Consider the following 57,217-nt stretch of genomic DNA (forward strand, 5'->3'; position numbering starts at 1 on the left):
TGTTTTATATTAGTAATATACGGCGTAAACGATAGGCATTAAAAAAGGCTCGTCTTGAGCCTTTTTCTTGGTAGTTTATGCCAATAAAAATAAAGTATTTCTGCTTTGCTCAAAGTAAATTCAGGATATTGCATATATATAAAATACGGCATTCTTGTTGGATAATATTTTCTAAAATACCCCCCAGTGACACTACAGAACCTACAAAACTGATAAAAAGATTGTTTCGTAGGTTTTGTAGTGTGATTTTTGGCACGTTTGAAAAAATAAATACTGGTTTCTGATGATGGATTAGCATGATTTACAAAACTAAAAATGAGGTTTCGTAGGTTTTGTAGTGTAGGTTTTAGGTGTTTTCAAAAATTCTAGGATTAATCCAATAGCGCTTTGATGGTCTGCCACCTTTAACAGTCGGCTCTATCTCCTCTAGCGTTAGCCAATTACTATCTACCAAAATATCCAAAGCATCACTAACCGCATCGGCATTTGTTAGACTTTTCCAGTTCTTTTGTTGTACCTGTCTTGGGGTAAAACCCTTAACACGCCAATCGTCATCTTTGAGATTTTTTAGCTTCTGACACAATGTGCCTGCTTTCATGGTTGTGCTCTGGAGAACAAGACCGTAAATGCGCCTAGCGTGAGTTTCGAGATAGTTACACCACTCGATAGCCATCTCAGCACAGCGCTTACTTACATCACCAACATGCCCCATCTGTACGCCATCAATAAGATGGAATATCAAAGCCAGTGCTGGCATTAATTTTCCGTATTTATCTAAGTGTTGGATGATGATTGGATGTTCCTCACTTGCTATAACTTCACTGTGTAGATGGGTAGTCCATGCAATGAATAGTTCCTGAGCATCCTCACTGAATCTGAAATATGGTCGGGGGTTATATTCATCCGCAGGTTTGGCACCAATCTGCACAATTGCGTTAGTAGTGAGATTGTCTAACGATTGGAATAGCTCAAAGACCGCTTTACGTGCGTCTTTGTTGGGGGTTTCGTCACGGTATGCCCAATTATTTGTGTCAGGATAAACGAGTAGCTGGAAGCGCTGTAACAAGCCATCATTGCCCATTCCTTTAATGCTTGGCTCAAGGTAGGCCACTAGCTTGTCAGGCTGGATTCCACCCAAGACCGATAAACAATGATTCTCAATAAATCCGTTTCCTCTCATAATTCTGTCAAACTCATACGGCTTATTTCCATTCCACCCTTCAAGATAAAATGCTCGGCCTGAATCACTATCATTTTTATCTAGTGAGGATAAAAGCCCGACCAATTCATCACGGCACACAAGAATGCCGTTCGGGTTAAGTTTTTCAAGTTCCGCCAACGCTTCGGGGCTAGCGTCATTAGTCTTGTAGCGCTTTAAAATTGGCTCGCCTGTGGCTTCGTCTTGCAGCTCTCTTAGTTCACTGGCGATCTGATTTTGTTTTTCTTTATCTGCCTTTTTGCCAGCATCTTTTAACTTATCCTTCAAGGCTTTTATGCTGGATTCCTTCACTAATGATGATATTTCATATTCTTTCAGCGCTTCGTCATAATCCTTTCTTGCATTTACAACAAGCCTGTCTAGCGCATACGTGCCAGCATTAAAAGCAGGAGATTTTTTGCTAGATGGTGGCGCAATAATACCGCCCCACAAGTTTGGAATTACTGTCCAATCATCGAACTGCTTTGGCTTAATCCCAACTCGCGCGCCCACCACAGAGCACAATGCAACTAGTGTGCATACTGCTACAAAATCAGGCGGCATATTGTCGGCTCGGTTCGCTTCGTCTCTGACGTATTCGTCCAAGTCATAAGGAAGCATTTCTTTCGTGAGCGGTGCCACAGGAGAGAGTTCTGCCTTAATTTCTTTCGGCTCTTTCCATTTACCCCACTGGCTAGGGTCTTGTAGTTGCTTGGCTGGTTCATTTTTTGGATGTTGCTCAAGAGAATCAAATTCAATTGATTCTATGATTTGCTGCTTTTTTTCAGATAAGAATGCCTTGATAGAATTTGGACTTAATTTTTTAAAATCCTGATCCGTATGGATAAATAAATCAGTATTATTTCTAGGAGGTTTTTTTCCTATTAACATTCTAAATATTGTTTCAGGCATACCATTGTTTATAATCTGATACGCTGCATCAATATCCTCATGAAATACAATGGCCTCTCCAGCCTTCGCAAGTTTTACAAATAAATTTATATCGTCAGTACCCAATACATAAGACATATATTTTTTATTTGTATTGCTTGCAAACACTCCAGCTTTACCAATCCAAAAAGATACTTTCTGAGAATCAATTTCTTTGTGTGGTATCTGATTTGTATCGTATTTTTTTGCAATGCCTCTGATTGCGTAGCCTACAATTTCATCCAATTGCTGAGGATTCACATAAGGGAGTGCTATGCATCCTTCACAGTTATATTGTGGTAATTCATAACAAATAAAGCTCTCAGGCTTTACTTTAAAGCTCTGTTCATCAATACAGCCTTTTATAAAATCTTCAAGCGAATGATATTCGGTTTTAAAGCCTGACACTGGATCGGTACTTACTGCCAAAACGATTGCAGTTTTATCACAAGGGAGTTTTGCATTCATGCTATACCCCCTACATTTATCACAGAATTTTCTAAATGGTTTTGAGCGGTTTTATTTGAGATGGATTTAGGCATGATTAATGCGCTCCTATGTTTTTAATAGAAGCCTTGCCAGTCACGACCAAGTGAGGGTGGCAAAGCTGAAAAGGGTTGGTCGACAGGCAACATAGGGAACCTGCACACCCGAAGGTGTCCCTCTCCAGCTCCGCCATAACATGCGAGCGCATAGAGATATTACGCACAAAAAAAGCCCTTTCGGACTGTGCGCCTATGTTACTTTTATAGCCGACCAAAGCTAGTTCACCATGAGGGTGAACGGTATTAGAATAAACAGAACTGCTGTACGTTGCAATAAAAATGCAAAATACAATAAAGCATATGCCTATAAATACACCCTTGAGCAAGTCCAAAAATATACTTTTCATCATGCTACCACCTACTTGATAAGTTGATAACGTGCATGTCTGCCAATGCCCGACTTATTGCGCTCACGAAGGGTCACAATGTCATAGCCAGCTTTGCGTAAACGCAGAATGATATCGCTTAAACGAAAGCATCCGTATCTCTCTAATGCTTCGATTGGTGTAATGGTTTTGAATTGTTTCAAATGGTCTAAAACTTGCTCTAATTGGGTATTAGTAGTCATGCTCAAACCTCCAATACTGCGAGGCTTTGCTTTTTATTGTTATGCCACTCTATAAGCTCAGCATAGTCAAAATATACTGGACTTTGTTTAGTATCCCCCTCTTTTATCGGTCTTGGGAAAGAAGCATCATTACGCACAATATGACGTAATGATTCACGGCTTATATCTAGTAGCTCACAAACTGTTTTGAATTTAATGCGGATAGGTGAAGTAGTCATAAAAAAGCCATACATGAAATAATATGGCTAAGTATCAATTTTATTCTAATTAGTTTGTGCAAGCCTGCTAGCAAAGATACCGATCAGCTAGCAAAGTGACCTTTTTACTAGCAGAAAGGTCATTTAAGCGCTTAGTAATTTCTTCAACCAACTTTTTAGTATCTAAATCAATATCAGTTTTAGGATTTTTTAAGTAAAACTCTTTAATAAAATACTTTGCACATACACTTTTAAATCTCCACTTTTTACCAGTTCGTGGATCTCCTTCTTGAAAAAGAAGAAAAATTTCCTCAAAGATTGGATCCATTTTTGTATTGTAATTACTAGCTTTTGCCTTACCTCCAGTAGATGCCATTTTTTTAATCTGGTTCTTGGCTTTTGTTTCAGAAATATCGCTTATGGCAAGACCAATCAAAAAATTGGCTGTTGTTATAACTTTAATTATTTGTTTAAAGTTTTCGTATTGTTCAGCCTCCCTCCAAGTTCTTGATTCTCTATCTACAGCAATTTCACTAAGAACGAATTCAATAGATGTAATTCCTACAGCTAAAGTGGTAGCTTGATCCCAGGTAAAAACTATTTTTGATACTTTATTGAACTCCTTAAATGCTCCCTGGGCATCTTGATGTGCTGCATTTATTACCTGTTTAACCTCATTATCATAATCATCATCGGTAACCACACACTCGGCTAACCCATACCCACCGATCCAACAAAAATATCGTAATAATTCGACTTCTTTTAGTCCTGTTAGAGCGACTAAATATGAAAGTTTCAATCTACTATCATCTATTAATTCCTTACAAATTTTCACATAAGGATTACTTTTATCTATAACAAGTTCGATTGATTTAAAGTCTGTATATTTACTCATTTTGCCTCCCACGGCGCACCCAAAAAAAATAGCTAAGCCAATCGAATTGGGTATCCGACTTTCGGGAGCAAACCTAGACTTAGCAAACTGAATATAAACGATATAAAACTATATTTTTGTATCTATTGGCATTACTGCGAAAAGTCTTGTCACTTAGCCAATTTTGCATATTTAAAATTGATTACATCATTGCTTAAAAGCTGCTGAGTGAAGTCATAAGGACTTATAAAGCTGTGCTGATTTGCCTCTAAGTAATCACTCCACCAATTCAGCATAGCTTTCCGTTCTTCTAAGTATTCGGCTTGATGCGTATAAGCTAAACGTACTTGGTCACGTTCTTGATGGCTCATTTGCTTCTCTACTGCTTCTGTTTGGAATAGTGTGCTTTGTACCAAGGCAGAACAAGCCATCCCCCTAAAACCATGCCCGCATATCTCGTTATCCGTGTCATAACCTAAACGGCGCAAAGTATTATTGATTGTTGTTTCACTGATAAAGCCTTGAGGGTCGCCATTCTTAGGAAAGACATTTTTAGTCATATGACTGTAGATATGAATCTCATTAAGAATTGAAACGACTTGAGGCGATAAAGGTATCAGGTGTTCAGTTTTCATTTTTGCACCACGATTAGAAAACTTCTGCCCTTCTATTAATTCCCGCTCTGGTGGTATCGTCCATATCCCCTTTTTAAGGTCGAACTCAGTCCAGCGAGCAAAACGCACCTCACTGGAACGTGCAAAAGTATGTAATGTAAACGCCGTACATAATCGTGTTAATGGATAGCCAGTATCATTACTTAATCTTTGCAGTAGCTCAGGCAGTCGTTCAAGTGGCAACTGCGGGTAGTGCTTCGCCTTGTTGGTCTTAACAAATACGTCCTTTAAAAAATAGGATGGGTTTTCTTCTAATAAACCTCTTGAGATTGCATAAGCAAAAATGGCGCTAAATCTCTGCCTTGTTTTCTTGAGTACCTCTGTAAATCCTTTTTCCTCAATTGACCGCAAAACCATAACTAAATCTTTTGGCTTCACTTCATCAATAGAATTGTTCCCGATCAAGGGGAATACATAGTCCTCTAAGTTTCTTAATGCTTTGTTTGCGGTATCGGGTATCCATCTGCCTGTATTACTATATTCCTTATGCCAGTCGCGGGCTATCGCTTCAAAACTAAATGAATTGTCCTTTTTATATTTTTGGATTTCTTCATATTCGATGGGATCTGTACCTTGTGCCAGTAGTTTTTCATATTTACGGCGTTTATCCCTTGCTGACTTTAGGCTTAATGCGGGGAAATTACCCAAAGTCATCAATCCATCTTTGCCATTTGCTTTTTTATATTTATATCGCCATACCTTAGTGCCACTTTTTCGTACAAACAGAATTAAGCCCTGTCCATCGTATAAAGAATAATCTTTATCTTGTGGCTTGGCGCTTGTGCATTTGGAATCTGAGAGCGGTGTGATGTGCTTAGCCATAGTCGGAATAAGGATATAAAAGTCAATAGAATCGAATATATCCTCATATATATCCTTATAACTTGCAACTATATCCTTATTTATTTTGTTATGTTCTGCTATGTTTTTATATAAACCCTTGTATTTAAAGGGTTAAGAGCCATGTTCTTGTATGCTCTGCTATTGATTTGGTGCGCTCAGCGGGACTCGAACCCACGCCACAGGCTTCGGAGACCTGTACTCTATCCAGTTGAGCTATGAGCGCATCTTTTTTGGATCGCGCACATCATAACAAAAAAAAGCATAAGGTAAAGCAACTATCTCTAACTTCATCATTTTTATGCTTAAGCTTTATACAATGTTCCAAAACAGCAACACAGAATTATATGTGAATCACTTGGCTTATTTTGCGAGATCACTCACAATATCTCAACTTTTCACCATTTGAGATATTCATGACTGATGCACTGATCTTAAGGGATTTGTCAAAGACCTATCACAATGGCTTTCAGGCATTGAAAGGAATTAACTTAAATGTACCAGAAGGTGAATTTTATGCGCTACTGGGTCCTAACGGCGCAGGAAAATCTACCACCATCGGTATTATCAGTTCATTAACAAAAAAAACATCCGGTACAGTCGAAATTTTTGGTCATAATCTGGATACCCACCCCTCTCAGGCCAAACAGTGTCTAGGTGTGGTGCCTCAGGAATTCAACTTTGCCCAGTTTGAAAAAACCTTCGATATTTTGGTGACTCAGGCAGGCTATTACGGCATTCCTAAAAAAATTGCACAGGAACGGGCGGAGCTTTATCTGACCAAACTGGGTTTATGGGAAAAGCGTTCCACTCAGGCCCGCATGTTATCCGGCGGGATGAAACGTCGCCTGATGATTGCGCGCGCCATGATGCACGAACCGAAACTGCTAATTCTGGATGAACCGACGGCTGGTGTTGATATCGAGCTGCGTCGTTCGATGTGGGAATTTTTAAACGAGATGAATGAAAAAGGCACCTCTATCATTCTGACCACGCATTATCTAGAAGAAGCGGAAATGCTGTGTCGCCGCATTGCGATTATCGATCGCGGTGTGATTAAAGAAGACACCACCATGAAAAGCTTCCTAAGTCAGCTCAATGAAGAATCGTTTATTTTTGATCTGGCCGAACCGATTGAACCTTTGCATCTGGATATCATCGGCGTGCGATTTAACCTGATCGATCCGATGACCTTAGAAATTACCATGGACAAGGCACATACCATGAATGATCTGTTCCAGTTACTGGAATCACAGAATATTCAGGTACGCAGTATGCGCAATAAATCCAATCGTCTGGAAGAACTTTTTGTGAAAATGGTCGAGAAAAATCTGGATGGAGCTGCGCAATGAACATTAATCAACTCAGCGTAGCTTTATATACCATTATCTATAAAGAAGTCCGTCGCTTTATGCGCATCTGGCCACAGACCCTGTTGCCACCTGCAATTACCATGAGCCTGTACTTTGTGATTTTTGGTAATCTGGTCGGCTCACGCATTGGAGAAATGGGCGGCTATAGTTATATGGAGTTCATTGTGCCCGGTCTGATTATGATGGCCGTGATCACCAACAGCTATGCCAACGTCTCGTCTAGCTTCTTCAGCTCAAAATTCCAGAAAAGTATTGAAGAACTGATCATGAGTCCGGTACCGATGCATGCCATTTTATGGGGTCATGTATTGGGCGGTGTGATTCGTGGGATACTGGTTGCGATCATTGTCAGTGCAGTGAGCTTATTTTTTGCCGATTTATACATCACCAACTGGTTTGTGACTATATATACAGTCTTGATTACTTCCCTGCTGTTTTCCTTGGGTGGTTTTATCAATGCCGTCTATGCCAAATCTTTCGATGATATCTCGATTATCCCGACTTTTGTGTTAACGCCACTGACCTATTTGGGTGGTGTATTTTATGCTATTTCGAGCTTAAGCCCATTCTGGCAAAATTTATCTTTAATTAATCCTGTCGTGTATATGGTGAATGCTTTCCGCTATGGCATTTTAGGGCATAGCGATGTCAATGTCGCCATTTCACTGACAGTAATTACCTTATGTTGTGCCGTGCTGTATGCAGTGGCCTATCATTTACTCTCCCGTGGTTCAGGAATGCGTGAATAATGAGTGTAGAACAATCTCTCCTTGGTAAAGACACCAATTACCCGACAGAATATCAGCCTGATGTTCTGTTTCCGATTTCGCGCGCGCCTGCCCGTGAACAATACGCACATGTCGAAGCGATTCAGCAAGGTGCAGACTGGTGGCATGTATTTGAAATTTCCTGGTTAAATTCAACCGGTGTGCCGCAAGTGGCTATTGGCCGCATTAGCTTGCCAGCGTCTTCGCCGAATCTGATTGAATCCAAATCCTTAAAACTGTATTTCAATAGCCTGAATTTTGCCAAGTTTGAATCTCAAGATGCCTTTATCACGACGGTCGAAAAAGATTTATCTGCTGCGGCTGAAGCTGAAGTTAAACTGCAATTGTTTCAGGTCGATGAATTAGAGATCAGCAAGCCGGAAGGCATCTGCATTGACGAGCTGACACCTGAGCGCCTAGAAAATCATCCAGATGCCAGTTTATTGGCTTTGGATTCGGATGATGCAGCAGAAGGTGAAATCCAGCTGTATTCACATTTACTCAGAAGTAACTGCCCAGTCACTGGCCAGCCGGACTGGGGAACAGTTTTTATACGTTATCAAGGTAAAAAACCTTGTTATAAGAGTATTTTAGCTTATATTATTTCCTACCGTCAGCATAATGGGTTCCACGAACAATGTGTGGAGCAGATGTTTGCCGATATCTGGCAGCAACTGAAACCGGAAAAGCTGATGGTCTACGCAACCTATACACGCCGTGGTGGATTGGATATCAACCCTTGCCGTGTATCGGATTTAACATGGATGCCTCGCCCTATTCGTTTAGCGCGACAATAAAAAACATTGAGGTTGAACAATGCCATTTTTTGGGTTTATTCCTTCTGCAGAGCTTTTAAATACAATTCAGACTGCACAAAAAAACAAAAATTCAAGTGAGCCGCTTTACCCATTGCGTGATAAAACCGCATTAATGATTAATGATGAAATTATTGATGCGATTCTTACCGAGCTGGTGCGTCGCTTTCCTGCCAGCGATAAACGTGATACTGCGGAAAAACTGGCTGGCTATATCAAGTCGACTGTTGCGGTTTTACTGAAGCAGCTATTGAGTAAAGCGCCGAACGATGTGGTCAGAGAGTCAATTGCATTCTCTGAGCGCAGTCTGTTTAAAGATCCTGAAGGACATTTACGCATTGGTGAATCACTGGATGCCAGTCTGGTGACGAATTTAAAACATCATTACGCAGAACTTAAAGCCGGTCAGACTATTGATAAACAAGCGTTCAGCAACCTGTACAAGCAATTTGGTGAAGCGACAGTACGACATTTTATGGTCGACTTTAATAAAACCCTGGATCTTGGCATGATCAAACGCAAGGCAGCAGATATTGGCGCATCTGCAGTGATCAAGGCCATCAATATGGCAGCAGATAAAATCATTCTGAATTTGAATAAAGATGAGCTGCGCGCCATGGCCGAATATCACGACACTTTGTTCTATACAGAATAGTTCAAGATTTTCTACAAATCTTGAGGAATTAGCCTGACTTCGGTCAGGCTTTTTTATGATCAGTGAAATAGCTTGTTACAGATAAGCGACTCTATAAGACAAACTGCCGTAAAAATAGCCAATCCATCGCTATTTTTGTATAAGCGGCTAGGTCTCTTATTCATCCGAATGTTATCTTTAATCTGGCACTTTAAGCCTCACGATTGAAAAAATTTTATCAATCTTTTTCATGGCATGATTCAAATGACATCGCCAGCAACTCATCAAAAAAACTGGAAATCGTAGCAAGATGTTGAAATCGGATTTTTATAAAAAGTTTAAGCAGCTTTCAATCGCACTTACCGCATTTGGTCTCAGCAGTTTGAGTCTGGCCAACGATTTCCAATATCACCCTTCTTATGCCGCTTTTAAGCAGAATGCCATGCAGAGCTATGGGCTAAGTGCCCAGCAAGTAGATTCTGCCATGAGTGGGACGCGTAACCTGCCCAATATCATCAATATCATGAATCGCCCAGGTGAAAGTAAGCCTTGGTATTCGTATAAGACTAACTTCTTAGCTGAATCTACCATTCAGCGCGGCGTACGTTTTAAACAGCAATATGCAGAAACGCTTAACCGTGCTGAACAGCAGTTTGGTGTACCACAGGCGATCATTCTGGGCATTTTAGGTGTAGAAACCGGTTTTGGTAGCAACAAGGGCTCTTTTGTCACTCGTGATGCCCTAGCAACCTTAGGGTTTGGCTATGAACGTCGTGCCCAGTATTTTCAGGATGAACTGGCTGCTTTAATTGCCTGGTCGTATAGAGATGGGGTTGCCACCTCTTCTGTGGTGGGTTCGTATGCCGGCGCTGTTGGCTATCCGCAGTTTATGCCGAGCAACATTCCAAAATTCGGCGTGGACTACGATGGCAATGGTCATATTGACCTGCGTAACTCAGCGGTAGATGCGATTGGTTCGATTGCCAACTATCTGGCACAGCATGGCTGGCAGCGTAATCAGCCCATTGCCTTTCCGGCACGTTATACCGGTTCAAATCCAGATACCGTGATTGCCAAGGATCTGACTCAACCTACCCCCTATGGTGTGTTAAAAACGCAAGGCATCAGCCCAATGAATCCAATCGTAAAAATTGACGATCTGGATCTGGTTAATGTAATTCAATTACAAGAAAATTATGGCTCGATTTACTACATCACTTATCCAAATTTTCAAGTGATTACCACCTATAATCGCAGCCGTATGTATGCCACTGCTTTGTGGTTATTAGGTACCGAAATTACCAGCCGTTAACACTAAAAATTAATACAAATTATGAAAGTCAACATTTTTATGGATTAATTTGTGCGTATTTTAAGCAATTTTAATATTACGTTACAATATTGATTATTTTTTGATCAATAATTGTTTATTTTGCGTTCTTTTTTTAACTATTTTAATTAAACACTAGACAGGGTATTGCCGACATGAATATTATCCATTTCGTTAAATGTAGTTGCATAAGTTAAATATCAGGCATGTTTACATGGTTTTTCAGCCATTTATGAACAACCAATAGATATGCTGTTAGGAGTTGATTCGATGCATTCTTCAATTTTGAAGTCTTTTATGGCCATTGCCACGATCGTCACGCTGACGCAATCGCAGGCAGATATGGTTCCGTCATCTTCATTCACCAATGAAAATGATAATTCGCGTCTTGCAACGCGAGTACTCAATAAAGAAGCTCAAAGCTTCAATTCAAATTTCACAAATTTGAACAGCCTTTCAATCACTGAGCGTTCTGGCGATAAAGTTCGCCGTGAAACCATTGCAGCGAAAATTGAACTTCCTGCAGAAGAGCCTTCAGTGATTGAAAAACTGAATACAGTGGCTTCTAATACTGTACGTAAATTCAGTCAGACAGGTACAGCGTCTTGGTATGGTCGTCAATTCCACGGCCGTAAAACCGCAAGCGGTGAAACCTTTGACATGAACGCAATGACAGCTGCTCATCGTAGCCTGCCATTGAACTGCTATATTCGCGTAACCAACCGTAATAATGGCAAGAGCGTCGTGGTTAAAGTAAATGACCGCGGTCCTTTCCATGGTAACCGTGTTGTTGATTTATCTTACGGTGCTGCGAAACAGTTGGGTATTACCAGTGCAGGTACTGCAAAAGTCAGTATTGAACGTGTCGCTGGTCCAAATTCTTAAGATTTGACCTGCAACACATTTAACAAAAGCCACAGCAATGTGGCTTTTTTATTGTGCTCATTTTCTAGAAGAATATAAACGCTCCTGCTCAGCCCTATCTTAAAGTTCTTTCAAGAAAATTTTGGTAGGCTCATCCTGCCTGATAAAATTCGCTCGCTTGCATGATTAACTTTTGACCATATCCGGATTCTGCTTTATATTTCCAGATAAGCAAAAACATGTTCATGGAATGGAGCGAAGAATGAAAACAATATCTGAATGGTTTGATGAATATAGCGACAGCCATCAAAATAAAACCAACAAGCTGATTCACTGGGTTTGCGTACCGACCATCTATTTTTCGATTATTGGCATTCTGGCGCATTTCAGCGCTTTGCTGACTACCCTGCTACTGGTTTTGGCTTTTATCTTCTATGCACGCCTAGATCTTGTTTTGGCAGTAGCGATGGCTACGTTGACTTTGGTCATGGCCTGGCTCATCTGGATTCTGCCAGTCGGTACCGGTTTCTTTATTGCCCTGTTTGCCTTGGCCTGGATTGGCCAATTTTATGGGCACAAAGTGGAAGGTAAAAAGCCTTCATTCTTCAAAGACCTCCAATTCCTCCTCATTGGCCCAATTTGGTGCATGGATGCCTATTTAGGTAAAATCCTACCGAACTGGAAATCACGCCATAACAGCGCAATTATGAGCATTTAAACGCTATATTCGATTTATCCAATCAGAAGAACCTTATTGATAGGTTCTTCCTTGATGTTTTAACCAGCCAGCGACATGTTTTCGTGCAGGGTCATGATGCGTCCAGTGAATCACCCCACCGTTGTCACTGTATTCATATTCTCCATAAAACTCGACCTGATCCTGTTTTTGAATATTCTGAATACGCGGTGCCAGATCGATATTATGTGCAACCAGTATAGTTTGGCCATTTGGTAACTCGAGGATAAACTTTTGATGACGCGATCCTTCATGATCATCTGGTAAAACAGCAACCACCTGCCCGCTTGAACGAACCTGTACATCACTCTGGCGATGTTGAAACGCCCGTGCAATTCGATCCAGATCATCAGTCTTTTGAGACGGTACTAAGTTAGGCTCTGAATCAAGCGTTTCAATTGTAGTATCAGATGCGGATGGAATAAGTGGTTGGGATTGTTGTAGATCCAGGCCCAGATAAGCAGCAATCAACAGTGCAATGACTGCACCGATGCTCAGATTGGTTTTATTTGGCATTTTTATAACTTTTTTATTAAATGATGAATACATGATCTGAGCTCTATCACCAAACCCAAATCCTATTCTTGAATTGCTGATGAAGAATAAATCAACATAAAAAAGCCCCATCAATCAGATAGGGCTTTTTCTAATTCCCAAGGAATTATTTTGCAGCAGCTTGAGCAGCAGCAACTTCTTCAGCGAAGCTCATTTCTGCTTTTTTCTCAATGCCTTCACCAACTTCGAAACGAACGAAGTTTGCAACTGTAGTACCAGTTGCTTTAAGAACGTCTGCAACTTTCTTGTCGTTGTCGATTACGTACATTTGACGCTCAAGCACAACTTCATTCAAGTATTTCTCAACAGAACCTACAACCATCTTCTCAACGATATTTGCTGGCTTGCCAGATTCAAGTGCTTTCGCTTCAGCAATTTCTTTCTCTTTCGCGATAAGCTCAGCAGAAACGCCTTCAGCATTTACAGCAACTGGGTTGAACGCAGCAACGTGCATTGCCAAGCCTTTACCTGTAGCTTCATCACCCGTGTAAGAAACAACAACACCGATTTTAAGACCGTGTTTGTAAACTGCAAGGTTTTCGCCTTCAACAATTTTCGCACGACGTACTTGGATGTTTTCACCGATCTTTTGAACAAGAGCGATACGCGCTTCTTCAACAGTTGCACCATCTTCTAGTTTCAATTCAGCGATTTGAGCAGGATCAGTTACGTTTGCAGCAAGTGCAGCAGCAGCAACTTTCGCAGAGAAACCAGCAAAGTTTTCGTCTTTTGCAACGAAGTCAGTTTGACAGTTAACTTCTAGAAGAAGTGCTTTGTTGCCGTCTTGAGCAATTGTGATTGCGCCGTCAGCAGCAATGTTACCTGCTTTTTTAGCAGCTTTAGCTTGACCAGATTTACGTAGGTTGTCGATCGCTAGTTCAACGTCGCCGCCCGCTTCTGTCAAAGCTTTTTTACATTCCATCATTGCAAGACCAGTACGATCGCGCAATTCTTTAACCATGCTTGCTGTAACTGCAGTCATGTTTATCTCCTAAATTCGGTAGAAAATGAATTCTTTTTAGAACAGAAACGGCCCAGAGGAGTTCTCATGGGCCGCCTGCATACATAACGCTTACTTTGCCACCATCACATGTCGCAAAAATGACAAGCTAGCGTCAAACGCATTAAGCCTCAGAAGCTGGAGCTTCTTCTGCTTTAGCTTGTGCATTTGCTTGTGATTGAGCATATTCTTTACCAGCAAGAATCGCATCAGCCATAGCAGAAGCATAAAGTGTTACTGCACGGATCGCATCATCGTTACCCGGGATAACGTAGTCTACGTTGTCTGGGTTAGAGTTTGTATCAACGATACCGATTACAGGAATACCAAGGTTCTTCGCTTCTTTGATTGCAATCGCTTCGTGATCAACGTCGATTACGAATAATGCGTCAGGTAAACCACCCATGTTTTTAACGCCGCCTAAGCCACGCTCAAGTTTTTCCATCTCACGAGTACGCTCTAGAGCTTCACGTTTAGTCAGCTTAGCGAAAGTACCGTCTTGAGATTGAGTTTGAAGGTCTTTTAAACGGTTGATAGATTGGCGAAGTGTTTTCCAGTTCGTCAACATACCACCTAACCAGCGGTGATCTACATATGGTTGACCAGCGCGTTGAGCTTGTTCACGGATGATCGCAGAAGCTGCACGTTTAGTACCAACGAACAAAACTTTGTTCTTTTTGCTAGCCAAGTTGTTAGCAAAGTTCAAAGCATCATTTAACGCAGGAACAGTGTGCTCAAGGTTGATGATGTGAATTTTGTTACGCGCACCAAAGATGTAATCACGCATCTTTGGATTCCAGAAACGAGTTTGGTGACCAAAGTGCGCGCCAGCTTGAAGAAGGTCGCGCATGCTTACGTTGTAATCTGCCATTTTCTTTACCTTAAAGTTTGGGTTAGGCCTCCATATACCCGCATTCTCCACCCTAAAGGGCACCCAGAGTAATGTGTCGATATATGTGCGGATTTTTTTGCCTCATCGCACAAAGCCCGTGAAATTTATTCACGAAAAAGCATTTGATAAAATGGGCGGCTATTTATACCATAGTCACACACAAATTTCCAAAAGTTTTTAGAGATCATGAACAACACTTATCAAGCTCCACGTCGACTCATCAAAACCCCTGACGAAATTGAAAAAATGCGTGTGGCAGGGCGACTGGCGGCAGAAGTTTTGGATATGATCAAACCGCATATTGTTCCAGGTGTCACCACTCTGGAACTTGATACGATTTGTCATGACTATATTGTCAATCAACAACAGGCAATTCCTGCATGCTTAGGCTATGGCGCTGCACCGGGTCGACCTGCCTTCCAACATACTATTTGTACTTCTGTAAACCATGTGGTGTGTCACGGCATTCCATCAGACAGTAAAAAATTGAAAAAAGGCGACATCCTGAACATTGATGTGACCGTGATTAAAGATGGCTACCATGGTGACACCAACATGATGTATATCGTGGGTGGTGAAACTTCAATTCTTGCCAACCGTCTATGTAAGGTAGCGCAAGAAGCCATGTACCGGGGTATTGAAACTGTAAAACCGGGTTCAACTATTGGCGATATTGGTCATGCCATTCAGCAGTATGTTGAATCTGAGCGTTTTGGCGTGGTACGTGAATATTGTGGTCACGGTATTGGTACGACTTTCCATGACGAACCGCAAGTGCTGCATTATGGTCAACCAGATACTGGCATGGTGCTTGAAGAAGGCATGACCTTTACCATTGAGCCAATGGTCAATGGCGGCGACTGGAAAACCAAATTACTCGGTGATAAATGGACAGTGGTCACCAAAGATCACTCATTGTCGGCACAATATGAACATACAATTCTGGTGACTAAAACCGGCGCGGAAATTTTAACAGCACGCCCGGACGAAGATTTGTCACGCTTTAGTGCGTAACCACAACATCAACAACACAAAATGGTCACTTTAAAGTGGCCATTTTTATTTTATATTTCATGCATCAATATGCATGACCGAGATGTAACAAGTCTCTCCTCGCCTGCTCCCAGCGCATCGAAATTCAAGATAAAGTTCGGTCAATACACCATTTTTTCCTTAAAGTTTTCCAAATTCTTTTGCCCTATCTGCACCATTTTAGGCTAAGATAATGTGCTTTTTATTTTTTAATCCCTATAAGAAGGAATACTGCCGTGGACGTACGTCTCTCTGATCGTGTGAATGCCATCAAACCGTCCCCTACGCTTGCTGTGACCAACAAAGCTGCTGAATTAAAAGCTGCAGGTCACAACGTGATTGGTTTGGGCGCAGGTGAACCAGATTTTGATACCCCTCAACACATCAAAGATGCAGCAATTGCAGCGATTAACAACGGTTTCACCAAATACACCGCTGTTGACGGTACGCCAGGTCTTAAAAAAGCCATTATTGCTAAATTCAAACGCGACAATAACCTAGACTATGCAGCAAACCAGATTCTGGTTTCTTGTGGTGGTAAGCAATCATTCTTTAACTTGGCACTTGCTTTGTTAAACAAAGGTGATGAAGTGATTATTCCTGCACCTTTCTGGGTAAGCTACCCGGACATGGTGATCATCGCTGAAGGCGTACCAGTTATTGTGAAATGTGGTGAAGAACAACGTTTCAAAATCACCCCTGAACAATTAGAAGCTGCAATCACGGACAAAACACGTCTAGTGGTATTGAACAGCCCATCTAACCCTACAGGTATGATCTACACTAAAGCTGAGCTTGAAGCGCTGGCTGGCGTACTTCGTAAATACCCAGAAGTATTTATCGCATCTGACGACATGTATGAACCAATCCGTTGGGATGACGAGTTCTACAACATCGCAACTGTTGCTCCAGACCTTTATGACCGCACGATTGTGTTAAACGGTGTGTCTAAAGCTTATGCAATGACTGGCTGGCGTATCGGCTACGCAGCGGGCCCTGCTAAACTGATTGGTGCAATGAAAAAGATCCAGTCTCAATCAACTTCTAACCCAACTTCTATTTCGCAAGTTGCTGCTGAAGCTGCATTGAATGGTCCTCAAGACGTTCTTGAACCAATGATTGAAGCATTCAAACGTCGTCATGACCTAGTTGTGAAAGGCTTGAATGATATTCACGGTATTTCTTGCTTGCCTGCTGATGGCGCATTCTATGCATATGCCAACATCAAACCGTTGATTCGTGCCAAAGGTCTTAAATCTTGCACAGAATTCTCTGCATGGTTACTGGAAGAGACTGGCGTTGCAGTGGTTCCTGGCGATGCATTCGGTCTTGGCGGTTTTATGCGTATCTCTTACGCTACTGCTGACGAAGTACTGGTAGATGCCCTTGCTCGTATCAAGAAAGCTGCTGATTCTATCGAAGGCGTTGATGCTGCGATTGCTTCAATCGAAGCTGAAAAAGCTGCAAAATAATCTAGCTTCCTAGATAAAAAAACCCGCGAATTTCGCGGGTTTTTTTATGTTCTTCAACATGTATTAAACAGTGAGTCGTATTCGCTTATAGCTCAAGTATTTAATGAGCAAACAAACAAAACATAGACTTGCTGCAATCGTGTACGCAATACTCAACATCCACCAAAAACCATGAATCCCCAATGCATTGCTTTGCCAATTGAACAGTGTCATTGGATGATACGTCACATACCAACCACCACCTAAGCCCACGACCAGCACGGTACTGATAAAAATAAACATCGGTCTGACAATTTCTCGCCAGCAACGTAGCATTGCCAAACTAATCACCAGTAGCGCATCAAAGATATGCATCCAACACATTAACAGGATCAATGCCAAGGCTAATGCAATCACCTGCGCATCATTGCTAAATAACCCCACAATCCAACTATCTAAGCCCCAAATAGTCAACACGACAACGATAGCTATTAGCATCACAGCCATCAGTGCCCGCTTACTGAGTTGCCATGCAGCATCAATCTGCTCCGCACCAATTTGAGTCGACACCAAAATACCGAAGGCGGATGCCATCGACATCGGCAACATAAACATCAGGCCCAATAAACCAAGCATCACCTGATGTGCATTCACTACAATGTCACCCAAAGGCAAGATCAGCAAAGCAATCGCGCTGATGGCAAATACATCCACAAAAGTCACCACCGCATTGGGCAATCCAATTTTTAAAATTTTCAACAAAGTCTGCCAGTGAAAGAAAACACCAGACCACTGGATCTTTAACTTCTGCTCAAGGAAGAAAAAATAGTAAACAAACAACAGTACCCACTGCACAATTAAATGTGCCATGAATGCACCTTCAACCCCATAGCTTGTAACATAACCCTCAATGCCATAAATCAAGACATAAGCCAAAGCCACTTTGAGCAGTAAATAGATCATATTGGCGTAAAACACACGCTTAGCCTGCCCACAGGCTTGGGTGAAAATATATAAAATACGCAACAATAAATGCGCTGGAATCGTCCAAGCCAACAGCCACAGACATGGCACAATCAATGCCTGTAAGGCCGCATCTGCCTTTAAAAAATAAAGTAAAGGAGTCGCATGATTAAACAAGTACATCGCAACAGCAGAAATCACCAGTACAATCAAAATACTTTGCTTCACGATACGTTGTATATCCGCATAATCCTGACGTCCATTGGCTTCTGCCAGCTCTTGCATCATGCCCTGTAACACCCCAATACCCGTCACAAAGCACAAAGAATAAACAGACAAACAGACTGCCAATGCAGCCACATGCTGAGGTGAAAAATGTGATAGAAAAATCACGTCGAACAAACTACTGAGCATAATAATGGCATTACTGAGAAAAATAGGCACCCAAAGATGCAGAAACTGTTTCATCACCCTATCACTCGATTTTTTAATTCTTTTATAAGATTCGTTTTTTTTGGCAGATTATTTAGATCTGAGATATTTCATTAGAAATGTATACCAGTATCGTGCCATAAATTATTCTATTTCTTATTTTTTATAAAAATGATTTTACTCAGGTGCAGGCAATGCACTTCTTACAAAATAATCCGCCATTCCTATACCAGATTGCTATTATCGATGTCACAATTTTGAATTAAACCTCAATAACTCAAGAATAATGAAAGGAAAAGTACAATGAACCCAAAAGAAATGAGCGGTTTAGCATTACTGGAAGCGATGCGTGATGAAAAAATCCCGGCCCCAAGTATTAGCGAAACCATGTCGATGCAACCAGCAGTGATTGAAAGCGGACATGTAGAATTTAAGGTCAAAGCTGATCATCGACATTTAAATCCGCTTGGCGGCGTCCATGGTGGTTTTGCTGCAACCGTTTTGGATACCGTGACAGGCTGCGCGATTCATACTTTACTTGAAGCAGGTGTCGGTTATGGCACCATTGATCTGAATGTAAAGATGTGCCGCCCTATACCTCAGAATCAGCCACTGAAAGCCGTAGGAAAATCAATTAATCTCAGTAAAAATTTAGGTATTTCTGAAGGTCAGATTCTGGATGAAGAAGGTCGCCTGTATGCTCATGCCACTGCGACCTGTATGATTATTCGGACTGAATGAAATTGCTAGCCTGCACAACTCATCAGGTAATTCATTTAAATAATACTGCTTTTCGCCTGCCCCGCTTCAACAAATGACAAGCGTGGTCGAGTTAAGCCTTGAAACTCAAAATAATGCTTGGAAACATTGGCTAATTCCACATCTTGTGTTTGTGTTATTGAGGCTTGCCACGCTTTAGACTGATTGGTTCCCGTCAAAAGATTCCCAGAAATGGCATAGATATAAAGATCTTTGTCTCGCTCTTTCAGATAGTCTGCATTCAGGAAAACTTCAAAGTTAAATTGACGTTCAGTTTCTACCAACCATTTTTCTGCAAACCATAATTGCAGCAAATCACCTAAATAAAGTGATTTTTGCGCCAAGGGCCATAGCGTGATATGAGCGTCTTTAACCGGGATATAATACTGTGCAGGATCAGCAATAATTTGCAGATAGTTTTCTTGATAATAAGCCAGTTGAGAGAAAATTTGAGGGATGCTGAGCGTATTCATTCGCTGTCTCCGGTTTAGCCATTTTTGTGCTGGCAAGTAGGTTTAAATCCACACTGTTTGACCATTTGGTCAAACGACTTTATGGTTTTAATCTAGCAAGTGAAATTTATTCTGACAAGTATTTTTCGTGAAATTTATGCAATTGCCTAAATTAAAAACAGACAGGCTGTATTTATAATAAATATGATAATTTTTACTTGACCCCTGTCAAAATCTCTCTATAATCGCTTTCAGATTCTCCAATAGCTCAGTCGGTAGAGCGACGGACTGTTAATCCGCAGGTCCCTGGTTCGAGCCCAGGTTGGAGAGCCAAATTCAAGAAAGCCCACTCATAATGAAGTGGGCTTTTTTATTACTTAAAATTTGACGGCTTGTTATTTTCAAATATTTAAAATAAATAATTATTTTCAATCCCTCATAAAACTCGATATATAAATACCCCTCTTTTAAAATTTCGAGATATAAAAAATCCCCCATAGATGGAGGATTTTTAAGCTGTCACCGAGATTAAGCCGCTTGAGCCGGCACACCGCTATGAAAACGGAAAGTTTCATCAGGCGCGAGAATTAGCTGTTTTTCAACTTCACGAATATGCAAGATTCGCTCCTGAATATCCTCTTTCGGATTTTTCAGTTTCGCCGTGGTTGCCACATCCATCGCCAAAGCCAGATAGTCTTCAAAATGGCGAGATTCGGACTTGAGCAGATAACGGTAGTAACGTGCTAACTCATCATCAACACGCGAAGCAAGTGCGTAGAAACGCTCACAGGAACGTGCTTCCACAAAGGCACCAATCACCAAGACATCAATCAAGGCTTCAGGTTCAAAAGTCCGGATTTCTTTGCGTAAACCACCAGCATAACGCCCTGCACTCAAGTTCTGCCAAGCCTGACCGCGCTTGTTCATCAATTCAAGTACTTGCTCATAATGCAGCATTTCTTCACGTACCAGCTGCGCAAGCTTCACCTGTAGATCAACAAAATAACTATAGCGGAACATCAGGTTCATGGCAGTGCTAGCTGCTTTTTTTTCACAGTTGGCATGATCTTGCATTAAGATTTCAAGATTTTCGACCGCCATATCTAGCCATGCTTGCGGTGTTTCACAACCGAGGAAAGCAATCACTGGCTGCATCAGTTCATCATAATTAATATTCGACATAATTACTCTAATCTTAACGCGCTGACTTAATCACGGCTTTCATTTGCTGAACCGCTTGTGCCAGACCGACAAATACCGCATCCGCAATTAAAGAATGACCAATATTGAGCTCATGAATCTGCGGAATCGCGGCGATTGGCGTTACATTATCCAGATTTAAACCATGACCTGCATTCACCACCAGACCTTTAGATACAGCATATTCAGCACCTTTGATAATACGTTCAAGTTCCGCCTGTTGCGCTTCTGGAGTTTCTGCATCGGCATAGGCGCCTGTGTGAATCTCAATCGTCGGTGCACCACAAGCAACTGCTGCATCAATTTGTGCAAAATCAGCATCAATAAATAAAGATACATCACAACCAATGGCTGCCAGTTCTTGAGTCGCTGCTTTTACAGCATCAAAATTGCCCACGACATCCAAACCACCTTCAGTGGTCACTTCCTGACGTTTTTCAGGAACAAAGCAAACATGCTGTGGCTTGATTTCCTTGGCAAAGGCAATCATTTCATCCGTTATCGCCAACTCAAGGTTCATACGGGTTTTTAACACAGGACGCATACGACGTACATCGTCATCCTGAATGTGACGACGGTCTTCACGCAAGTGCAAGGTAATGCCTTCTGCCCCTGCCTGTTCGCAGATCAATGCAGCATTGACTGGGTCTGGGTACGTCGTACCACGTGCTTGTCTTAATGTTGCGACATGGTCAATATTGACACCAAGTAATGCAGCCATAATCTTCTCCTAACTACGATTGAGATTGAGAGTTTTGAATCCAGAGTTGTCGACTCTTTAATGGTCGATCACCGAGCAAAGCCGTGATCACCTGTCGATATAGTTTCGTCAGTAATTGTAACTGTTCCGGATTAAAATCCCCACCATTTTCATGCGTCAACATACTTAAAATCTGTTGACCAGACATAGTGGAGCGCAAGGCCTTAGCCGATGGCATAAAGCCAGCATTGAGCTGAAAATAATAATGTTGCTCAGGATTAATCTGCACCTGATTGGCATCTACTGAAAAATCCAGACCATAACCGAGTTCTTCTAGCAGAACATGCTCAAACTGACGCAAGATCTGTTTTAAATATAAATTTGGATTGGATTGTGCGGATAATTGCTGTAATGCAGTCAAGGTCTCAGCATATTTGGCAAAAGTTTGCGGCATTTCGACTTCTAAAGGACATAGCCGTAACAGGATTTCATTCAAATAAAAACCCGAGAAAAAGGCATCGCCAAAAAAGAAAATCGGCTGATTGACAATTTCCAGTTTAGTAAAATTTTTGAGTTCGGATTTACCTGAAGCCTGCAAGCGAATGGGCTGATACTGTGGTGGTGGCATTTGCCTGAGAATACCATCTACCCTGCCATATTCTTGGGTAAATAAATGCACAATATGACTGCGTTCACGGTACTTACGATGATGAATCAAATAGCCATGCAGTACTTCATTACGCATAAGCGGGTACTTTAATCCTTATCTTTTTTTGATTTTTTATCATCTTCTTCGTCATCCCCATCCGGGATCACTGCACCCACAACAGCCGCAGTACCTTTGACTGCGACTTTTGTGGTTTTATAAGCCACCTTGACAGGAACCGTGACCACTTTATGAATACAGCCTTGCAGGAATAAAACACATACAACTACTGCTAACACTTTTATCATCACGGCATTCCTTAAAGAGTCTTACAAATTTTTATCGCTTAGATATCACTATAACCTAAGCTTTTTAATGCACGCTCATCATCAGACCAGCCACCTTTGACTTTCACCCAAAGGGTTAGCATGATTTTTTGCTCGAACATTTTTTCCATGTCGAGACGCGCATCCATACCGATTTTCTTCAGTTTGACACCTTTCTCGCCAATCACAATGGCTTTTTGGCTCGGACGATCGACAAAAATCGTGGCATCAATATAGGTACAGGCTGCCTTCATACGACCGGTTTTTTCATTCAAGACCGGTTCTTCAGTTTTGAAGGATTCGATCTGAACGGTCAAATCGTATGGAAGCTCTTCACCCAGTTGGCGCATGATCTTTTCACGGATAATTTCAGATGCCAGGAAACGCTCTGAACGATCGGTCAGTTGATCCAGCGAGTACAGTGGTGGCTGGAATGGAAGATACTTGGCAATCGTGTCACGCAAATGTTCAAGATTGGCACCACGAAGCGCAGATACCGGTACGATTTCTGCAAAGTTCATCAGCTTTTCGCGTTCACGAATCAGCGGCAGAGCTTCGTTCTTGTTTTCAAAAGTATCCAGCTTGTTAATCACCAGAATGACTGGCATTTCAGCATTTTTCAGCTTTTCCAGAACCAGGTCATCGTTTGGCGTCCACTTTTGTGCATCCACTACGAATAAAACCAGGTTCACATCACGCAAAGCCGAATGTGCCGCACGGTTCATCATTTTATTGATGGCACGGACTTCTTTTTTATGCATCCCAGGTGTATCAACAAATACTGCCTGAGATTTTTCACGTGAATCAATCCCCACAATTTTATGACGTGTGGTTTGCGGTTTACGTGAAGTAATCGAAAGTTTCTGACCCAGAATATGGTTCATTAAGGTAGATTTACCCACATTCGGGCGACCTACAATAGCAACAAAACCACTACGATAATCTGATGGGATTTCGGTGCCTTGCGCACTAAAAAATTGACTAATAAGGTCGTGACTGTCGCTTTGCGACTCGTGATCAGCATCAATGTGATCGGAATGAGTAGTCATTAAGACTTATGCTCCAAAAGTTTCAAAATATCCGCCGCAACGGCTTGTTCAGCAAAACGCCGGCTCGCGCCTTCGCCTTGCATAGTCGGCAATCCCGCAATCTGGCATTCCACTTTAAAATGCTGATTGGGTGCATCACCTTGAATATCTACAACCTCGTAAACTGGGAGAGGTTTCTTACGTGCTTGTAAATACTCTTGTAAGCGAGATTTAGGATCTTTAAGCTGATCTGTGGGCTCAATATGATCTAAATAGGGTTCGTACCATTTTAACACAATCGGTTCTAGCACAGTGAGATCACCGCAGTCGACATAGATTGCGCCAATAATGGCTTCTACCGTATCTGCCAGTATAGACTCACGATGATGACCACCAGATTTCAATTCACCGGTACTGAGAATTAAATTCTGGCTCAGTTTTAAATCATTGGCGATTTTTCCTAATGCTTCCTGACGAACCAGGGTTGCACGCATACGCGTCAACCGGCCTTCATTTTCGCTTGGATAGGCATTAAAAAGATAATTCGCAATGATCATCCCTAAAAGAGAATCGCCCAGAAATTCCAGGCGCTCGTAGTTGTGTTTATGACTGACTGAACGATGAGTCAATGCCAGTTTCAGCAAATCAGCCTGTTTAAACTGATAGCCGATCCGTTTGGCAAGACGTTCATCATTTAGCTTTGACTGTGCTTTGATCAAACTCTTTCTCAAACTTCATCACTAAATCGATATTCATTATGAAATTTTTACGAATTTCATAATTCTTGTGCACCTGTAAACCATCGGTATTGGTAACTTTGGCAATTTCGTCAAACTTTAGATCACGAATATTATTCATTTCTAAACGCTGACTCATCTGTTGACGGAATTTTTCTGGCGTTATATTGGCTGGAGCACTTTTTAACAGCGCCTCAATCTCACCATCTACCATACGATCATCGAAGTATGGTCCCCACACCGCAATCGCCACTTTTGCAAGAAATGCAAAGCCCACGATTGCAATTAAAACCCCAATATAAGAAGCACCTTGTTGATGTCTCATTTTTATTTTCCTGATTGAAACAATTAATCGATTGTTCCGTTTCGACCAAACGATGGCAATTTAAAGCCAGGTTCTTTATGCATCCAGATATAGAAGGCACGACCTGTTAAGTTTTCTTCCGGAACAAGCCCCCAAAAACGACTGTCAGCACTCTGATCGCGATTATCCCCCATCGCAAAGTAATGACCTTCTGGCACTTTCACTTCCCAATATAAACCATTTTCACCTGAATATTTACCATTTTCCAGATAGTTAATAAAAGGTGCCTGACGAGCGACATTCACACCTTCCAGCTCACGCATGGTAAAGGTATGCTCACCCAAGGTTTCTTTATGATAAATGGCATTTGGAGTATCTAAACGGTCTTTTTCGCGGCTAAATTCTACTGGAACTTTCGCCACTTTTTCACCATTAATGCTCAACTGGCCATGATCATAAACAATATGATCGCCTGGCAAGCCGACAATACGCTTGATATAACTGATGGTCGGTTGCGGTGGATAACGGAATACCGCTACATCACCACGTTCCGGGCTGCCGGTATCAATAATTTTGGTATTGACCATAGGCAGTTTGATGCCATAGTCAAATTTATTCACCAGAATAAAATCGCCGGTTTCCAGCGTCGGCACCATCGAATCGGATGGAATATTAAAAGGTTCATATAAAAACGAACGCAATACCAGCACGATGGCCAGTACCGGCCAAAAGTCATAAGCCCAGGTGATAATGAAATTCTCATGGCCTTTGCCTCGGGTTTGTCTTTGCTTCAAAACAAACTTGTCTAGCAACCACACTGCGACAAAAAACAGGGTCGCAGGAACAAGAATCAAATTAAAATCAAAATCCATGGGCTTATATCCTTATTATTTTAGCGTTCGACTTTTAATACAGCTAAGAACGCTTCTTGCGGGATTTCTACGCTACCCACCTGTTTCATGCGTTTCTTACCTTCTTTCTGTTTAGACAGAAGTTTTTTCTTACGTGACACGTCACCACCATAACACTTCGCCAATACGTTTTTACGCATCGCTTTTACAGTCGAACGTGCAATGATTTGCGCACCAATTGCCGCCTGAATCGCGACATCAAACATTTGACGTGGAATCAGGTCTTTCATTTTTTCAACCAGTGCAATACCACGATGACGTGCATCATTACGGTGACAGATCATCGCCAAGGCATCGACTTTTTCCCCATTGATCAAGACATCTACTTTGACTAAAGATGAGCTTTCAAAACGGACAAAGTTATAGTCCAGTGATGCAAAACCACGTGAACAAGACTTCAATTTATCAAAGAAGTCCATGACCACTTCGGCCATTGGAATTTCGAAAGTAATGGAAACCTGATTCGCCATAAACTTCATGTCTTTTTGCACACCACGGCGCTCAACACATAACGTCATGACGTTACCCAAGTATTCTTGCGGTACCAGAATATGACACTCAGCAATCGGTTCACGTAAATCTTCAACCGTTGAACCATCCGGCATTTTGGATGGACTGTCGATATAAATCGTCTGACCATTCTTCATCACCGCTTCATAAATTACGGTTGGCGCAGAAGAAATCAGGTCAAGATCATACTCGCGTTCCAGACGCTCCTGTACGATTTCCATGTGCAGCATGCCCAAGAAACCACAGCGGAAACCAAAACCGAGCGCATCTGAACTTTCAGGTTCAAAGAACAAAGCCGAGTCATTGATTTGCAGCTTGTGCAATGCTTCACGGAAAGGTTCAAAATCGCTGGCATCAATCGGGAATAGACCAGCATAAACCTGTGGTTTCACCTTTTTAAAGCCCGGCAATGTTGCCACTTCAGGTGTGGTTGCCAATGTAATCGTATCACCGACTGGCGCACCGAAAATATCTTTGATACCGGCAATGACAAAACCAACTTCACCCGCTTCCAGCATACCGGTTTCAGTATGTTTCGGGTTAAAGATACCTACAGAAGTAATAATATGCGTTTGACCAGTTGATTTGATCAACATCTTGTCGCCTTTACGCACTCGACCCTGCTTGACCCGAACCAGAGAAACTACACCAAGGTAGTTGTCAAACCATGAATCCACAATCAGCGCTTGTAATGGCGCTTCGCGATCACCCTCAGGTGCAGGAATTACATTGACCAGTGTTTCAAGCACACCTTCAATACCTAAACCTGTTTTTGCAGAACAGGTCGGCGCTTCTGTGGCTTCAATCCCGATAATGTCTTCAATTTCCTGAATGACACGTTCAGGTTCAGCTTGCGGCAAGTCGATCTTGTTCAGTACCGGAAGTACTTCCAGACCTTGTTCAATTGCGGTATAGCAGTTAGCAACAGACTGTGCTTCTACGCCCTGCGCAGCATCTACAACCAGCAAGGCACCTTCACAGGCAGCAAGGGAGCGTGAGACTTCATACGAGAAGTCGACGTGTCCCGGTGTATCAATAAAGTTCAACTGATACTCTTGACCGTTGGGATGCGTATAGTACAAGGTTACCGAAGTGGCTTTAATGGTAATCCCACGTTCGCGCTCAAGCTCCATTGAGTCAAGGACTTGAGCCTGCATTTCACGATCTTGCAAACCGCCACAAGTTTGAATAAAGCGATCCGCTAGGGTCGATTTACCGTGGTCAATGTGCGCAATAATCGAGAAGTTACGAATGTTTTTAATATCAACAGATTTTTTAGCTTGCGCCATGGGTTACCTTGAGAAAAAAACGCGCTATGTAATTTAAAAATATTACATAACAAAAGCCGAATAGAAATTGCGAAGGATTATAGCAGAATGGTGATCTAGAAAAAGAATTATATTTTTTCCTTTATTCCCTATGTCGTGTACACATCGGTCAGATGAAGTCTGGATCACCATGATTAGAAAATAGCTCCCCAACTCCACTTCTTCATCAATATTATCAAAGTGTACTGATCAAACTGGAAAATGTTGCCTCATTAATCCAGATGTAAAGTTGAAAAATCAAAAGGATTTACATGTTCTGAAAGTGGCTGATAAGCCTGGGTAAAAGTTGGTGACATGCGTTTTGGGCGCCCTGTGGCCATTTCAATACAGGCCCATTGCGTACTTCCGGTAAATAACAGGGTTTGATCCTGTGGCCGATAGAATGCATATTGTCGAAATGAATACAGCGCGTTGATATCGTTGAGCCAGGTTCGCAAAATAATTTCATCGCCTTCGAAAGCGGCCTTGCGATATTGCACCTGATGTTCAACCGCCACCATGGCATGTTTCAGTGCCACATATTCCTTCAATCCCAATCCCAGCTTTTCAATATGGGCTGTGGCGACATCCTGCATCCATTGCACATAGACCACATTATTCACATGGCCCAATCCATCAATATGTTTGGCTTTTACCGTTAATGCAAGATCAAAAATACCGCTCACTGTGCTGTTATCCTTTCCATGATTTTAAGGCTATAGAGTCTACCGAATTTATCGCCCGGATAAATTGCAAAAAATAAAAAACCGCTTCTACAAGCGGTTTTTCAAGAAAATCTAGCAATCTTATGAGATACGCATTCCGACCACAGCAAGCTGCCCCTGACGAATCAAGGTGACACGCGCGATGCTACCCTTTTTCAGTTCAGACACCTCTTGCACAAACTGATTTGAATTCAGTACTGTCTGGTTATTAATTTGCGTGATCACATCATTCGGCATGATTCGTGCCTGTGCTGCAATACCACCCGGACGTACATCCTGAATCACCACACCACCTTTGATTTCCAGACTCGCTAACTCTGCTGGACTGAGGTCACGAATTGAAACCCCGATCACTGGCCCTTTGCTGGGTTGAGCCTGTGTGCTTGCTTTTGCTGGGGTATCATCTGGTGCCGCACTTAAAGTCGCTGCAATACTACGACGTTTATCATCACGCAAGATTTCAAGTTGTACCTGCTGCTGAGGTGCAGTACGGTTCAAATAGTTCAACAACTCGCTGGTACGTGAGATTGGGGTACCATTGTATTTTAAGATCACATCACTGGCACGCAGACCCGCACGTGCAGCCGGTGAATTTGGCGCAACCTGAGTCACCAAGGAACCTTCAGGCTTAGGCAGGTTATAGGATTCAGCAAGATTACGGTCGATATCCTGCAAACTCACGCCCAGATAAGAGCGGGTCACTTTACCATTCTTTTTCAGCTGATCTGCAACTTCCATTGCCACATCAATCGGAATCGAAAAGGACAAGCCCATATACCCACCGGTTCCACTAAAGATCCGTGAGTTGACACCGACCACTTCACCACGCTGGTTAAATAGAGGACCCCCTGAATTACCCGGGTTCAATGCTACATCTGTCTGGATGAAAGGTACTGCAGTTTCACCCATCATATTACGCATTTTGGCACTAACGATTCCGGCAGAAGCGGAATAATCAAAACCAAATGGCGAACCAATTGCGAGTACAGGCTCACCAACACGTAAGCGTCCTACATCACCCGTCCGTAATTCTGGGAAATTCGAGCCATTAACTTTAAGCAAAGCTACGTCAGTTCGTGCATCACTCCCTACAACAGTGGCATCAATTTCACGACGGTCATTCAGGGTAATGGTGACTTTGGAAGCATCCTCAACCACATGATGATTGGTCAGCAGATAACCATCCTTGCTGATAAAGAATGCACTGCCATAGCCCGTCTTTTCCTGTGGCATACGCTGTTGCGGAATAATCACCTGATTACCAAAAAAGCGGCGCAGAATTTCCGGCACTTGTTGTTGTAAGAGCTCTTCTTCGCTCATTTTTTTAACGACATTGACACTGACCACTGCAGGACTGACCTGCTCGACCAGATTTGAAAAATCAACCGGCGTTACAGCCTGCAACTGTGCAGCACTCATGGTGAGAGTGGCTGCAAATAATCCTTTTTTTAAGTCTAGAATTTTCATATAAATTATTCACTCAAATTATTGATAAATTTATGTAAATAGGTTTTATCACAAACACTGTAAAGTTTAAGTAATAATATGTTTCAATACTTTATTCTGGGCAATATCTCATTATTAAAGCATTAAGTTAAGGCTTTGATTAATTTTTTTCATCAATAAATGAGCACTTCAACGCTTGCCTTTTGTATAAAAAAGCGCTGTTATTACCAAACTTTTTTAAAATTAGCTGATGGACATGTCTAATTTATCCCTTACCCATCAATTTGACGTCATTATTGTGGGCAGTGGCGGTGCCGGTTTAAGTTTAGCCTTATCGCTCCCAGATCATTTTAATATTGCAGTGTTGGCGAAATCTACCCTGACAGATGCCAGCACTTTTTATGCTCAAGGTGGCGTGGCCGCAGTACTGGATGAAATGGATTCGATTGAACAACATATTGATGACACTATGATTGCAGGTGCGCAACTGTGTGAAATGGATGCGGTTAAACAGACGGTAGAAGGTGGCAAACCCTCGGTTGATTTCCTGCTGAAACATGGCGTTCAATTTACCCTCGATGAACAGGAACAATTACATCTCACCCGTGAAGGTGGTCATTCACAGCGCCGAATTATTCATGCGGCCGATGCCACGGGTCGTGCCATTTCCACTACTCTGGTACAACGCGCTCAAGAAAAAAAGAATATTAAAATTTTTGAAAATTATATTGCGATTGACCTGATCTGTTCACAAAAGCTGGGGTTAGACGGCGATAATCGCGCGCTGGGTTTATATGTACTGGATGAAAAAACTGAAAAAGTGCATACCTTCTTGGCACCATTTACCGCGCTAGCCTGTGGCGGTGCCATGAAAGCCTATCTTTACACCTCAAATCCAGATATTGCTACGGGTGATGGTATTGCCATGGCTTATCGTGCCGGCTGCCGGGTCGCAAATATGGAATTTAACCAGTTCCATCCGACCTGCCTGTATCATCCACAAGCACGTTCTTTCCTGATTACTGAAGCAATGCGTGGTGAAGGCGCTTATCTGCGTCTGCCTGATGGTGAACGCTTTATGCTGCGTTTTGATGAACGTGCCGAACTCGCACCGCGTGATATCGTGGCACGTGCCATCGACTATGAAATCAAGCGTCTCGGTATACGTCATGTCTGGCTGGACATTACCCATAAAGATGAAAGCTTTGTCAAAGAGCATTTCCCTACCCTGTATGCCCGTTTACTTGAACTAGGGATCGATATTACCAAGGACATGATTCCAGTGGTTCCGGCAGCCCATTACACCTGCGGTGGCGTCGTGGTCGATGAAAACAGTCAGACGGATATTGCCGGACTCTATGCGATTGGGGAAACCTCTTATACTGGTCTGCATGGTGCTAACCGAATGGCAAGTAACTCACTTTTAGAATGTTTTGTCTATGGTATGAGTGCGGCCAAGCACATTCAGAAAAATTTCAAGACCGATCAGCCAGCTCCTACAGTCCCATCTTGGGATGATTCTCAGGTGACCAACCCGGATGAAGATGTGGTGATTCTGCAAAACTGGGATGAGCTACGTCAGACCATGTGGAACTATGTGGGCATTGTCCGCACCACCAAACGCTTGGAACGTGCACTACATCGCATTGAAATGCTGAAAAAAGAAATTACCGAGTATTATCAGGATTACCAGGTCAGCAAAAATCTGATCGAGCTGCGTAATCTGGTGTTGGTGTCCGAGATGATCGTGCGCTGCGCCATGCACCGCAAAGAATCTCGCGGTCTGCATTTCACCTTGGATTATCCCGAGCTGCTACCAGAACTACGCAAAACAGTCCTCGTCCCACCAAATTTTGAAGTGGAAACACCTTTGGTGAATTGTTAAAAGTGGATGGAGATAACATCTTTGGGTGATATCTCCTTTTCTTTTTAGATTTTTATCTGCTTAAATTTAACTTAGGCTATTTACAGCCAGTCTTCTATCTTTCAGGTAATTAACGTTGTGGTGGAATTGAATATGTTCCTGTCACATGCGCCACAGGTTCTTCATTATCTATCGAATAAATCCAGACCTCTCCCACGATCAGTGCCTTGCCGACCTTGATCAGCTTACATTCTCCCCGTATATCGGTTCCACCTGAAGGTTTACGTAAAAAATTGATATTCAAGTTAGTGGTCACGGCCAAACCGACCAATCCAATTTCACCCAGAATGGCAACATAAAGAGCAAAATCCGCCAAGGTCATCATGGTTGGGCCAGAAACCGTGCCGCCTGGACGCAATTCCTCTGATCTCACCTGATAAAGCAAAGTGGCTCCACGCGGAGAAACGGCTTCAATCCGGCACTTCTCCAGGCTTTGTGGAAATTCTTGTTGTAAAAATTGTTCTATCTCAGTTTTGGTCGTTTTCATATGATTAAAAAATCTTCTATATCAGCCTTAATATAGAAGATTCTTCACAGATAAACCTAGAGAAAAATTAAATAAAAAGTATTTTAATAATCGGCTTATTTTAAATAACTTAAGGCCTGCTCAAATACCTGCTCAGGCGTTTGAGTTGCATCCAGACGTTTGATCCGTTCAGGATGACGTTGCCATAAAGTTTCATATCCCGCTCTCACTTTCTCAAAGAAAGTGACTTTTTCCTGTTCAAAGCGATCCAGCGCACCACGTTCACGTGCTCGGTTCATCCCCAGTTCAATAGGTGCTTCTAACCAGAACGTGATGTCCGGCATGCGTGCGACAAAGTGGTCATTCAGTAACTGCAACTTGGTTTCGCTCAGACCCCGACCTGCACATTGATAGGCAAAGCTGGCATCGCTAAAACGGTCACATAAGACAATTTTCCCAGCTTCTAATGCGGGCAGAATCACTTGTGCCAGATGCTGGGCACGCGCCGCATACATCAATAACAGCTCGGTATCATGCGCCATGGCTTCTTCATGGTTCACAGCCAGCAACAGCGAGCGAATCTGCTCAGCCATCGGGGTTCCACCGGGTTCACGAGTCAAAATAACATCTTTGCCCTGTGCGATAAAATCTTCATAGATCGAACGAATGAGCGTGGTTTTACCTACACCTTCTGTGCCTTCAAAGCTAATAAACATACTCATTCCTTATTTTTCGAGCGTAAAATCGTCAGATATTCCTGTACGGCTTTATTGTGGTCATTCAGATTGCTCGTGAATTTATGCCCACCATTACCGGTAGCGACAAAATACAGGTTGTCAGAATTATCCGGATGCATGGCTGCTTCAATGGCTTTCTTGCTTGGCAAGGCAATCGGTGTTGGCGGCAAACCTGAAATGGTATAGGTGTTATACGGCGTCGGTGTGCGTAAATCCTTGCGAGTAATATTGCCGTTATAGCTGTCACCCATGCCATAAATCACTGTTGGATCGGTCTGTAAACGCATGCCAATTTTTAAACGGCGTACAAATACCCCAGAAACCTGTTCCAATTCACGATCCACACTGGTCTCTTTTTCAATGATTGAGGCCATGATCAGCGCGTCATATTTATTCTGATACGGCAGATCAGTTGCACGCTTCGCCCACGCCTCATCCAGTGCTTTCATCTGGCGCTGATACAGATTGGTCAGAATTTTACGGTCAGTTTCACCTTTGGCAAAGAAATAAGTATCCGGTGCAAACAGCCCTTCAGGATGTGAAAACGGAATATTCAATTCTTTGAGTAATTGCTCAGTAGGCAGATGCAGTACTTCTTTGGTGACTAAATCATTTTTCTTCAGGGCATCAATCAGTTGCTTAAAGGTCGTGCCTTCAATTACCAGAATCCGGCTCATCTGGGCATTGTCTGCATCGGAAATCATCTCCAAGACCTGACGGATGCTCATGCCTTGGCGTACTTCATACACGCCCGCTTTCATGGTGTCATGAATCATGATGCGCTGATACAGCTTGAGAATGATCGGGAAACTCACCTGATCTTCTGTGGCCAGACGATCAATAAAACCGGAATAGGTTTGACCAGATTCGATCGCGAGCAGCTGTTTTTTTCCTTCTACAGGATAATCCTTCCACAAACTGCTTTTCAGGATCAACGCCAAGATCAAAACAATCCCCATCAGGACCAAGGCAATTCCTTTGAAAGATGAGGAGAATCTCGCTTTATTTTTCTTTTTGGCTTTAGGTTTGGAAGCTGACATATTAAGACATCTGGTTTAATCGAAGACGGTTAAAAAGTTCAATACAAGCATTGCCATCCAAGGCGCGCTGCTCAAATTGTGTGACAATTTTCATCGGGCTGAGTGCATTGCAGAAAAACAGACTCCGAATATGGGAAATTTCATCCATACCGATATATCGTTGCTCATAGACAATACCCTGATCTTGCATACGTTGTAGAATTTCTGCACGCATGACACCGAAGACGCCATTATAACGGAGTTCTGGCGTAATCCATGTATTCTTTATAAGAATGAAACAATTACTGCTCACCCCTTCGACAATGCCACCTTGTACATCTGTCACTATTGCCTCAGGCCAGCCGCGTTGATCTGCTTCCTGTTTCAGTAAAACCTGCTCCAGGCGGTTCAGGGTTTTCAGTCCAACCAGACTGGGCATAGTCAATCCCACTGCCTGCTGCAATACGCCACTTTGAATCTGTTCAAACTTAAAATCCTGTACGGTTTGAGGATAATAAAATAGCCAGAGATCTGCAGGATGATCCGGCAAGCTATAACCGCGCTGACCAATTCCACGACTCAGCACGATTTTCAATGTGCCATTCAGTTCATGTTCTGATGCACGTAAAATCTGTAAGCTTTCTGCAATCAGATCAAGATTGGCATTCAGGCTTAATTTCTGATTGCTAATGTGCAAACGTGCCAGATGACGATCATATAATTCAATCCGGTTATGCCGAATCCGGGCCGTGGTAAAACAGCCATCACCATAATGAAAGCCACGATCCAGCACATCTATCTGGCTGACCTGTTGGGCATTTTTTAAATACAGCATATTTTGCAGCCTCTAAAATGAAAAATTGAGCAGTCAGATTCAGGCTTCACCTATATATCTTTTTTACTCACATCCAATTCTTTTTTAATTATTTTTTATGCAAAAAAACTCAAGCTATTCTTGCCTCATCTAACAAAAGCTAAAAAACTTGAGGAAAAAATGAGCATTCGTAAATTAAAAATTGGGGTATTGGCAGCACTGGTATCAGCAAGCGCTTTTAGTGTCTCTGCAAAAGATTTCCTAAACGTTTCATATGACCCGACTCGTGAATTATATGACAATTTCAATAAGGAATTCAGCGCATACTGGAAAAAAACCACCGGTCAGGATATTAACTATAAACAGTCACATGGCGGTTCAGGCAAACAGGCACGTGCCGTGATTGACGGACTGGGTGCCGATGTTGTAACACTGGCACTGGCAGCAGATATTGATGAAATTGCAGAACGTGGTTTGCTGCCTAAAGACTGGCAAAAGAAATTCCCGCAGAATTCGACACCCTATACTTCAACCATCGTTTTTCTTGTACGTAAAGGCAATCCAAAAGGAATCAAAGACTGGGGAGACCTGGTTAAACCAGGCGTAGACATTATTACCCCGAACCCAAAAACTTCAGGTGGTGCACGCTGGAATTATCTGGCTGCCTGGGCGTGGGCCAAACACCAGAAAGGTGGCAATGATGCCAAAGCACAAGACTTTGTCCGTCAAATCTACAAACAAACCAAAGTACTGGATTCGGGTGCACGTGGTGCTACCACGACTTTCGCTGAACGCGGGATTGGGGATGTATTACTGGCTTGGGAAAATGAAGCACATTTGGCCGTCCGCGAACAGCCGGGAAAATTTGAAATCATTACTCCTTCTCTGTCTATTCTGGCTGAACCACCCGTGGCAATCGTAGAAAAAAATGCCAAGAAAGATGGTAATGAACATCTGGCCAAAGCCTATTTAAATTACCTCTATTCACCTGCTGGACAGACTGTGGCGGCGAAAAACTTTTACCGTCCACGTAATGCGAATGTATTAAAGCAATACAGTACCGTATTCAAGTCCTTAAAACTGGTCACCATTGATAAAGAATTTGGTGGCTGGACCAAGGTTCAGAAACAGCATTTTGACAATGGTGGTGTGTTTGATCAGATTGTCAAAACCAATCACGCAAAATAATACTTTAAATGCAGTTCATTATGGCCTTTATTCATAAGGCCATTCTTATTTCAAACACTTAAGAGCTTATTTATCTCTTTTTTTCATATAAAATTCATTTTTAATTATTTTTTATGCATAAAGAATAAGTTTATTCTGCGCTTATGTTACAGAACATATCAGAGATTCAGTCCAGATGAGCATTTCAAACACATTAAAACTTGGGGTTTTAGCAGCTGTTATCTCGGCAACCTCATTTGGTGCAGCAGCACGTGATTTTCTCAATGTATCCTATGATCCGACCCGTGAACTGTATGAAGATGTAAATAAGAATTTTGGCAAATATTGGGAAAGCCGTACCGGTCAAAAAATCAATTTCAAGCAATCGCATGGCGGTTCAGGCAAACAGGCACGTGCCGTGATTGATGGTCTGGATGCAGATATCGTAACGTTAGCATTGGCTGCCGATATTGATGTGCTGGCAGAAAAAGCTAAACTGTTACCTGCGGACTGGCAGAAGAAATTGCCGCAAAACTCGACGCCTTATACTTCAACCATCGTGTTCCTGGTGCGTAAAGGCAATCCGAAAGAGATTAAGGACTGGGGTGATCTGGTCAAACCGGGCGTAGCGATCATTACCCCAAACCCGAAAACTTCAGGCGGTGCACGCTGGAATTATCTGGCGGCTTGGGCTTGGGCCAAACATCAGGCGGGCGGCAACGATAAGACTGCGCAAGAATTTGTTCGTAAAATTTATAAAAATACCAAAGTTCTGGATTCCGGGGCACGTGGTTCAACCACGACCTTTGCTGAACGTGGCATTGGGGATGTTTTACTCGCATGGGAAAACGAAGCGCATTTAGCCCTTCGCGAACAGCCGGGCAAGTTTGAAATTATTACCCCTTCTCTGTCGATTCTGGCTGAGCCACCGGTGGCGATTGTAGAAAAAAATGCCAAGAAAAAAGGCAACCAGCACTTGGCTCAAGGTTATTTGAACTTCCTGTATTCGCCATTGGGTCAAGACCTGGCAGGTAAACATTATTATCGTCCACGTAATGCCAAAGTACTGGCCAAATACAGCCAAGTATTTAAGCCATTAAAACTGGTGACGGTTGATCAGGAATTTGGCGGCTGGAACAAAGTACAAAAGGCTCACTTTGAAAATGGTGGTGTATTTGACCAGATCGTTAAAGCCAACAGCGCGAAATAATTTTCCAAGCTGATTGATATAGGAGCATCGACATGATTCATACGCTTATCGTTCCTGGTGTAGGTGGCAGTGAATACAACCACTGGCAAACCTGCTTACAGCACCGGCTGATGCGATGCTCCCGTGTGCAGCAAAAGGACTGGAATCATCCGGTACTGGATATCTGGGTAGCAGAATTTGTCAAAACTCTGCAAGCCATTCCAGCAGAGGTTCAGATTGTCGCACACAGCTTTGGCTGTCTGACCAGTATTGCGGCCCTTGCCCGACATCCCGAACTCAATGCAAAAGTAAAAAATCTGCTATTGGTGGCACCAGCTAATCCGGCACGATTTGGGGAAAATGGTTTTTCGCGCGACAGTCAGACTGACTACAGCACCTATTTTCAACAGCTCAAGCTTCAGGTGCCCACCACGTTATTGATCAGTGAAAATGATCCCTGGTTAAGTTTTGAAGATGCCCACATACTGGCCCAAACCTGGAAAATCAAACCAATTAATCTGGGTGCAGTCGGTCATGTCAATGTCGCTTCTGGTTTTGGCCCTTTTCCTGAAATTGAACACTATTTGATTTCAGAAAACACTATGCCCCATATCAGCAAAGTTGATGAGAGCAAGTGTTATTTTAAATTTGCATTTTAGTCGCTGCAAATTATGCTTGTGCCCAAATTGTTTTTTTATTTTAGCTGATTGACTTCAATCAGCTTTCTCTCTTCTGAGGAGTAATCATGTCGCAGCGATCCCGAGTGCTGCCAGGATTTGGTCTTTCTCTAGGCTTTACCCTAGCGTATTTGTCATTAATCGTTTTGATCCCGCTGTCAGCTGTTTTTATTAAATCACTGGGCATTGGCTGGGATGGCTTATGGGAAATCCTGAGCTCTGAACGTATCTTGAAATCATTGCAGTTAAGTTTCACCGCGGCCATTGTCGCTGCACTGGTCAATGTAGTTTTTGGCCTGTTGCTGGCGTGGTGTCTGGTACGTTACAGCTTTCCGGGCAAACGCATAGTCGATGCTCTGGTAGATTTGCCATTTGCCTTGCCAACTGCAGTTGCGGGTATTGCCCTGACCTCTTTATATGCACCGACCGGCTGGATTGGTCAATATTTAGAACCAATTGGCATTCAAGTCGCTTATACCCCGATTGGTATTACATTGGCATTGATCTTTATTGGCCTGCCTTTTGTGGTGCGTACCGTCCAACCGGTACTGAGTGATCTGGAAACTGAACTGGAAGAAGCTGCATCTGCATTGGGTGCCAACCGTTTTCAGATTGTGACCAAAGTGATTTTTCCAATTCTTCTGCCTGCGCTGATCACTGGTTTTGCTTTGGCCTTTGCCCGTGGTGTCGGTGAGTATGGTTCGGTGATCTTTATTGCCGGTAACCAGCCTTTTGAAACGGAAATTGCACCGTTAATGATTATTTCTCGCCTAGAAGAATATGACTATGCCGGTGCAACCACGATTGCTGTCGTCATGCTACTGATTTCCTTCGTGATGCTATTCCTGATTAACTTATTACAGGCATGGGCTAGCCGTCGTACCGGGAGAACTGCGCGATGAGTTTAAATACCAACAGCAATGCGCTGGCTGAAAAGTTGCAATCCCGTGATGCAACCCGTGAGCCAACTTGGGTACGTTATACGCTGCTCACTATTGCCTTAATCTTCTTTTTAAGCTGCCTGATTCTGCCCTTGATTCTGGTTTTTGTTGAAGCCTTTAAACAAGGGGTTGGCGTTTATACCCAAGCGCTGGTGCATCCGGATACTCTGTCGGCAGTAAAACTTACCTTGCTGACGGCTGCAATCGCAGTACCGCTCAACGTCGTATTTGGTGTTGCGGCAGCCTGGTCTGTGGCGAAGTTTAACTTTCCAGGTAAATCATTCCTGACGACCATTATTGATCTCCCTTTCTCTGTTTCACCTGTGATTGCGGGTATGATGCTGGTACTGATTTTTGGTACCCAAGGCTGGATGGGCTCTTGGCTGATGGATCACGATATCAAGATCCTTTATGCAGTGCCTGCGATTGTCCTAGCGACTATCTTTATTACGGTACCTTTTGTTGCGCGTGAGCTAATTCCGTTAATGGAAGCACAAGGAACCGAAGAAGAAGAAGCTGCGATTGTACTCGGTGCATCTGGCTGGCAGACTTTCTGGAAAGTGACCCTGCCCAATATCAAATGGGGTCTGATCTATGGCGTGATTCTGTGTAATGCGCGGGCCATGGGTGAATTTGGTGCGGTGTCGGTGGTTTCCGGCCATATCCGTGGTGAAACCAATACCTTGCCGCTACACGTCGAAATTCTTTATAACGAATATACCTTTAGTGCTGCGTTTGCCGTGTCTTCGCTTCTGGCTCTCCTCGCAATTGTGACCCTGATTTTAAAAACATGGGTGGAACTGCGCCAGGAAAAACAAGACAAACGTAATGAAGATTCAACAGTTTCTTAAGGAATGCCCACATGAGTATTCAAGTACAAAATATTGAAAAACACTTTGGTGCATTCCATGCACTTAAAAATATCTCGCTGGATTTCCCAGATGGTCAACTGGTCGCACTTCTTGGTCCATCAGGCTGTGGTAAAACCACTTTGCTACGGATTATTGCCGGTCTGGAATCAGCAGATGGCGGTCAGGTTATTCTTGAGGGCGAAGATGCTACCAATGTGCATGTACGGGAGCGTGAAGTTGGTTTTGTATTCCAGCACTATGCCTTGTTCCGCCATATGACGGTATTTGACAATATTGCCTTTGGCCTGCGTGTGCGTCCACGTAAAACTCGTCCATCGGAAGCGGAAATTAAAAAACGTGTGACACGTTTACTCGACTTGGTTCAGCTCGGTTTCCTTGCTGACCGATATCCAGCTCAACTTTCTGGGGGTCAGCGTCAGCGTATTGCCCTTGCACGTGCTCTGGCCGTTGAACCACGTGTATTATTACTAGATGAACCTTTCGGTGCACTGGATGCCAAAGTGCGTAAGGAACTGCGTCGCTGGTTACGTACCCTGCATGACGAATTGCATATTACTTCGATCTTCGTGACTCATGATCAGGAAGAAGCACTTGAAGTTGCAGATCAGATCGTAGTAATGAACAAAGGCAATGTAGAGCAGATCGGTTCACCGCGTGAGGTCTATGAAACCCCGAAAACTCCATTTGTATTCGACTTTTTGGGTCAGGCGAACCGTTTTGAAGGTCAGAACCATGGCGGCCTCATCCAACTCGGCGAAGACCGCATTCAATTTGAGGGTGCAAAAAATGCCGCTCAAGGTGAAGTGATTTTATTCGCGCGTCCAGATGAACTACGCATTCATGCACAGCCACACGACAATGCCATTCAAGCGACTTTCATTCGTGAATTATGGATCGCGGGTAAAGTCGTTGCAGAGCTAAATGACCGTCAAGGCAATCTGATTGAAATTTTACTGACGCCTGATGAAGCGAGAGCGCACCAATTCCGCCCAAATCAAACTGTTTGGTTAAGTGCGGTGAACTTGCATTTATTTGAAAACCAGGTCGCTTAAGATCAAAAGATGGGGCTTTAAAATGCCCCATCCTCTTCTAGGGTAAGAGAATTATGAATTTCCAACAATTAAGAATTATACGAGAAACGGTTAGACAAAACTTTAATTTAACTGAAGCTTCTGCTGCGCTTTATACTTCACAGTCCGGGGTAAGTAAGCATATTAAAGATCTGGAAGATGAACTGGGGGTGCAGTTATTTATCCGTAAAGGTAAACGTCTACTGGGCTTAACCGAACCAGGTCAGGCACTTTTAGGCATTGTGGAACGCATGCTGGTCGATGCCGACAATATCAAACGTCTGGCCGATGATTTCAATAAAGTCGATGAAGGCACATTGACGATTGCCACGACGCATACCCAGGCGCGTTATGTGTTGCCACCAATTGTCAGCCAATTCAAAAAAGAATTCCCTAAAGTACATTTGATTTTGCAACAGGCCAGCCCGATGGAAATTACGGAAATGCTGCTGGAAGGCCAAGCCGATATCGGTATTGCGACTGAAGCCCTGACGACTGAAGACAATCTGGCCAGCGTGCCTTATTATAACTGGCAACACAGTATTATTACGCCGCAAAATCATCCGCTGGCGAGTAAGGAAAACATCCGGATTGAAGATCTGGCTCACTACCCGATTATTACCTATCATGGTGGTTTTACCGGTCGTTCCAAGATTGATACTGCTTTTGAAGAAGCCGGCTTTGATGTCAATATCGTGATGTCCGCACTCGATGCCGATGTGATTAAAACCTATGTCGAAATGAACATGGGCGTGGGTATCGTCAACGATGTCGCTTATAACCCTGAGCGCGATTATCGTTTAAAGCAAATTAAAACCGACATTTTTGGTGTCAATACCACCTGGATTGCGGTACGTAAAGGACATTTACTGCGTGGCTATGGCTACGAGTTTATTTCCCTATGCTCGCCAGATGCCAATATTAAAGCACTTAAAAAAGTCGCCTATCCAGACGACTGAACTAAATTCAGGCTTTAAACTCAAGAGGCTCATTGGCCTCTTTTTTATTTTTTGAGTAGATAAAGAATATAAATATCAAGCATAATCACATGCATAATAAATTGAATTATACCAAGATGATCAATAATAAATTTGCTCTTTTCTCCGTGGGCTTGTTTTTCTCCGGGTCAGGTTATGCAGCAGCGTTTGAACAATCTAACCAAAGCATCCAATCGTTTTTTGAAAAAAATCATTATGCTGAAGTTTCATTGGCCTGGGTTCGCCCTGATATCAGCGGTCAGGTACAACATACCGAAGAGCTACAACAATTAGGCATCATCGATTTTTCTACAGGAAATCTTGCCCATAGCCAATGGGTTTCCAATGCCGCATTAAAATTCCAGTTAAATCCTCAAGTGTCGTGGGGACTGATTTATGATCGGCCTTATTCTATAGATATCGCTTATCATTATGATCCTGTTTTTGCAGGTGCGGCACTTCCCATTGAGGCTGCTACCATTCAGTTTGAGAGCCATAATTTGACCTCATTAATTGGCTTTCAACCAGACGCTGACTGGAATTTTTATACAGGGCTAAGTTATCAAAGCTTAGAGGGAAATTTATATTTAGCCGGGCAGACATTTTATATATTCAATGGTTATCGAGCCACATTTGAACGAGATCCCGCTTGGGGCTGGCTTGCAGTAATCAGTTATCAGATTCCTGAATATTTTTTTAGAACCGCACTGACCTATCGTTCTGCAATTACTCATCACAATAAAACCACTGAATCAATTATTGTAGGTACAAATCCAGCACCTTATACAGAAATTCAAACTCCACAGTCTGTGAACTTGGATTTTCAGACAGCTTTAACTGATCAAAATGCGCTCTATGGCACGCTGCGTTGGTCAAACTGGCAGAATTTCGTGATCCAGCCACCTAAATTTGGCGCTGTAATTGACTATGCGGCCTTACAGTTCCCTGAAGTAAAACCTTTTAGAATGATTGATTATCGTGAGGATCAATGGTCTGGCAAAATCGGACTTGCCCATCAATGGTCATCTTTTGGCATAAATTCGATTGAACTTTTATGGGATTCTGGTACAGGAAATCCGGCTTCAACCTTGAATCCGAGTGATGGCTATTGGGGTATCGGACTAGGTCATCTTTATAAGATTCAAGAAACCTGGGATATTGCTACTGGACTATATTATTTAAAGTTTCAAAAACCTGAAATTTCCTCATCCGAACCTATGACGCCACAGATTGCAGGTTTATCTGCAGTTTCTGAAAATAGTGCTTTGATCCTAGCTTTGAAACTGGGTTATCACTTTTAAAATTGTTCTAAAAATATAAAAAAACGGGCCGAAGCCCGTTTTTTTATATTAAGTTAAATCTTAGAAGCGGAAGCTCACACCTAGTTTCGCTACTGGTAACCATTCGTATTTATTGTCGTTACGAATATCACGTTCTTCTTGAGCAAGAGCATCTTCTAAACTGTTACCTTCGCTTCCTGGGCCTACTGCTATTAAAGCTTCTGGATTAGCAGTTAAATTTGCAGTTGGATTTCCATTATAGTAGGCACCAATTTCACCAAATACTCCCCAACGATTAGTAATCGCGGGAGAAAAACCGATACCTACATAAGGAGCAATGTTGTTCTTGTAGGATAAATCACCACTAATACGAACATCGGCACCAGTTGGATTGCTAAAGCGTTCTCCACCTACTGTAAATGAAGCATTAGTACCTGGACGACGTTCTAGACCATAATCATTATCAATATAACCTACCCCAGCCGCCATATAGAACCAGTTTGCCCAAGGACGAATTTCAGCATTTAGATAAGTCAGGTTATTGTCCATATCTAGGTCATAATCAGAACCATTGATTGATAAATCATCAGACCAGGAAATATCACCGCCGTTATAACCTAAAGTGACACCTACATATGGGTTAGCACTCCAGGAAATTGCACCACCATAACCGGTAGTACCGACTTCAGCACGAACAGAAGCTGGTTTAAAGAAAGAGAATTCAGCAACGCCTTCATCTGTTACGATTGTTTCATCAGCAGCCATCGCAGAACTCGCTGCTAGAGCTAAGACTGATACTGCTAAAATGTTATGTAAAGATTTCATTATTTCTCTCCTCAAAAGAACTTATTTTGATCATTAGTTATTCGTGATAGGCTCAATATAAAGGACTTAAAAAATATTTTTTATTCGCATTTTGCTCATCTTTTGTTATTTTTTGATACAAATTAATTTTTCTTGTTCAGAACCAAGCATTTTCTAACACTTCTCCTACATTTCAACATAATGAAAAAGTATACTTATCACTTTAATAATTTCACGCTTTCTACACTTTTGGTTATTTTTCATCTATTTTTAGTGCTTTCAACTATTTTTCCTGCAATATAGTGTAAAATCTAGAAAATTTTTTTCTGGAAGGAAGATCATGTCGCAGCTTTCAACAATCATTGAACAAGCGTTTGAAGACCGTGCGAATTTTACAGCTGCAGATTGCTCTGCTGAAATCCGTCAAGCAGTTGAGGAAGTAATTGCTGGTCTAGACAATGGTACTTTACGTGTTGCTGAAAAAATCGATGGTGAATGGGTTGTTCATCAATGGATTAAAAAAGCGGTATTGTTATCATTTAAATTGAACGACAACAAACCAATGGAAGCTTGTGATCTTCGTTTCTATGACAAAGTAGAGACTAAATTCTCAGGTTGGACTGAAGAACAATTTAAGGCTGCTGGTGTACGTGTCGTACCACCTGCTGTCGCACGTAAAGGTTCTTTCCAGGCCAAAGGCGTGATCTTGATGCCTTCTTATGTCAACATCGGTGCTTATGTAGATGAAGGCACGATGGTTGATACCTGGGCAACTGTCGGTTCATGTGCGCAAATTGGTAAAAATGTTCACTTGTCAGGTGGTGTAGGGATTGGTGGTGTGCTTGAACCACTGCAAGCGAATCCAACCATTATTGAAGATAACTGCTTTATCGGTGCACGTTCTGAAATCGTTGAAGGCGTAATCGTTGAAGAAGGTTCTGTAATTTCAATGGGTGTATTCATTGGTCAATCGACCAAGATTTATGACCGTACCACTGGCGAAATCCACTACGGCCGTGTACCAGCAGGTTCAGTCGTTGTTGCTGGTAGCCTCCCTTCTAAGTGTGGCACTTACAGCCTGTATGCTGCCATCATCGTGAAAAAAGTTGATGCACAAACTCGTTCTAAAACAAGTCTGAACGATCTATTACGTGAAGACTAAGATGTCTTAACTTAGAGGACACATTTGTGTTCCTCGGAGCTTCAACTGCTCCTCGTCTCTACGATTAGTAATAATCGTAGGGATTTTTATTTTTATATCCGGTTATTTATTTCTCATTGGTTAGTTTTGTTATGAATACGCTTCGATCTTCCGCAATTCCTGTCTCTGATCCGTCTGCGGGTTTACGCATTACGGAGATTTTCTATTCATTGCAAGGTGAAGCCAATGCCGCAGGACTGCCAACGGTATTTATCCGTTTAACCGGTTGTCCATTACGTTGTAGCTATTGTGATACCACCTATTCCTTTGAAGGCGGTGAGCGTCAGTCTCTGGACGATATTATCCAGACCACGCTAGATTTTAAAACCCCTTATGTCTGTGTGACCGGTGGTGAACCACTGGCACAACCAAATGCCCTACCCCTGATGCAGCGACTTGCAGATTTAGGATGTCAGGTTTCACTTGAAACCAGTGGCGCTTTAGATGTGTCCAAAGTGGATTCACGTATTTCTAAAGTTTTAGATTTAAAAACACCAAATTCAGGTGAAGTTGCACGGAATTTGCTTGCTAATCTCGATCATTTAACTGCACATGATCAAATCAAGTTCGTAATATGCAATCGTGAAGATTATGAATGGTCAAAACAACAACTTGAACAGTACCAACTTCAAGACAAAGTGAGTACAGTTTGGTTTTCGCCTGCATTTGCGGTCGAAAAAGGTGCGGTTCGTTTACCGCCACTGGCACGTGATTTGGCTCAGTGGATTTTAGAAGACCATCTCCCTGTTCGTTTCCAGTTACAGCTGCACAAGTTGTTATGGAATGATGAAACTGGTCGTTAATTTTTTGTAAAGTATTTTTTTGGAGAATCAGCTTATGCGCCCTCGTGCCATTGTCCTGTTATCTGGCGGTTTAGACTCAACCACATGTCTGGCTTGGGCACAGGCACGCTATGAATGTATCGCACTCAGTTTTCGATATGGTCAGCGTTCAACGACCGAGCTGGATGCAGCAAAAGCTTTAACGCAACGTGCGGGTGTGGAACATCGAGTGATCAATATTGATCTGGGTAATCTGGGTGGCTCAGCCCTTACCGATCATAGTATTGAGGTACCCGACCATGAACAGGCTGGCATTCCGATTACTTACGTTCCTGCACGTAATACTATCTTCTTGTCTTACGCTCTAGCCGCGGCAGAAGTGTTCGAAGCTGAAGCGATTGTCATCGGAATTAATGCGGTTGATTACTCCGGTTATCCGGATTGCCGTCCGGAATTTATCGAGGCATTTGCCAACATGGCACGCCTTGCGACCAAGGTTGGCGTAGAGGGTCAGGCGCTCAAATTTGAAACACCTTTGTTACATTTATCCAAAGCAAATATCATTCGCTTAGGTATTGAACATGGCGTAGACTACAGTCAAACGGTGTCATGCTATCAAGCAGATGACCAAGGACGTGCCTGTGGCAAATGCGATAGTTGTCGTTTACGTAAACAGGGTTTTGCGGACGCAGGTGTTGAAGACCCGACACGTTATATACCGTAATAACAAGGTAGAGTTTATGAAGAATTTAAAATCAAGCATCGTGCTTTCAGCAATTGTTTCAGCTGCTGCTATGTTCGCAACTACGGCTCAAGCGGCTGATGACAAATTACAACAAGCTTATAAAAGCACCAATGTAAAATCTGCATTGATCAATGTTTGTAAAAATGAAACTGGCAAAAGCAAAAAATTGACATCTGCTGAAGTCAGCAAATATTGTGGTTGTGCTATTGAAGCAGATGGCAAATTAACCAATGCACAAAAATGGGAAATTCAAAGCACCATTAACCAGAAGAAAAGCCCAGGCACTTTAGCTTTTGTACAGAAGCAGAATAAAGATCTTCAAGCATGCTTTGGTCCACAGTTAACAGGCAAACTGAAAACTTTGACTGAAGAAGCAATGAAATCAGCTCAAGCGGCACCAAAGAAATAAGATCTGATTATTCTTTGATAAAATAAGCCACTATAATGTGGCTTATTTTTTTGAAAAAATTTAAAGAAAACAGGAGTTTTTATGTCTGAAATTAGTTTGCTTGACCAGAATTTTCCTGCGACGACAGGCGAAATCAATTTAACCCAGTTAAATACAGAATGGCTGGTGATTTATTTTTATCCTAAAGATTCTACGCCAGGCTGTACGACTCAGGCAGTTGGCTTTTCCTGTTTAAAAGATCAGTTCGATGCTTTAAATACCACAATTCTTGGCGTATCCCGTGATTCGGTAAAAGCTCATCAGAACTTTACTGAAAAGCAGAACCTGAGTATTAACCTGATCAGTGATAAAGAAGAAGTGTTGTGCAATCACTTTGATGTGATTAAAGAAAAGAACATGTATGGTAAACAAGTGATGGGCATTGAGCGTTCAACTTTTATTTTCCATAATGGCCAACTGGTCAAAGAATACCGTAAGGTCAAAGCAGCAGGTCACGCAGAACAAGTTCTGGAAGATTTAAAAGCTTTACAAGCTGCTTAATTGCATGCTTGTGTATAAATAGAAGCTCGAAATATTCGGGCTTTTTTTACAATAAATGTCATATCATCAAGTATTTTATATCTACCCTAGTTCATTTCACACTGTCCCGAAAGATGAAGATTCACTTTATCTCCTACCCCGGCAATTCCTTTTTTCATACCAAAATCCCTACGGTTAATCACAGCAGATGCCTGAACATCAAGCAGGTTGGTATTCGACATACTGGGTTTAAAGGTTGTTTCGAAAATCACAGGCTTGGTCACACCACGCAGGGTTAAATGACCTAAAACATTGTATTTGCCATTGCCCAATTCTTTAAACTGGATACTTTTAAAAATTACAGTCTTATATTTTTCTACATAAAATAGGTCTTCGCCCAGAATCATATGTTTAAATAGCGGCTTACTAAAGCTTAAACTTTCCACATCCATGACCAGATGGGTTGAGGCATTTTGCGGTGCTTTAGCATCAAACTGCATCGTGGATTGAACCTGATTGAACTTGGCTTTAACTACAGTAAGACCCATCGACTTGATCTCAAAACCGACATCACTTTTGGGAGTTAAGGTCCATGATCTTGCAAAAGACTGACTGGTCAAAGCTAAACAGATCGCCAAGCTAAGGAGCCCAGTTTTTATTGTTGTTTTCAATTTTAAATCCACCTTGTTTAATTTCTTATTGATCGGATTTAAGTACACGGCTTAATCTGAAACTAAATTTTCTTGTTTTTTGAGCGAACAGGTTTTCGTTATTTTTATACCAGTTTATTGAAGTTTTTGTAAAATCATTCATGACTAACGGACAAAATGCTTGTGCTGGTTTTTCTCTGATAAGTGGCCCTGCTAGGCTAGCAGGAGATTGTTTTCATCTTATAAAATTCTGATTTTAAAATTTTTTTATACCAGACAGATCGTTTATTTTAAGCTCAATATATATTGAAATATCTATGTGCTTGCAGTACTGAAAAGAGTTGTTTTCTGCGCTGACCATTCTCGATACCTATCTAAAATGACACGCTTGGTCAACTTCTTAACCGATCTATCGGCTTTTGTAGCCTGAATCAAATACTGAGGATTAATGACACCGCGACGCCCCACATGGTACAGGCAATAATAGCATCCAGTATTTTCCATGCTTTTGGATGCTGGAACCAAGGCGTCAGTATCTTTGCCCCATATCCCAAACTAAAGAAAAAGAACCAGGAAGCACAGACAGCACCTAAAGCAAACCACCATTTTCCTAAGGCGTATTGGGTTGAAATTGATCCAATCAATATGACTGTGTCTAAGTAAACATGCGGATTTAGCCAAGTAAAAGCCAGGCAGATCATCAGTACTTGTAGAAAATGCTCTGTTAGCTGGTCACTTGGTGCCAAAACCTCTGTTGATTTAAATGCGCTGATCGCATGATGCAAACCATAATAAAACAGGAATCCTGCACCAATATATTTAGAAAATATAACAATATCTGGATAATGTTCAATGATACGCGCAAAGCCTAGTACGCCAAGCAGAATTAAAATGGAATCAGACAAGGCACAAATCACACAGACCCAGAACACATGCTGCTGTTTTAAACCTTGTTTTAATACAAAAGCATTCTGTGCACCGATACTGACAATCAGGCTCATTCCCACTGCAAAACCACTCATCATATAACTGAACATCACATTCCCCTTTTTTTGAATAAATGAATTATTCAACAAAATGGATGCGATTAATTAAAACTAAGTTAATATCAATTTAACTAAATTATTTTTAGATAACAGATATGCTGAATGCGAAACAATGTGATGCTTTTTACGCAGTTGCAAAAACGGGAAGTTTCGATCTGGCTGCCGAGCAGCTAAATATTACTGCCTCGGCAGTGACCCTTCGTGTTCAAAGTCTGGAAAAAAAATTGGGACAATTGCTTCTGGTGAGAGATCGGCCTTGCCGTGTGACTCAATCCGGACAAACCTTATTGCATTATTTACAGCATCAACGTTTGCTAGAACAGAATCTGATGCAGGATTTGGGTGGACAATTGCAACAGGAAGGTTTCTATTGTCTGAATATTGCCACCAATGCTGATTCGCTCGCGACCTGGCTATTACCAACCTTACAAGCCCAGCTGATCCAGCATAAAATTGTGTTGCATTTTCAGGTGGATGATCAATCACAGACTCATCATCTGTTAGAAGCAGGTCTCGTCAATGCCTGTTTGAGTACAGAGAGTAAGGCAATGAAAGGTTGCCGGGCTGAGTTGATCGGACAGATGCAGTATCGTCTGGTCGCCACCCCTGACTTTTCCCGAAACTGGTTTCATCAAGGGGTACATCGGGATGCGCTACGCCTTGCCCCTGCCATTATTTTTAATGAAAAAGACCAGCTACATACCCAGTTTATTCAGCACGAATTTGGCCTGAACCTTGCTCAATATCCTCATTTCTTTATTCCATCGACCCATGCATTTTTTGATGCGATTGTCATGGGTCTAGGATATGGCTGGCTGCCGGACTATCAAACCAGGGATTTGCTGGAGTCAGGTGAACTGCTTGAACTTTCGAGTGAGATGCGAATTGAAGTACCCTTGTATTGGCATCACTGGAAAGAACAGTCGTCTGCCCTGGAAATTTTAGGCGAATGTTTGAAACAGCATGCTCAAACTACCATGAATCAACCCATAACAACCTGATACTTTTAAAGCAGATTGGTTTTATCATTCTGGGCAAATTTTTCACTGAGTTGCTGATAGGTCGTGGTTTTTTGGAAATTCTCTAGAAAATCAATCGTGCCTTGTGGAAATTTATCTCGTTGAATTTCGCCACGATAATAAGCTTCACGCATCGGCGTGGCGGATAAGGCATCTTCCAGGCTGTCAAGTTCGACCATTTCCCATTCTGGAAAAAACTTTAAATAATAAGAAGAATCATCTTTAAAGTGCCCAATCAGCCCAACTTTGGCATCCGGTTCAATAACCTGATTCACCAGCGATTTCACCAGTTTTTGCCATTTTTCATCATTATAAACATCAATGACTTCTACAAATTTGATCCGAGCTTGATCTTCAGGACTGAAATTTGACAGGATCATGGCTTCACGCTCCGAAGCCAAGAATGGATTTTTGATATTGCGTTCATTTTGCGCAGAGCCGAGAGCCAAAATCACATGTTGACTGTGTTGCAGGGCAATGTTAATCGTTTGCATGTGCGCCAGATGAAAAGGCTGAAAGCGGCCAATGAAAACCAGATAATCAAATGTATAGTTCATAAGGGATCAGTTTTTTATGACTCATGAGTTGTGCTGCCCCAATAAATATGCGACATAATCATTCCCATAAAATCAAATTAAGTTTTAAAGCAAGGATAGTACGATGACACTGAGCTGTATTCAACAACCTCATGAGCATTTGAATGCGAATTTAGAACATGGTGTACTCACTTTAGCCATCAATCGTCCGGAAGCGAAAAATGCGTTATATAGCGAACTTTATCTCTGGATTGCGAAAGCTTTAGATGAAGCAGATCAGGCGCCTGAAGTTCGTGTGGTCGTTTTACGTGGTCAGGATGCAGACTTTAGTGCGGGCAATGATATGCAGGATTTTATGAAATCTGCTGCGAAGAAAGGTCAGGCACCCGCCGCTGAAGGCCCACCGTTTGTTTTACTGAAATCTGCTGCAAAATTTTCCAAGCCATTGATTGCAGCCGTGCGTGGTGTTGCAATCGGCATTGGCGTGACGATCTTACTGCATTGTGATCTGGTCTATAGTGACAATACCGCCCTGTTCCAGATTCCATTTGTCAGTCTGGGTCTATCGCCTGAAGGTGCTTCAAGCAAGCTGTTGATTCAGCAAGCGGGTTATCATAAAGCGGCCGAATTATTGCTGACTGCGCAAAAATTCAATAGCGAAAAAGCACTCGACGCAGGTCTGGTGAATAGCATTGAAGAAGATGTTTATACTAAAGCAGCAGCACAAGCTGCCCAGCTCTCTGCCCTGCCATTGGCATCACTGGTGCAATCTAAAGCCTTGATGAAACATAATGTGAATGAAATTGTGGAATGGATTGACCATGAAGCAGAAATTTTCATGCAGCGTGTTGGCTCGCCAGAAATGCTGGAAGCGGTTCAAGCCTTTATGCAAAAACGTAAACCTGATTTCACACAATTCAACTAATTTTCAAACTTATGAGTTCAACGAGGTGGTTTAGACTGCCTCAATCTTTTATTTTTCCAAGAATCTGAAGTATGCCAAATCAAAACTCTCAAACCTCTTCTCAAACAACAGATAGTTCAAATCCAGAAAAGAAACGTTATTACGAACCTGCACCTCAAGATATAGATATAGACAATTTTCGTAAGGTGATTGAAAGCCGACGTTCAGTGCGTAAATTTACCAAAAAGCCAATTCCTGTCGAAGTTCTGGATGCCTGTATGGATCTAGCGTTGTTGGCACCAAATTCGTCGAACTTGCAGCCTTGGACTTTTTATGTGGTACAAAATCCGGGCAAGAAAAAACGTCTGGTCAAAGCCTGTATGAGTCAACTGGCAGCCAAAACAGCTTCTGAGCTAATTGTCTGTATCGCACGTACCGACCGTATCGATGAAATGGCGAAACGTAATGTGAATGAATTTCCATTTCCTGAAGCACCGCCCGCGATTAAGAAATACTATAAATATATTCCCTACAACTATAAGACTGGTTATCTGAATGCTTTTGGTAACTTTAAGAAAGTGGCTTTCAAAGTTGCCCGTACACTGGACAAACAAATGCCAGTTTCTGCTTTCAGTCCAGCTGATGCGAAACTGTGGGCGACCAAAACGACGGCGCTTGCTTGTGAAAACCTGGTCTTAGCTTTACGTGCTTATGGTTTTGACAGCTGTATGATGGAAGGTTTTGATGAACCGATGGTTCGTGAAATTCTAGAATTGAATGATGAACAGTATCCGGTCATGGTAATTGGTGCAGGTGAACGTGCTGAAGACGGCGTGTTCTTCCCGCAATACCGTTTTGATCGTGAACTGTTTATTCAGAAGGTTTAAGCTTCGTATCTATAGAAATTAAATACCTTAAATCTGATAGATATCTTATGACATGGATGTCACATAATTCACTCTTTATACGCTAAAAACTATACATAAGATAAATCTTAACGGAAATTTCATATTTTTTATTAACGCTCTTTCATAAGTCATTTTTTTACTTAGCTCCAAGTTGTATATTCCAGCAATCAAATTAAATCTCAAACCAAGTTTTTTTCCTCTGTTACGATATCTTTCAGCAAGGATTTTGAAAGCTTTCACACTACCCAATACATGTACAATTCCGATTCTTCTTCCATTAATTTTTTGATTATAAGTTTTGAGTTCAATATCCAATTTAGTGATTTCTCTAGTTAAATTTCTTTTTAATCGAAAATTAAGCTGAGCTAAAAAGTTTAATTTTTTTTACATGATCACACAAAATGTCTATTGTGGAATTTAAAAGATAGTTTATTTTTCTTCTATTTTTTATGAAGATAATTTTTATACTTTTAAAGTATAAAAAAGTTTAAATATTAAATATCAATATAAAACAATATCTTAATATGTTTTAAAAAGACTTATAGAACTATCTTAAGCTTACTGAATTAAAGTTAAGGTAAAAAGAAAGATGAATTTTCCAAAATAAAAAAATGCCAACCAGAACAAATATTTAAGTATTTCTTAATTAAAAATGGTATTTTTTGTGATAGATCATTTAATCATTAAGATGATTTAATCAGTTCGCATAATAACAATAGATAAATAAAAAATGTGACTGAAATTTTGGCTCTCTAGTTCTTTTATAAAAAGAGGCTCGAAGAAGCAAAAAAGAATTAGAGGGTTCACTTAAAAAGAAGTTAAATAGGAGGTGAAGGCGTACTGAAGATAAGATTCATAACCTTATAATAGGATAGTAAATATTTTGAAATAAAATGCATTTTTTAAACAAATTAAAAAGACCCTAACATACAGAAGAGTTGAGGCCATGAAAAAAAAGTATAGTAAATTTTTATCCATTCCTACAGATTTTAATTTAGAAGATTCGCCCTACCATTGGATTAGTCAAGTGCATACCCAATATGTGCAAAATGTTGACTATGCCTTAAAGAAATACGGTTTAGACAATTCTCGAAGACGTATTTTACTGGCATTAAAATTTAAAAATAGAGCGAGTATTTCTGATTTATCTGACATGTTGATTTATAAGATGTCAACTACCACTAAAATCATCTATCGCCTGAAAGATGAGGGATTAGTACATACTTATTCCTGTGAGGATGATGCACGAATTACCCGAGTATTATTAACCGAAAAAGGTCAGCAAATGATTAAAAAGATTAATGATCTTAGTGTTGTTGTACTAGAGCAATCTTTCGATGGTTTAACACCGTTGCAAATTGAAAAAATGCTACACAGCCTTAAGCATATCTTCCGCAACCTGGCTCCTTCGCATTAGTTGAATCAAAGGTAAATTAAAGTATATAAAAATTGAGTTAAAATCAGGGGAAAGTATATTTTTTAAATTTCAGGACGTAATATTATAATAATTAGCATAAAAGATATCTATTTAAAAACAATAGATATCTTTTATAATTAAAAAATAATCATCTGTTTAATTAATATTTATATAATAAGAACATTTAAAAAAATAATTCAAATCATAAATTATTTTAACTAGATCAAGGCCAATTAAGGGACAGCATTAAAATTTAATCTAGATTTAAACCTAGGAGCAAACTAATGAAAATAAAATATCTAGTAATCTGCGGTATCTGCTTAAGTTGACAAAAATAACTAAACATGCGAAAAGACATTTTTGGTTAAACGATGTTTGCACATGCCACGGATTGTTACCGTCCCACTCAGCTTAGAACAGCGTGCACAACTAATTCTCCTGACCAAGCATGCAGCACATTGGCGTGAAAGACAACGTGCCCAAACTATTCTCTGGCTTTCCGAAGGTAAAACTGTTGCCGAAGTTGCTGCGTTACAAGAGCGTATCCCAGAAACCATAAGGCTACAACGCCGACATTGGGAGCTACATCAGTTTGAATCGATTCAAGAAGGTCATCGCTCAGGCCGTCCCAATACACTGACATCAAACTATCAGGCTCAAATCTTAGAGTGGGTCAACACAAGCCCACTCAATGCAGAACAAATCCGAGTCAAACTGCATGAAAAACACGGTGTGTCCGTGTCTGTTGAAACTATTCGCAAGTTTTTGCGAGATTCAGGCATGGTCTTCAAACGCACCCGCCACAGCTTGAAAAAAAAGAGACCCGACCGCATTTGGACAAGCGCAACAGCAAATTGAAGCATTACGTGAGCAAGCGGCACGTGGTGAAATTGTATTGGGCTATGTCGACGAAACAGGATTTTCGGCTACGCCAGATAACCGTTATGCATGGACAAAGATAGGCGATGTTCATGCGGTTGATGCTGTAAGACTAAAGCGAGTTAATGTGATGGGTTGTCTCCTGTCAACGGGTCATCTGATCACCAGTTGCCTACAGGAGTCCGTTAACAGTCGCTGGTTTTATGCCTATTTGATGGGTGTAGCAGCACAGGTGAAACGCAGCTATCAAGTTCCTTTGGTGTTGATTGTTGACAATGCCTCGATTCATCGCAGCAAACAGATGGTAGATTGGCGCAAGCTTCTTGTACAAGAGTATTCAACGACTTTGTATTTTCTACCTGCGTATAGTCCTGAGCTGAATAGAATTGAGATGGTTTGGAAGCAGATGAAGTATAACTGGCGGGATTTTAAGGTAATGAAGGCAGATCAAATAGAGCGTTGGGTTGGGCAGATTTCAAAGGGTTTTGGTAATGAATACATGTTTACTTTTTAGTTGATACTTATTAACTGGCTGTCAAGCAACGGCACCGCTTATGAAGAATAGTATCACTTTTGTTGTAGGACCATCCGACTTTGAGCATAACTTTATTTTTAAAAACAATTGGCCATTGTGTCGTAATTTTTATGATAGCGATGGAAATATGCCTGTAAAAAGAAAAACTAAATATTTAACTACAGATAACACTTGTAAAGTATCTCCTGAAGGTTATGTGCCTGAACAAATTATTATTAAATATGCCCCTTGGTTGACTTATGAAGAGCAAATAAAAAAAGGATATGGTGTTCCTGAAGAACTACGTTATGCTCAAGGAGAAGAGGCAGCAAAAAAAAGACTCGCTATAATGGCAGCGAAACAGGAAGGTGTAGCAAAAATTCCAGCCACAGAATGGAAACGTATTATATTAACTCCCCCTCAAGAAGTAGAAAAGTATAAGTATCAAGTTCCTGAAGATAAAGGTAACCGCAGTCGAGGCAAAGACATTCATTACCTCATTTCCCTGAATCCCGATGGTAGCTACGACATAAAAACCAAATTGTATTGGGTCTCAAAATATCAAGAATTCTGGAATTGAATTTCAATTGTAAGCCTATGATAAAGCCCGCTTGATTTCAGGTAGACTTCTGCTTATATAGCTATCTGTAAACAACTCAAGCTCATATTGTTCTCAATTTCCGATAATCAATCCAGTTACAATGAAACCCGACGGGTACACGTATTGGTAAATGAATGGTTGTAATCGGCCCTTCAGCCATATGCTGTGCATCCAGAATCACCACTTTGGATGGGCGTCCATCTAAAGCATGAACATAAGACATCAGCCAGCCATCATTTTCAGCTTGAGCACCTTCCCGTGCGACGAATATCACCTCTCCTGTTACCCAGTTTTCTCCAAAAGAATAGCTTTCTGAATTGCCAGTTTCCACATCATGGCTCAAAAGAGTATTGCTGCTGACATGAGAAGGATCATCAAACTCGCCAAAGGAAATAGTGTAGACATAGCGATAAGGCCGACCTGTATAAGCTTCATTAATCTGTGGGAATTCCTGTTTCATCTCGGATAATATCGTCCGAGCCACTTTTCCAGTGCCGTGTTCAAAAATGAACCGCTCCAGCCGAATATCCTGATCTTCAATCGGTCCCTGAATCGAACTGACCAAGGCTTTGGAGTGCACCACCACATCCATAACCACATCACCAGAATCCAGCTCATAAGCATTCACGGTATGAAAAATAAAATAGGGATCAATCTCATACCAGCGAATATCAATTGCCTTACCGTCAAAAGGCAATATACCCATGCGTGCCTGCCGTTTTGGATTCCATTGATATGGCAACATTGAACCCTTTAAAGCACTGCGTACAGAAAAGTTTACATTCAGGTCCAGAATCAGCACATGAGATCTGGTAATGGCACAATCATGAATCATCGGACCATGTTTCACTGGAATGTCGACATAATGTTTCAACTTACCTTTTGAATCTATCTGCAAATAAAAAACTTTGTTCTGACTTAAAGCATCATAACAAATCGCATGAATATCGCCCGTTTCAGGATCAATATGCGGATGGGCAGTAAATGGAAAATCCTGATCATCTTCAAATAAATGATGTCGTTTTGACTCCAGTGCAGCATTCAACTCAACTGGATATGCACCCGCTTCTACCAGTGCCCAGATTTTTCCGGCAAAGTGGATGACATTGGTATTGACTGCATCCGCGACACCTCGCGTTTTACCGGGAATTTGTGGTCGATGAAGTTTTTTCTGCACACTGGCAGAACCGATATAACTGCTTTTATACCAATGTGCCTCACCACCTTTAAGTCTGAGCGCATGCAACATGCCATCGCCCGTAAACCAGTGATAGTTGCGTGGGTTTTTGACTGTAATAGGATTTGGACCAATCCGCATTAATGCGCCATCCAGTTCTGCAGGAATCTGCCCTTCAACCTTTAAATCTGTGGAAAAGTGTTCCTGCCGCTCTGGTGCAAATATACCTTCCAGATAGGGATTATCTGGCGA

62 protein-coding genes, 2 tRNA genes and 1 pseudogene (1 of these 65 cut by a window edge) are annotated in these 57,217 nt (G+C 41.8%); 32 read left to right on the plus strand and 33 right to left on the minus strand.

The annotated features are described in order from the left end of the window. Window positions 1-346 precede the first annotated feature (346 nt). The 7 genes from F891_RS10245 to F891_RS10270 all read right to left on the minus strand — a co-directional run bounded on the left by F891_RS10245 (window position 347) and on the right by F891_RS10270 (window position 6,052). The gene (locus F891_RS10245; protein WP_005263450.1) at window positions 347-2,596 is read right to left on the minus strand and encodes a YfjI family protein; all 2,250 of its coding nucleotides are present in this window, start codon (window positions 2,594-2,596) and stop codon (window positions 347-349) included. A gap of 76 nt (window positions 2,597-2,672) precedes the next feature. Then, entirely contained in the window at window positions 2,673-3,020 is a 348-nt protein-coding gene (locus F891_RS18310) for a hypothetical protein (protein WP_415867433.1), read from the minus strand. A gap of 11 nt (window positions 3,021-3,031) precedes the next feature. Continuing rightward, window positions 3,032-3,241, minus strand: coding sequence for a helix-turn-helix domain-containing protein (locus F891_RS10250; protein WP_005263452.1), 210 nt, complete (start codon window positions 3,239-3,241; stop codon window positions 3,032-3,034). Window positions 3,242-3,243: 2 nt separating this feature from the next. Further along, window positions 3,244-3,459 (minus strand): transcriptional regulator, encoded by a 216-nt coding sequence (locus tag F891_RS10255; protein WP_034439583.1) that lies wholly within the window; start codon window positions 3,457-3,459, stop codon window positions 3,244-3,246. A gap of 67 nt (window positions 3,460-3,526) precedes the next feature. After that, on the minus strand, window positions 3,527-4,333 hold the full coding sequence (locus tag F891_RS10260; protein ID WP_005263455.1) for a hypothetical protein: 807 nt from the start codon (window positions 4,331-4,333) through the stop codon (window positions 3,527-3,529). Between the two features lie 149 nt (window positions 4,334-4,482). Beyond that, entirely contained in the window at window positions 4,483-5,808 is a 1,326-nt protein-coding gene (locus F891_RS10265) for a tyrosine-type recombinase/integrase (RefSeq protein WP_005263456.1), read from the minus strand. A gap of 168 nt (window positions 5,809-5,976) precedes the next feature. Continuing rightward, window positions 5,977-6,052, minus strand: a tRNA-Arg gene (locus F891_RS10270). A 190-nt stretch (window positions 6,053-6,242) separates the two neighbouring features. On the opposite strand from F891_RS10270, the gene F891_RS10275 reads away from it, so the two are divergent. The 7 genes from F891_RS10275 to F891_RS10305 all read left to right on the plus strand — a co-directional run bounded on the left by F891_RS10275 (window position 6,243) and on the right by F891_RS10305 (window position 12,327). Then, a complete protein-coding gene (locus tag F891_RS10275; protein WP_005103790.1) occupies window positions 6,243-7,178 on the plus strand; it encodes an ABC transporter ATP-binding protein in 936 nt (311 codons plus the stop codon). Then, window positions 7,175-7,948, plus strand: coding sequence for an ABC transporter permease (locus tag F891_RS10280; protein ID WP_004279041.1), 774 nt, complete (start codon window positions 7,175-7,177; stop codon window positions 7,946-7,948). Before F891_RS10275 ends, F891_RS10280 begins: the two co-directional genes overlap by 4 nt. Beyond that, window positions 7,948-8,763, plus strand: a complete 816-nt coding sequence (gene queF / locus F891_RS10285; protein ID WP_004279042.1) for an NADPH-dependent 7-cyano-7-deazaguanine reductase QueF — start codon at window positions 7,948-7,950, stop codon at window positions 8,761-8,763. The genes F891_RS10280 and queF overlap by 1 nt, the downstream gene beginning before the upstream one ends. 19 nt (window positions 8,764-8,782) lie before the next feature. Further along, window positions 8,783-9,436 carry a hypothetical protein gene (locus tag F891_RS10290; RefSeq protein WP_004279043.1) on the plus strand — a complete coding sequence of 218 codons (654 nt, stop codon included), beginning with the start codon at window positions 8,783-8,785 and terminating at the stop codon, window positions 9,434-9,436. 289 nt (window positions 9,437-9,725) lie between these two features. Continuing rightward, window positions 9,726-10,727 (plus strand): lytic murein transglycosylase B, encoded by a 1,002-nt coding sequence (gene mltB, locus F891_RS10295; protein WP_004731648.1) that lies wholly within the window; start codon window positions 9,726-9,728, stop codon window positions 10,725-10,727. A 288-nt stretch (window positions 10,728-11,015) separates the two neighbouring features. After that, window positions 11,016-11,630: a septal ring lytic transglycosylase RlpA family protein gene (locus F891_RS10300; RefSeq protein ID WP_004279046.1), complete on the plus strand. Its 615-nt coding sequence runs from the start codon at window positions 11,016-11,018 to the stop codon at window positions 11,628-11,630. A 241-nt stretch (window positions 11,631-11,871) separates the two neighbouring features. Then, window positions 11,872-12,327, plus strand: coding sequence for an Mpo1 family 2-hydroxy fatty acid dioxygenase (locus F891_RS10305; RefSeq protein ID WP_004731650.1), 456 nt, complete (start codon window positions 11,872-11,874; stop codon window positions 12,325-12,327). Window positions 12,328-12,360: 33 nt separating this feature from the next. On the opposite strand, the gene F891_RS10310 is transcribed toward F891_RS10305, so the two are convergent. From F891_RS10310 to rpsB, 3 genes are all read right to left on the minus strand, one after another. Then, window positions 12,361-12,861, minus strand: coding sequence for a DUF3465 domain-containing protein (locus F891_RS10310; protein WP_034439586.1), 501 nt, complete (start codon window positions 12,859-12,861; stop codon window positions 12,361-12,363). A gap of 145 nt (window positions 12,862-13,006) precedes the next feature. Next, complete coding sequence (tsf, locus tag F891_RS10315) at window positions 13,007-13,882, minus strand: translation elongation factor Ts (protein ID WP_004279049.1); 876 nt, start codon at window positions 13,880-13,882, stop codon at window positions 13,007-13,009. A gap of 142 nt (window positions 13,883-14,024) precedes the next feature. Beyond that, the gene (gene rpsB / locus F891_RS10320) at window positions 14,025-14,771 is read right to left on the minus strand and encodes a 30S ribosomal protein S2 (protein ID WP_004279050.1); all 747 of its coding nucleotides are present in this window, start codon (window positions 14,769-14,771) and stop codon (window positions 14,025-14,027) included. A 207-nt stretch (window positions 14,772-14,978) separates the two neighbouring features. Between rpsB and map the strand changes: the two genes are divergently transcribed. Together map and F891_RS10330 are read left to right on the plus strand one after the other, a co-directional pair. Next, entirely contained in the window at window positions 14,979-15,806 is an 828-nt protein-coding gene (gene map, locus F891_RS10325) for a type I methionyl aminopeptidase (protein WP_004279051.1), read from the plus strand. A 254-nt stretch (window positions 15,807-16,060) separates the two neighbouring features. Further along, window positions 16,061-17,296 (plus strand): pyridoxal phosphate-dependent aminotransferase, encoded by a 1,236-nt coding sequence (locus F891_RS10330; RefSeq protein WP_004279052.1) that lies wholly within the window; start codon window positions 16,061-16,063, stop codon window positions 17,294-17,296. Between the two features lie 63 nt (window positions 17,297-17,359). On the opposite strand, the gene F891_RS10335 is transcribed toward F891_RS10330, so the two are convergent. Next, window positions 17,360-18,706 (minus strand): MATE family efflux transporter, encoded by a 1,347-nt coding sequence (locus tag F891_RS10335; protein ID WP_004279053.1) that lies wholly within the window; start codon window positions 18,704-18,706, stop codon window positions 17,360-17,362. A 267-nt stretch (window positions 18,707-18,973) separates the two neighbouring features. On the opposite strand from F891_RS10335, the gene F891_RS10340 reads away from it, so the two are divergent. Next, window positions 18,974-19,411: a PaaI family thioesterase gene (locus F891_RS10340; protein WP_004279054.1), complete on the plus strand. Its 438-nt coding sequence runs from the start codon at window positions 18,974-18,976 to the stop codon at window positions 19,409-19,411. Between the two features lie 35 nt (window positions 19,412-19,446). On the opposite strand, the gene F891_RS10345 is transcribed toward F891_RS10340, so the two are convergent. Next, the gene (locus tag F891_RS10345) at window positions 19,447-19,902 is read right to left on the minus strand and encodes a hypothetical protein (RefSeq protein ID WP_004731657.1); all 456 of its coding nucleotides are present in this window, start codon (window positions 19,900-19,902) and stop codon (window positions 19,447-19,449) included. 236 nt (window positions 19,903-20,138) lie between these two features. Here F891_RS10345 and F891_RS10350 point away from each other — a divergent pair. Further along, a tRNA-Asn gene (locus F891_RS10350) sits at window positions 20,139-20,214 on the plus strand. A 195-nt stretch (window positions 20,215-20,409) separates the two neighbouring features. Here F891_RS10350 and F891_RS10355 read toward each other — a convergent pair. The 11 genes from F891_RS10355 to F891_RS10405 form a co-directional block, all read right to left on the minus strand. Then, window positions 20,410-21,063 (minus strand): MiaE family protein, encoded by a 654-nt coding sequence (locus F891_RS10355; protein ID WP_004279057.1) that lies wholly within the window; start codon window positions 21,061-21,063, stop codon window positions 20,410-20,412. 13 nt (window positions 21,064-21,076) lie between these two features. Continuing rightward, entirely contained in the window at window positions 21,077-21,802 is a 726-nt protein-coding gene (pdxJ, locus tag F891_RS10360) for a pyridoxine 5'-phosphate synthase (RefSeq protein ID WP_004279058.1), read from the minus strand. Window positions 21,803-21,815: 13 nt separating this feature from the next. Continuing rightward, entirely contained in the window at window positions 21,816-22,526 is a 711-nt protein-coding gene (gene recO, locus F891_RS10365) for a DNA repair protein RecO (protein ID WP_005263466.1), read from the minus strand. An 11-nt stretch (window positions 22,527-22,537) separates the two neighbouring features. Further along, complete coding sequence (locus tag F891_RS10370) at window positions 22,538-22,735, minus strand: NF038104 family lipoprotein (RefSeq protein WP_005263469.1); 198 nt, start codon at window positions 22,733-22,735, stop codon at window positions 22,538-22,540. Between the two features lie 38 nt (window positions 22,736-22,773). Then, a complete protein-coding gene (era, locus tag F891_RS10375; RefSeq protein ID WP_004279061.1) occupies window positions 22,774-23,802 on the minus strand; it encodes a GTPase Era in 1,029 nt (342 codons plus the stop codon). Next, window positions 23,802-24,500 carry a ribonuclease III gene (gene rnc, locus F891_RS10380; RefSeq protein WP_004279062.1) on the minus strand — a complete coding sequence of 233 codons (699 nt, stop codon included), beginning with the start codon at window positions 24,498-24,500 and terminating at the stop codon, window positions 23,802-23,804. Before rnc ends, era begins: the two co-directional genes overlap by 1 nt. After that, entirely contained in the window at window positions 24,472-24,843 is a 372-nt protein-coding gene (locus tag F891_RS10385; protein WP_004279063.1) for a DUF4845 domain-containing protein, read from the minus strand. The genes rnc and F891_RS10385 overlap by 29 nt, the downstream gene beginning before the upstream one ends. 23 nt (window positions 24,844-24,866) lie before the next feature. Further along, the gene (gene lepB, locus F891_RS10390; RefSeq protein ID WP_004279064.1) at window positions 24,867-25,694 is read right to left on the minus strand and encodes a signal peptidase I; all 828 of its coding nucleotides are present in this window, start codon (window positions 25,692-25,694) and stop codon (window positions 24,867-24,869) included. 20 nt (window positions 25,695-25,714) lie between these two features. After that, window positions 25,715-27,532: a translation elongation factor 4 gene (gene lepA, locus F891_RS10395; RefSeq protein WP_004279065.1), complete on the minus strand. Its 1,818-nt coding sequence runs from the start codon at window positions 27,530-27,532 to the stop codon at window positions 25,715-25,717. Between the two features lie 251 nt (window positions 27,533-27,783). After that, a complete protein-coding gene (locus F891_RS10400) occupies window positions 27,784-28,236 on the minus strand; it encodes an acyl-CoA thioesterase (protein ID WP_004279066.1) in 453 nt (150 codons plus the stop codon). Between the two features lie 120 nt (window positions 28,237-28,356). Continuing rightward, the gene (locus F891_RS10405; RefSeq protein ID WP_004279067.1) at window positions 28,357-29,742 is read right to left on the minus strand and encodes a Do family serine endopeptidase; all 1,386 of its coding nucleotides are present in this window, start codon (window positions 29,740-29,742) and stop codon (window positions 28,357-28,359) included. Between the two features lie 229 nt (window positions 29,743-29,971). Between F891_RS10405 and nadB the strand changes: the two genes are divergently transcribed. Then, window positions 29,972-31,606 carry an L-aspartate oxidase gene (gene nadB, locus F891_RS10410; RefSeq protein WP_167513710.1) on the plus strand — a complete coding sequence of 545 codons (1,635 nt, stop codon included), beginning with the start codon at window positions 29,972-29,974 and terminating at the stop codon, window positions 31,604-31,606. Between the two features lie 109 nt (window positions 31,607-31,715). On the opposite strand, the gene F891_RS10415 is transcribed toward nadB, so the two are convergent. The 4 genes from F891_RS10415 to pabC all read right to left on the minus strand — a co-directional run bounded on the left by F891_RS10415 (window position 31,716) and on the right by pabC (window position 34,702). After that, window positions 31,716-32,132: a PaaI family thioesterase gene (locus tag F891_RS10415; protein ID WP_004279069.1), complete on the minus strand. Its 417-nt coding sequence runs from the start codon at window positions 32,130-32,132 to the stop codon at window positions 31,716-31,718. A 95-nt stretch (window positions 32,133-32,227) separates the two neighbouring features. Next, window positions 32,228-32,827: a dTMP kinase gene (gene tmk / locus F891_RS10420; protein ID WP_004279070.1), complete on the minus strand. Its 600-nt coding sequence runs from the start codon at window positions 32,825-32,827 to the stop codon at window positions 32,228-32,230. A gap of 2 nt (window positions 32,828-32,829) precedes the next feature. Then, on the minus strand, window positions 32,830-33,888 hold the full coding sequence (gene mltG, locus F891_RS10425; RefSeq protein ID WP_004279071.1) for an endolytic transglycosylase MltG: 1,059 nt from the start codon (window positions 33,886-33,888) through the stop codon (window positions 32,830-32,832). Window position 33,889: 1 nt separating this feature from the next. Continuing rightward, window positions 33,890-34,702, minus strand: coding sequence for an aminodeoxychorismate lyase (gene pabC / locus F891_RS10430; protein WP_004279072.1), 813 nt, complete (start codon window positions 34,700-34,702; stop codon window positions 33,890-33,892). A 159-nt stretch (window positions 34,703-34,861) separates the two neighbouring features. On the opposite strand from pabC, the gene F891_RS10435 reads away from it, so the two are divergent. From F891_RS10435 to F891_RS10470, 8 genes are all read left to right on the plus strand, one after another. Beyond that, window positions 34,862-35,869, plus strand: a complete 1,008-nt coding sequence (locus F891_RS10435; protein WP_004279073.1) for a sulfate ABC transporter substrate-binding protein — start codon at window positions 34,862-34,864, stop codon at window positions 35,867-35,869. A gap of 175 nt (window positions 35,870-36,044) precedes the next feature. Continuing rightward, window positions 36,045-37,058 (plus strand): sulfate ABC transporter substrate-binding protein, encoded by a 1,014-nt coding sequence (locus F891_RS10440; protein ID WP_004731673.1) that lies wholly within the window; start codon window positions 36,045-36,047, stop codon window positions 37,056-37,058. Between the two features lie 32 nt (window positions 37,059-37,090). Continuing rightward, on the plus strand, window positions 37,091-37,696 hold the full coding sequence (locus tag F891_RS10445; protein WP_004731675.1) for an RBBP9/YdeN family alpha/beta hydrolase: 606 nt from the start codon (window positions 37,091-37,093) through the stop codon (window positions 37,694-37,696). An 86-nt stretch (window positions 37,697-37,782) separates the two neighbouring features. Further along, entirely contained in the window at window positions 37,783-38,616 is an 834-nt protein-coding gene (gene cysT, locus F891_RS10450) for a sulfate ABC transporter permease subunit CysT (RefSeq protein ID WP_004279076.1), read from the plus strand. Continuing rightward, a complete protein-coding gene (gene cysW / locus F891_RS10455; RefSeq protein ID WP_004279077.1) occupies window positions 38,613-39,506 on the plus strand; it encodes a sulfate ABC transporter permease subunit CysW in 894 nt (297 codons plus the stop codon). Before cysT ends, cysW begins: the two co-directional genes overlap by 4 nt. A gap of 11 nt (window positions 39,507-39,517) precedes the next feature. Beyond that, window positions 39,518-40,579 carry a sulfate/molybdate ABC transporter ATP-binding protein gene (locus F891_RS10460; RefSeq protein WP_004731677.1) on the plus strand — a complete coding sequence of 354 codons (1,062 nt, stop codon included), beginning with the start codon at window positions 39,518-39,520 and terminating at the stop codon, window positions 40,577-40,579. Window positions 40,580-40,632: 53 nt separating this feature from the next. After that, window positions 40,633-41,556, plus strand: a complete 924-nt coding sequence (locus F891_RS10465) for a CysB family HTH-type transcriptional regulator (RefSeq protein ID WP_004731679.1) — start codon at window positions 40,633-40,635, stop codon at window positions 41,554-41,556. A gap of 89 nt (window positions 41,557-41,645) precedes the next feature. Continuing rightward, window positions 41,646-42,875 (plus strand): outer membrane protein transport protein, encoded by a 1,230-nt coding sequence (locus tag F891_RS10470; protein WP_004731681.1) that lies wholly within the window; start codon window positions 41,646-41,648, stop codon window positions 42,873-42,875. Between the two features lie 60 nt (window positions 42,876-42,935). Here F891_RS10470 and carO read toward each other — a convergent pair whose 3' ends face one another. Beyond that, the gene (gene carO, locus F891_RS10475) at window positions 42,936-43,679 is read right to left on the minus strand and encodes an ornithine uptake porin CarO (protein WP_004731683.1); all 744 of its coding nucleotides are present in this window, start codon (window positions 43,677-43,679) and stop codon (window positions 42,936-42,938) included. A gap of 319 nt (window positions 43,680-43,998) precedes the next feature. Here carO and dapD point away from each other — a divergent pair, with 319 nt between their 5' ends. The 5 genes from dapD to F891_RS10500 all read left to right on the plus strand — a co-directional run bounded on the left by dapD (window position 43,999) and on the right by F891_RS10500 (window position 47,335). Further along, entirely contained in the window at window positions 43,999-44,820 is an 822-nt protein-coding gene (gene dapD, locus F891_RS10480) for a 2,3,4,5-tetrahydropyridine-2,6-dicarboxylate N-succinyltransferase (RefSeq protein ID WP_004731685.1), read from the plus strand. A 131-nt stretch (window positions 44,821-44,951) separates the two neighbouring features. Then, a complete protein-coding gene (gene queE, locus F891_RS10485) occupies window positions 44,952-45,662 on the plus strand; it encodes a 7-carboxy-7-deazaguanine synthase QueE (protein WP_004731687.1) in 711 nt (236 codons plus the stop codon). 34 nt (window positions 45,663-45,696) lie between these two features. Further along, window positions 45,697-46,365, plus strand: coding sequence for a 7-cyano-7-deazaguanine synthase QueC (queC, locus tag F891_RS10490; protein ID WP_004731688.1), 669 nt, complete (start codon window positions 45,697-45,699; stop codon window positions 46,363-46,365). A gap of 16 nt (window positions 46,366-46,381) precedes the next feature. After that, window positions 46,382-46,795 carry a hypothetical protein gene (locus F891_RS10495; RefSeq protein WP_004645640.1) on the plus strand — a complete coding sequence of 138 codons (414 nt, stop codon included), beginning with the start codon at window positions 46,382-46,384 and terminating at the stop codon, window positions 46,793-46,795. An 81-nt stretch (window positions 46,796-46,876) separates the two neighbouring features. Next, complete coding sequence (locus F891_RS10500; protein WP_004731690.1) at window positions 46,877-47,335, plus strand: peroxiredoxin; 459 nt, start codon at window positions 46,877-46,879, stop codon at window positions 47,333-47,335. Window positions 47,336-47,421: 86 nt separating this feature from the next. Here the strand turns inward: F891_RS10500 and F891_RS10505 are convergent, their stop codons facing one another. Together F891_RS10505 and F891_RS10510 are read right to left on the minus strand one after the other, a co-directional pair. Then, window positions 47,422-47,985 (minus strand): YceI family protein, encoded by a 564-nt coding sequence (locus tag F891_RS10505; protein ID WP_004731691.1) that lies wholly within the window; start codon window positions 47,983-47,985, stop codon window positions 47,422-47,424. Window positions 47,986-48,395: 410 nt separating this feature from the next. Then, window positions 48,396-49,001 carry a LysE/ArgO family amino acid transporter gene (locus tag F891_RS10510; protein ID WP_004731693.1) on the minus strand — a complete coding sequence of 202 codons (606 nt, stop codon included), beginning with the start codon at window positions 48,999-49,001 and terminating at the stop codon, window positions 48,396-48,398. A gap of 104 nt (window positions 49,002-49,105) precedes the next feature. Here F891_RS10510 and F891_RS10515 point away from each other — a divergent pair, with 104 nt between their 5' ends. Then, window positions 49,106-50,011 (plus strand): LysR family transcriptional regulator ArgP, encoded by a 906-nt coding sequence (locus tag F891_RS10515; RefSeq protein ID WP_004731695.1) that lies wholly within the window; start codon window positions 49,106-49,108, stop codon window positions 50,009-50,011. A gap of 5 nt (window positions 50,012-50,016) precedes the next feature. Here F891_RS10515 and F891_RS10520 read toward each other — a convergent pair whose 3' ends face one another. Next, window positions 50,017-50,586, minus strand: a complete 570-nt coding sequence (locus F891_RS10520; protein WP_004731698.1) for a nicotinate-nicotinamide nucleotide adenylyltransferase — start codon at window positions 50,584-50,586, stop codon at window positions 50,017-50,019. 103 nt (window positions 50,587-50,689) lie between these two features. On the opposite strand from F891_RS10520, the gene F891_RS10525 reads away from it, so the two are divergent. Continuing rightward, complete coding sequence (locus tag F891_RS10525) at window positions 50,690-51,490, plus strand: enoyl-CoA hydratase-related protein (RefSeq protein WP_004731699.1); 801 nt, start codon at window positions 50,690-50,692, stop codon at window positions 51,488-51,490. A 71-nt stretch (window positions 51,491-51,561) separates the two neighbouring features. Beyond that, complete coding sequence (locus F891_RS10530) at window positions 51,562-52,356, plus strand: nitroreductase family protein (protein WP_004731701.1); 795 nt, start codon at window positions 51,562-51,564, stop codon at window positions 52,354-52,356. 162 nt (window positions 52,357-52,518) lie between these two features. Here F891_RS10530 and F891_RS18315 read toward each other — a convergent pair. Continuing rightward, a pseudogene (locus F891_RS18315) lies at window positions 52,519-52,617 on the minus strand (IS5/IS1182 family transposase); the annotation flags it as partial. 706 nt (window positions 52,618-53,323) lie between these two features. Here F891_RS18315 and F891_RS10540 point away from each other — a divergent pair. The 4 genes from F891_RS10540 to F891_RS10555 all read left to right on the plus strand — a co-directional run bounded on the left by F891_RS10540 (window position 53,324) and on the right by F891_RS10555 (window position 55,767). After that, entirely contained in the window at window positions 53,324-53,794 is a 471-nt protein-coding gene (locus F891_RS10540; RefSeq protein ID WP_004731704.1) for a MarR family winged helix-turn-helix transcriptional regulator, read from the plus strand. A 381-nt stretch (window positions 53,795-54,175) separates the two neighbouring features. Next, window positions 54,176-54,652: a helix-turn-helix domain-containing protein gene (locus F891_RS10545; protein WP_005262470.1), complete on the plus strand. Its 477-nt coding sequence runs from the start codon at window positions 54,176-54,178 to the stop codon at window positions 54,650-54,652. After that, on the plus strand, window positions 54,648-55,187 hold the full coding sequence (locus F891_RS10550) for an IS630 family transposase (RefSeq protein ID WP_126038012.1): 540 nt from the start codon (window positions 54,648-54,650) through the stop codon (window positions 55,185-55,187). Before F891_RS10545 ends, F891_RS10550 begins: the two co-directional genes overlap by 5 nt. A gap of 40 nt (window positions 55,188-55,227) precedes the next feature. Continuing rightward, entirely contained in the window at window positions 55,228-55,767 is a 540-nt protein-coding gene (locus tag F891_RS10555; RefSeq protein ID WP_005263471.1) for a hypothetical protein, read from the plus strand. Window positions 55,768-55,849: 82 nt separating this feature from the next. Here the strand turns inward: F891_RS10555 and F891_RS10560 are convergent, their stop codons facing one another. Beyond that, on the minus strand, window positions 55,850-57,217 hold the 3' portion of the coding sequence (locus F891_RS10560; RefSeq protein WP_004731707.1) for a carotenoid oxygenase family protein. Its footprint extends 96 nt past the window's final position; only the last 1,368 of its 1,464 coding nucleotides appear in the window; its start codon lies beyond the right edge, outside the window; its stop codon occupies window positions 55,850-55,852.

The sequence above is a fragment of the Acinetobacter sp. CIP 101966 genome, from assembly GCF_000369725.1.
GTDB classification, from domain to species: Bacteria; Pseudomonadota; Gammaproteobacteria; order Pseudomonadales; family Moraxellaceae; genus Acinetobacter; species Acinetobacter lwoffii_Q.

Excerpts from the sequence above, each read along its gene's own strand:
- F891_RS10245 (WP_005263450.1), bottom strand. The coding sequence starts at position 2,596 with ATGAATGCAAAACTCCCTTGTGATAAAACTGCAATCGTTTTGGCAGTA.
- F891_RS18310 (WP_415867433.1), bottom strand. The coding sequence starts at position 3,020 with ATGAAAAGTATATTTTTGGACTTGCTCAAGGGTGTATTTATAGGCATA.
- F891_RS10250 (WP_005263452.1), bottom strand. The coding sequence starts at position 3,241 with ATGACTACTAATACCCAATTAGAGCAAGTTTTAGACCATTTGAAACAA.
- F891_RS10255 (WP_034439583.1), bottom strand. The coding sequence starts at position 3,459 with ATGACTACTTCACCTATCCGCATTAAATTCAAAACAGTTTGTGAGCTA.
- F891_RS10260 (WP_005263455.1), bottom strand. The coding sequence starts at position 4,333 with ATGAGTAAATATACAGACTTTAAATCAATCGAACTTGTTATAGATAAA.
- F891_RS10265 (WP_005263456.1), bottom strand. The coding sequence starts at position 5,808 with ATGGCTAAGCACATCACACCGCTCTCAGATTCCAAATGCACAAGCGCC.
- F891_RS10275 (WP_005103790.1), top strand. The coding sequence starts at position 6,243 with ATGACTGATGCACTGATCTTAAGGGATTTGTCAAAGACCTATCACAAT.
- F891_RS10280 (WP_004279041.1), top strand. The coding sequence starts at position 7,175 with ATGAACATTAATCAACTCAGCGTAGCTTTATATACCATTATCTATAAA.
- queF (WP_004279042.1), top strand. The coding sequence starts at position 7,948 with ATGAGTGTAGAACAATCTCTCCTTGGTAAAGACACCAATTACCCGACA.
- F891_RS10290 (WP_004279043.1), top strand. The coding sequence starts at position 8,783 with ATGCCATTTTTTGGGTTTATTCCTTCTGCAGAGCTTTTAAATACAATT.
- mltB (WP_004731648.1), top strand. The coding sequence starts at position 9,726 with ATGTTGAAATCGGATTTTTATAAAAAGTTTAAGCAGCTTTCAATCGCA.
- F891_RS10300 (WP_004279046.1), top strand. The coding sequence starts at position 11,016 with ATGCATTCTTCAATTTTGAAGTCTTTTATGGCCATTGCCACGATCGTC.
- F891_RS10305 (WP_004731650.1), top strand. The coding sequence starts at position 11,872 with ATGAAAACAATATCTGAATGGTTTGATGAATATAGCGACAGCCATCAA.
- F891_RS10310 (WP_034439586.1), bottom strand. The coding sequence starts at position 12,861 with ATGCCAAATAAAACCAATCTGAGCATCGGTGCAGTCATTGCACTGTTG.
- tsf (WP_004279049.1), bottom strand. The coding sequence starts at position 13,882 with ATGACTGCAGTTACAGCAAGCATGGTTAAAGAATTGCGCGATCGTACT.
- rpsB (WP_004279050.1), bottom strand. The coding sequence starts at position 14,771 with ATGGCAGATTACAACGTAAGCATGCGCGACCTTCTTCAAGCTGGCGCG.
- map (WP_004279051.1), top strand. The coding sequence starts at position 14,979 with ATGAACAACACTTATCAAGCTCCACGTCGACTCATCAAAACCCCTGAC.
- F891_RS10335 (WP_004279053.1), bottom strand. The coding sequence starts at position 18,706 with ATGAAACAGTTTCTGCATCTTTGGGTGCCTATTTTTCTCAGTAATGCC.
- F891_RS10340 (WP_004279054.1), top strand. The coding sequence starts at position 18,974 with ATGAACCCAAAAGAAATGAGCGGTTTAGCATTACTGGAAGCGATGCGT.
- F891_RS10345 (WP_004731657.1), bottom strand. The coding sequence starts at position 19,902 with ATGAATACGCTCAGCATCCCTCAAATTTTCTCTCAACTGGCTTATTAT.
- F891_RS10355 (WP_004279057.1), bottom strand. The coding sequence starts at position 21,063 with ATGTCGAATATTAATTATGATGAACTGATGCAGCCAGTGATTGCTTTC.
- pdxJ (WP_004279058.1), bottom strand. The coding sequence starts at position 21,802 with ATGGCTGCATTACTTGGTGTCAATATTGACCATGTCGCAACATTAAGA.
- recO (WP_005263466.1), bottom strand. The coding sequence starts at position 22,526 with ATGCGTAATGAAGTACTGCATGGCTATTTGATTCATCATCGTAAGTAC.
- F891_RS10370 (WP_005263469.1), bottom strand. The coding sequence starts at position 22,735 with ATGATAAAAGTGTTAGCAGTAGTTGTATGTGTTTTATTCCTGCAAGGC.
- era (WP_004279061.1), bottom strand. The coding sequence starts at position 23,802 with ATGACTACTCATTCCGATCACATTGATGCTGATCACGAGTCGCAAAGC.
- F891_RS10385 (WP_004279063.1), bottom strand. The coding sequence starts at position 24,843 with ATGAGACATCAACAAGGTGCTTCTTATATTGGGGTTTTAATTGCAATC.
- lepB (WP_004279064.1), bottom strand. The coding sequence starts at position 25,694 with ATGGATTTTGATTTTAATTTGATTCTTGTTCCTGCGACCCTGTTTTTT.
- lepA (WP_004279065.1), bottom strand. The coding sequence starts at position 27,532 with ATGGCGCAAGCTAAAAAATCTGTTGATATTAAAAACATTCGTAACTTC.
- F891_RS10405 (WP_004279067.1), bottom strand. The coding sequence starts at position 29,742 with ATGAAAATTCTAGACTTAAAAAAAGGATTATTTGCAGCCACTCTCACC.
- nadB (WP_167513710.1), top strand. The coding sequence starts at position 29,972 with ATGGACATGTCTAATTTATCCCTTACCCATCAATTTGACGTCATTATT.
- F891_RS10415 (WP_004279069.1), bottom strand. The coding sequence starts at position 32,132 with ATGAAAACGACCAAAACTGAGATAGAACAATTTTTACAACAAGAATTT.
- tmk (WP_004279070.1), bottom strand. The coding sequence starts at position 32,827 with ATGTTTATTAGCTTTGAAGGCACAGAAGGTGTAGGTAAAACCACGCTC.
- mltG (WP_004279071.1), bottom strand. The coding sequence starts at position 33,888 with ATGTCAGCTTCCAAACCTAAAGCCAAAAAGAAAAATAAAGCGAGATTC.
- pabC (WP_004279072.1), bottom strand. The coding sequence starts at position 34,702 with ATGCTGTATTTAAAAAATGCCCAACAGGTCAGCCAGATAGATGTGCTG.
- F891_RS10435 (WP_004279073.1), top strand. The coding sequence starts at position 34,862 with ATGAGCATTCGTAAATTAAAAATTGGGGTATTGGCAGCACTGGTATCA.
- F891_RS10440 (WP_004731673.1), top strand. The coding sequence starts at position 36,045 with ATGAGCATTTCAAACACATTAAAACTTGGGGTTTTAGCAGCTGTTATC.
- F891_RS10445 (WP_004731675.1), top strand. The coding sequence starts at position 37,091 with ATGATTCATACGCTTATCGTTCCTGGTGTAGGTGGCAGTGAATACAAC.
- cysT (WP_004279076.1), top strand. The coding sequence starts at position 37,783 with ATGTCGCAGCGATCCCGAGTGCTGCCAGGATTTGGTCTTTCTCTAGGC.
- cysW (WP_004279077.1), top strand. The coding sequence starts at position 38,613 with ATGAGTTTAAATACCAACAGCAATGCGCTGGCTGAAAAGTTGCAATCC.
- F891_RS10460 (WP_004731677.1), top strand. The coding sequence starts at position 39,518 with ATGAGTATTCAAGTACAAAATATTGAAAAACACTTTGGTGCATTCCAT.
- F891_RS10465 (WP_004731679.1), top strand. The coding sequence starts at position 40,633 with ATGAATTTCCAACAATTAAGAATTATACGAGAAACGGTTAGACAAAAC.
- F891_RS10470 (WP_004731681.1), top strand. The coding sequence starts at position 41,646 with ATGCATAATAAATTGAATTATACCAAGATGATCAATAATAAATTTGCT.
- carO (WP_004731683.1), bottom strand. The coding sequence starts at position 43,679 with ATGAAATCTTTACATAACATTTTAGCAGTATCAGTCTTAGCTCTAGCA.
- dapD (WP_004731685.1), top strand. The coding sequence starts at position 43,999 with ATGTCGCAGCTTTCAACAATCATTGAACAAGCGTTTGAAGACCGTGCG.
- queE (WP_004731687.1), top strand. The coding sequence starts at position 44,952 with ATGAATACGCTTCGATCTTCCGCAATTCCTGTCTCTGATCCGTCTGCG.
- queC (WP_004731688.1), top strand. The coding sequence starts at position 45,697 with ATGCGCCCTCGTGCCATTGTCCTGTTATCTGGCGGTTTAGACTCAACC.
- F891_RS10495 (WP_004645640.1), top strand. The coding sequence starts at position 46,382 with ATGAAGAATTTAAAATCAAGCATCGTGCTTTCAGCAATTGTTTCAGCT.
- F891_RS10500 (WP_004731690.1), top strand. The coding sequence starts at position 46,877 with ATGTCTGAAATTAGTTTGCTTGACCAGAATTTTCCTGCGACGACAGGC.
- F891_RS10510 (WP_004731693.1), bottom strand. The coding sequence starts at position 49,001 with ATGTTCAGTTATATGATGAGTGGTTTTGCAGTGGGAATGAGCCTGATT.
- F891_RS10515 (WP_004731695.1), top strand. The coding sequence starts at position 49,106 with ATGCTGAATGCGAAACAATGTGATGCTTTTTACGCAGTTGCAAAAACG.
- F891_RS10520 (WP_004731698.1), bottom strand. The coding sequence starts at position 50,586 with ATGAACTATACATTTGATTATCTGGTTTTCATTGGCCGCTTTCAGCCT.
- F891_RS10525 (WP_004731699.1), top strand. The coding sequence starts at position 50,690 with ATGACACTGAGCTGTATTCAACAACCTCATGAGCATTTGAATGCGAAT.
- F891_RS10530 (WP_004731701.1), top strand. The coding sequence starts at position 51,562 with ATGCCAAATCAAAACTCTCAAACCTCTTCTCAAACAACAGATAGTTCA.
- F891_RS10540 (WP_004731704.1), top strand. The coding sequence starts at position 53,324 with ATGAAAAAAAAGTATAGTAAATTTTTATCCATTCCTACAGATTTTAAT.
- F891_RS10545 (WP_005262470.1), top strand. The coding sequence starts at position 54,176 with ATGCCACGGATTGTTACCGTCCCACTCAGCTTAGAACAGCGTGCACAA.
- F891_RS10555 (WP_005263471.1), top strand. The coding sequence starts at position 55,228 with ATGAAGAATAGTATCACTTTTGTTGTAGGACCATCCGACTTTGAGCAT.